This is a genomic window from Kitasatospora sp. NPDC127060 (assembly GCF_042724935.1).
In the GTDB taxonomy this organism is placed as follows: Bacteria; Actinomycetota; Actinomycetes; order Streptomycetales; family Streptomycetaceae; genus Kitasatospora.
Window position 1 is genome coordinate 57,672 of sequence record NZ_JBHXEG010000019.1, and the last position, 52,999, is coordinate 110,670.

Genomic DNA, 52,999 nt, shown 5'->3' on the forward strand with positions numbered 1-52,999 from the left:
ACGGCGCACGGCCGTTCGAGGTCTACGCGAACGGGGTCCGCTGCGCGAGCGGCCGACTGGACTCCGGGCCGCCCCCGCAGGTGGAGACCGGCGAGTGGCCCCCGCCGGGCGCGCAGGAGCTCGACGTCGAGCACGCCGACTACGGTCCGGCGTTCCGCGGGCTGAGCCGGATGTGGCGCCGCGGCGACGAACTCTTCGGCGAGGTGCGCGGGGAGTTCCCCGACGCCGGACGGTTCGCCCTGCACCCCGCCCTGTTCGACGCGGCCCTGCACCCGGCCCGGCTGCTCACCGGCGGGGTGCCGTTCGTCCTGCGCGGCGTGCACCTGCTGGCCCGGGGCGCCACGGCCCTGCGCGTGCGCATCCGCGCGGGGCGGATCGACGTGACCGACCGGACGGGCCGACCGGTGGCGTGCGTCGAGTCGCTCACCGCGCGGACGACCGGAACCGGCCGGGGCTCCCTGTTCCGCCCGGAGTGGCAGCGGGTGCCGGAACCCCCGCGGGGCAAGCTGCTGGAGGTGCCGGCCGGGGACGCGCCCGCCGCCCTGGCACTCGTCCTGCGGGAGTTGCAGGCCGATCACGAGCACCTGACCGTCCTGGTGCGGCCGGACGACCTCGCCGGAGCGGCGGTGGCCGGCCTGGTCCGGGTCGCGCAGCGGGAACACCCCGGCAGGTTCACCCTGGCCGAACTCGGTGACGAGGGGCCCGAGACCGTCGCCGAACGCGCGGAGCTGGTCCCCGTGGCCGGCGGCGGCGCCTTCGCCTGGCGGGGGACCGTCCTGGTCACCGGTGGCGGCGCGCTGGGCCGGGCGGTCGCCGACCACCTGCGGGACAAGGGCGTGCGCGTCGTCGTCGCCAGCCGCAGCGGCGAGACCCGCCTGGACGTCACCGACCGGGCGGCGCTGGCCGCACTGGTCGACTCGATCGAGGACCTGCGGGCCGTCGTGCACACCGCCGGGGTCCTCGACGACGGGATCCTGGCCTCGATGACTCCGGAACGCCTGGCGTCCGTGTGGCGCCCCAAGGCCGAAGCCGCCTGGCACCTCCACGAGCTGACCGCACACCGGGACCTCGACGCCTTCGTGCTGTTCTCCTCGGCGGCCGGCGTGCTCGGCCACGCCGGACAGGCCAACTACGCGGCGGCCAACAGCTACCTGGACGAACTCGCCCGCCACCGGCGGCGGGCGGGGCTCCCCGCGCTCTCCCTGGCCTGGGGCCCGTGGACGGTCGGGATGATGGCCGACCGGACCGCCGGTCCCGGCCCGGTGCCGCTCACCCCGGCGGAGGGCGTGGCGCTCCTGGAGTCGGCGCTGGGCAGCGACGAACCGGTCCTGGTGCCGATCGCCTTCGACCGGACTCCCCGGCCGGAACCGCGGCGCGCAGCGGAACCGGCCCGGCCGACGAACCTGCTGGAACTGGTGTGCGCCGAGATCGCCGCCGTACTGAGCTACCCGGAGGTGGATCCGGACACCCCGGTCCCCGACCTCGGCTTCGACTCGCTGACCTCGGTCGAGCTTCGCAACAGGCTGGAGGAGCGGACCGGCCTGCGCCTGCCCGCCACCGTGGTGTTCGACTCCCCCACGCCGAGGGCGATCGCCGAGCAGCTGCGCCCGCCACCGGCCCCGGGAACGCTCGCCTTCCTGTACCACAGGCTGTGCGGGCTGGGCCGCCACCAGGAGGCCATGCACCTGCTCGTCTCCGCCTCGTGGGCGCTGCCGTCGGCGGCGACGCTCCCGCCGGTGGCCCCGACGCGACTCAGCGCCGGCGATGGCGACAGCGACGGCGAGGGGCCGGCGATCGTCTGCTTCCCCGCCTTCACCTCGCCACCCGGGGAGTACCGCCAGCTGGCCCGGCACCTCCCGGGCCTGTGGCTGCTCCCGCACCCGGGGTACGAGGGCGGCGAGGTGCCGGAGGACGTGGAGGCGCTCGTCCGGACGCACGCCGCCTCGATCAGGCGGCTCGGCCGGCCGGTGGTGCTGCTGGGTCGCTCCACCGGCGGCCTGGTCGCCCAGGCCGTCGCGGGGCGGGTCGGCGCCGAGGCCGTGGTGCTGCTGGACACCCACCCCGTCAGGGACGAGGAACGGCTCACCGGACTGGCGGCCCGTACCGCGGTCAGGCTGGACGAGCCCGCGCTCGCGGCGATGGGCGCGTACGTGCGCATCTTCCTGGGCCGGCCGGAGGAGACGGTCGAGCCCACCCTGCACCTGCGTCCCGGCGACGTCCCGGGAGACCACCACTCGATGCTCGACGAGCACGTGGCGACGACGGCGGCGGCGATCCGGACGTGGCTCGCCCGGACGGTGAACTGATCCCGGCTCCGGATCCCGGCCCCACTGACCCCGGCCCCACTGACCCCGGCCCCACTGACCCCGGCCCCACCGTGGCCCGGCTCCACAGACCCCGGCCACGGTGGGGCCGGGCCGGGCTGTGCTGGAGCGGGTGCGCCGAGCGGGCGAGGGGCGCGAACGGGTGGTTGACTCGAACCCGGTCTGCGATCGGCCCTGTCGGCCCTGACGGTGTTCCACCCCACGGCTTCACCCAGGTCGGTCGGGCTCAGCAGTGAGACCTGTCGCCTTCCGGCACACGGCACAGCCGGAACCCGGCACGGGCAAACCCGGACCAAGCGAAGGAGCACCCACATGAGTGGCAAACCCCGGATCGTCGTCGGCGTGGACGGCTCGCCCGCCTCCGAGCAGGCCCTGCGCTGGGCCGTCGACTACGCCGAGGCCGTCGGCGGCACCGTCAACGCCGTCGCCGCCTGGGAGTACCCCGCCTTCTACGGCTGGGGCGGGACGGCCGCCCCCACCGACGTGTCCTTCAACCCGGAGGAGCTGGCCGGCCAGACGCTCGCCGGGAGCGTCGCCAAGGTGGTCGGCGCGGACCCGCCCGTAGCGGTCACCGAGAACGTGCTGCCCGGCAACGCGGCGGGTGTCCTGCTGCAGGCCGCCAAGGGCGCCGCGCTGCTGGTCGTCGGCAGCCGTGGCCTCGGAGGCTTCTCCGGCGTGCTGCTCGGCTCGGTCAGCCGCCACGTCACCGAGCACGCGCCCTGCCCGGTGGTCGTGGTGCGCGAGGGCCGGACGGCGGACGGTGCGGCCGAGGATTAGGGTCCGTCCGGCCGAGGGCGGTGCCGCGCCGGGCCGCCGTGCGGATCAGAATGGAGTCATGCCAGAAGGTGACTCCATCTACCGCGTGGCGGCCCGGCTGCACGGGGCCCTCGCCGGACAGTTGCTGACCAGCGCGGAGCTGCGAGTGCCCGCCCACGCCACCGCCGCCCTCGCCGGGCGCCGGGTGCTGGAGGTCCGCCCGCGCGGCAAGCACCTGCTCGCCCGCCTCGACGGCGGCCTCACCCTGCACACCCACCTGCGGATGGACGGCCACTGGGAGGTCTACCGCCCCGGCGAGCTCTGGACCGGCGGCCCCGCCCACCAGATCCGCGCCGTCCTCGGCACCGAGCAGGGCACCGCCGTCGGCTACCGGCTGCCCGTCGTCGAGCTGCTGCGCACCACCGACGAACACCGGGCCGTCGGCCACCTCGGCCCGGACCTGCTCGGCCCCGACTGGGACCCGGTCGAGGCCGTCCACCGGCTCACCGCCCGCCCCACCCGGCCGCTCGTCGAGGCCCTGCTCGACCAGCGCAACCTGGCCGGGATCGGCAACGTCTACGCCAACGAGCTGTGCTTCGTCGCCGGGGTGACCCCGTGGACCGAGGTCGGTGAAGTCCCGCACCCCGACCGGCTGGTGGAGCGCGCCCGGCAGATGCTCGACGCCAACAAGCTGCGCCCCGGCCACGTCACCACCGGTGACACCCGGCCCGGCTACCGGCACTGGGTCTACGGCCGCGCCGGCCGGCCCTGCCCGCGCTGCGTCACACCCGTGCTGGCCGGCCGCCAGGGCGAGGCCCCCCGGGACCGGGCGGTGTTCTGGTGCCCCTACTGCCAGCGCGGACCGGCCCCGGAGGTTTCCGCGGTCACGGCCGCTCGACCAGGGCGGGGTGCCGCGGGTCGTCCACCCGGACGGTGAGGTCGGCGGCCTCGGCCGGCCCGGTCTCCGCCTCGTAGCGGGCGAAGGCGGGCAGCGTCCACTGCCGGTCGGCCGGGGTGCGGCGGGCCAGCGCGGCCGGGGTGAGCGCCAGGTGGACGGTCAGGTCGAGCGGCAGCCAGCGGCCGAGCAGCAGCGCGCCGTCCAGCAACAGCACGCCGCCGGGCGGCAGCCGGACGTACGGGGCGCGGGTCGAGCGGTCGGTGGCCGGATCGCGCAGCGAGGGCAGCACCCGGCCGGTGCCGCCCGGCTCCAGCGGGTCCAGCACCTCGCGCAGCAGCGCGCCGTCGTCCAGCCAGAGGTCGTGGAAGGCGTCCGCGTCGTGGTGGCCGTACTCCAGCCGGATCGAGGCCGGGCGCAGGAAGTCCGCCGCCGACACCCGCAGCGTGGGCCGGCCGCGCAGCCGCAGCGGCTCCACCAGGGCGTCGGCGAGCAGCTCGGGCCGGGCGGGCCCGGCGCCGTCCACGGCGATCCGCAGCCACCGCTCGCCGGCGCCGGGCAGTTCGGTGATCCGGTCGGCGAGCAGCTCGGCCAGCTTCTCGGGGGAGATCGGGCGTACCTTCACCAGACCAATCCTGCCGGGCCGGGTGGGCGGCGGTGCGGGCGGGGCGGCCGGGTACGGCCGGGTGCGGGTGGGTGCGCCGGACCGGACGGCCGGGGCGGGCGTCAGAGCAGCGGGAGTGCGTGCAGGACGTCGTCGTGGCCCGCGTAGAGGCGACGGTCGTCGACGGCGACCGCCCAGACGTCCCGGCCGGGGCCGGAGTCGCGGAAGGTCCAGAGCAGTCGGCCGGACCGGGTGTCGATCGCGCACACCCCGCCCGCCGCGGGCCCCGGGACGAACAGCGTGCCGACGGCGACCAGCGGACGGCTGCGGCGGTCCAGCAGGAACGGCACCCGGCAGGTCCAGCGCACCGCGCCGGTCTCCGTGTCGTGCGCGGTGACCACGCCGTCGTCGCGCGGGACGTACACCTGGGGGCCGTCCGGCAGCGGCGGCAGCGCCCGCCAGGACTCGCCGCGGGCGGGGGAGGCCGTCCAGTCCGGCTCGCCGGAGACCCGCAGGGTGCGGACACCGCCGGTGCCGTCCGGGAGGTAGAGGCGCCCGGCGTCGGCGGCGCACCAGCGCAGGTCCTCCTGGCCGGGGGCGGTCCACAGCTCCTGGCCGTCGGCGGCGCGCCGGACCACCAGCAGCGAGTGGTCGCCGAGGGAGCGGGCGCAGGCGAGGTACTTCCCGTCCGCGGCGAGCGGGGTGACCGGCAGCTCCTGTTGGACGGCGGGCAGGGACCAGAGCAGCGAGCGGTCGGTGGGCCGCAGGGCGAACACCCGGTTCTCCGCCGAGGTCTGCTCCGGGCGGCCGCGGCCCCAGGCGAAACCGAAGAGGACCCCGCCGTCCATGCCGGTGAGCTTGCACTGGCCCTGCAGCTCCTCCGGCAGCGGCAGGCTCCAGTCGCCGGCCGGATCGCTCAGGTGGTGCGCGTCCAGGTGACCCTTCGACTCGGTGCTGAACAGGTGCTCCGGCCCGATCGCGACCTTCCCGCCGGGCAGTTCCAGGTCGCTCGGCCAGTCCGTGGGCCGCGGCGGGTCGAACACCAGCAGCCGCCGGGGATCACCGCCCGCCGGGTCGAGGACCTGCAATCCGGCCTTGGACAGGAACACCGGGCGCGGCGGCGGGGCGAGCAGCCGCTCGGGGGTCATCGCCTGCGCGCCCCGGTACGTCCACAGCGGCGCCGGCCCGGACACCCCGGTCGGCTGCGGCCTGCTCGGGCCCGGCGTCGGCCCCCTGCCCGCACGGCTCAGCGCCCACGCCGCCCCGCCGACCGCCAGCGCCCCGGCCCCGGCCAGCAGCCCGCGCCGGCTCAGCCGCGGCCCGCCCCCGTCCGGGCCCTGGCCGATCACGTCCCCGGACACCCCGCCGGCCCCGTCCACCGGCCCGTCCCACTGCCACGCCGCCTCCCGCGCGGGCCCCTCGGACGACTTCATGCGGCCCTCGCCTCCACCCCCGGCGGCCACCGCGCCACCACCCGCCGCGAGGATATCGAACAGTCCCCGAACCATCCGAAGTCGTCGCTGTGCTCCACTCGGCCGTGGCACACAGCACAGGCCCACGGGGAGCCGGTCGCACCGGGCCGGTGACCTGTTCACGGGCGTGGTGAAGGCCGTGGTCCCGTATCCCGTGGAGATCGACCTCACCGAGCTGTAGGGGTTCACCCTCCCGGCGGATGGTCGACGAGGCCGGTGAGGGCGTCCGCGTTGGTGCCGGAGGGGGCGGAGGTGGACCGGAGGCGGTGGGGGTTCGCCTTGACACGGTTCCGGGGCGGACGTAGCAAGGGAGCATGCGCCATCCGCAGGTGACCGGTGGGGCCGGCGATCCGGTCGGGGGGACGGGCCCGGAGGTGGAGCACCGGCGGGACGAGCTGTTGGCGGAGGCCGTCCGGGGGGCGTTGGGGTCGACCGGGGCGTACGCGGCGATGGTGTACCTGCGGTCGCCGGACGGGCGGTCGCTGGTGCTGCGCACCCTGGCCGGGGTGCCGTTGTCGATCATGAGCCCGTTCCGGCGGATCGCCGCGGCCGGGCCGCTGCCGGTGGCGGTCTGCTTCCGGAGCGGCCGGAGCATCGAGCTGTCCGACTCCGAGGACACCATGCGGCGCTTCCCCCAGCTCGCGGTCGGCCTGCCGTACGAGATCGTCTCGGCCTGCGTGCCGGTGGGGCACGGCGGGGAGCGGTTCGGGGTGCTCAGCGTGCTGTGGCCGGCCGCGGACGAGGGCGGGCCGGCCCGGGAGGGCCCGCAGCTGACCGCCATCACCTCCCGACTGGGCGCCGGACTGGCCGAGCTGGTGGCCTCCGGGCAGCCGGTGGAGCCGGCCGGGGACGCCGCCGTGGTGGAGCTGCCGTCGGCGTCCGCGCCGAGCACCAGGGTCGGGCTGTTCGACTGGGACGTGGCCACCGGCGCGCTCGCCGCAGACGTCGGGTTCCGGGAGATCTTCGGCTTCGCGCCCGGCGAGTTCGACGGCACGGTGGGCTGCCTGACCGGGCGGATCGCCCCCGGGGACGTGCCCGGGTTCCGGGCCGCGGCCCGGACCGCCCTGGAGCGCGGCGAGGTGCTGGCCGCCCGGGTGCGGGTGCTCGGACCGGCCGGCCACCCGCACCCGGTGGAGCTGTGGGCCCGGGTGCCCGGCGCGATCTCCGACGGCCGGACCCACCTGGTCGGTGCCGTCCTGGACGTCAGCACCCTGACCGCCGCCGCGGCCGCCGTCGAGCGGCTGCACGAGGGTGTCCTCGCGCTCGACCCGGACGGTCTGATCAGCTACGCCAACCGGGCCGCCGAGCCGTTGCTGCGGGCGAGGGCGGCGGACCTCGTCGGCCACCACCCGTGGGAGGTGCTGCCCTGGCTCGCCGACCCCTTCTACGAGAACCGCTACCGCGCCGCCCTGCTCTCCCAGCAGCCCACCGCCTTCCTGGCCGCCCGCCCGCCGGACGGCTGGCTGGCCTTCTCGCTCTTCCCCGACGCGCACGGCGTCACCGCCCGGGTGGTCGCCGCCGAGGCCCCGCCGGGCACGGCCGAGCCGCCGGCCGCCGTGCTCTCCCCGGCCACCGCCGGCGCCGGCGGGGGCGGCGGTGGCGGTGTCGGGGGCGTCGGCGGTACCCACCACCTGCTCCAGCTGGCCAGTGCGCTCACCGAGGCCGCCACCGTGCGCGACGTGTGCCGGGCGGTGGCCGAGGAGATCCTCCCGGCCTTCGGCGGCCAGGAGCTGGCCATCTACGGGGTTCGCGAGCAGCGGCTGCACCTGGTCTCGCAGAGCGGCTACCCCGACGGCTTCCTGGACGGCTTCGAGGGCACCCCGCTCGACGCCCGGGTGCCCGGCGCCGAGACCCTCAGCACCGGCACCCCGATCTTCTTCGAGTCGGTGCGCGAACTCGCCGCCGCCTACCCGGGCCTCGCCCTGGACGAGATGGGCGCCTGGGCCTTCCTGCCGCTGATCGCCTCCGGCCGGCCGGTCGGCAGCTGCATCCTCGGCTTCGACCGGGCGCACCCCTTCACCGTCGAGGAGCGCGGCCTGCTCACCGGCCTCGGCGGCTTCATCGCCCAGGCGCTGGAGCGCGCCCGGCTCTACGACGCCGAGTTCGCCCTGGCCCGCGGCCTGCAGCAGGCCCTGCTGCCGCACCGGCTGCCGCAGGTGCCCGGGATCCGGACCGCCGCCCGCTACCTGCCCGGCACCCAGGGCATGGAGATCGGTGGCGACTGGTACGACGCGATCATCACCGGCGCCGACCTCACCCTGGTGATCGGCGACGTCGAGGGCCACAGCGTCGCCGCCGCCGCCGCGATGGGCCAGCTGCGCAGCGCCGTCCGGGCCTTCGCCAGCGGCGGCGAGCCGCCCGACCGGGTGCTCACCCGGACCAACCGGCTGCTGCTCGACCTCGACCCCGGGCTGCTCGCCAGCTGCTGCCTGGTCCGGCTCACCCCCGCCGACGGCACCGTGCGGATCGGCCGGGCCGGGCACCTGCCGCCCGTGCTGCGCCACCCGGACGGGCGGGCCGAGGCGCTGTACGTCCCGGGCGGGCCGCTGCTCGGCGTGGACGACGGAGCCTCGTACCCGGTCACCGAGCTGCGGCTGCGGCCCGGCTCGCTGCTCGCCCTGTACACCGACGGGCTGGTGGAGGACCCGGCGCTGGCGATCGACCAGGGGGTGGACCGGCTGCGGGCGGCGCTGGCGCACGGGCGGCCCGGGGAGGAGCTGGAGGAGCTGGCCGAGCGGCTGATCCGGGAGGTCGGCTCGACCGGGCGGGTGGACGACGTGGCGCTGCTGCTCACGGTCTTCGGGGAGGCCGGCGGCTCGGGCAGCGGCCCCGGAGCGGCGACTTTCGTCGGCCCCGGAACGGCGACTTTCGTCGGCCCCGGAGACGACGAAGGGTGACCGCGGCCCGGACGGCCGCCCGGTTAGCCTCGACGGGTGGACGCGATCGCACGGGCCTGGTCGAAGGTGGTACGGACGGCACTCCCGGGGCCGTGGCGGCCCCGGCGGGTGGTGGGCGAGGCGGTGGTGGCGCTGCTGCTGGCCGTGCTCACCGGGCTGCTGGAGCTGGTCGCCGGCACCGGTCTGGCCTGGCCCTTCGGTCTCGCGGTCGCGGTGCTGTGGGTGCTGCGGCGCGGCTTCCCGGCCAGCGTGCTGGTGCTGACCGGGGCGATCGCGGGCTGGTCGGTGGGGCCGGTACTGCTGTTGGTGTGCGCGGGCTGGGTGGCCGGGGCGCGGATCGGCCGGGTGTGGCGGCTGGTCGGCGCCTTCGTGCTGAGCTACCTGGTGTTCTCCACCTTCGGGATGCTCAAGGACGGCGCCACGGGCTCGTCCAAGCTGATCATCGGACTGTCGCTCGGCGTCTTCCTGGTCTTCGCCGTGCTGCCCGCCCTCTACAGCCGCTACCGGGCGCAGCGCCGGGCCCTGCTGGACGCGCTGCGCGAGCGCAACGACCAGCTGGTGCGCGAGCGGGCGATGGTGGTGCACCAGGCCCGGCTGCGCGAGCGGCACCGGATCGCCCAGGACATGCACGACAGCCTGGGCCACCAGCTCGCCCTGATCTCCGTGCACTCGGGCGCGCTGGAGGTGGACCGCACCCTCAGCGACCGGCAGCGGGAGGCGGTCGGGGTGCTGCGGCAGGCGGCGGTCGCCGCGATGCGCGAGCTGCGCGAGGTGGTCGGGGTGCTGCACGACGAGTCGACGGCCCTGCCGCCGGCGGCAGGCGCCCCCGGCCCGGCGCCCTCCCGGGGCGGGGTGGACGGCGTCGAGGGGCTGGTGGAGTCCTCCCGCGCGGCCGGAGCGGAGGTGGTGTTCCGTACCGAGGGGGAGCGGCGGGCGCTCGCGGCGGCGGTCGACCACGCCGCGTACCGGATCGTGCAGGAGGCGCTCACCAACGCGCACAAGCACGCCCCCGGCGCACCGATCGCGGTCGCGCTCCGGTACGAGCCGGACGCGCTGGTGGTGGAGGTCACCAACCCGGGCGCGCCGGAGCTGGTCGGCGCGCGCGCCGGCGCGGGGGCGGTGGTGAGCGGCGGACAGGGGCTCACCGGCCTGCGGGAGCGCGCCCGGCTGGTCGGCGGGATGGTGCACGCCGGTCCGACGCCCGAGCAGGGCTTCCGGCTGGCGGCCGTCCTCCCGTACGAGGGGGCGGAGGCCGAGGGCGCCGCCGCGCTGACGGCGGAGGAGGACTGGATGTCCGGTCTGCCGCCGGCCGACGGGGCGGAGGACGGCCGGCGCCGCCCGGCGCTCGGCTGTGCGGCCGGGGTGGGCGCGGTCACGCTGATCGTGGCGGGCCTGGTGGCCTGGGGCGTGGTGGCCTTCGTCCGGGGCGCCAGCGACTCGACGGTGTCGCAGTCGCTCTACGAGCAGATCAGGGTCGGGGAGTCGAGGTCCGAGGTGATGCGGCAGCTGCCGCCCGGCAACGACTTCTTCACCTCCGACTACCAGCAGGCGGGCCCGCCCAAGCCGGACGACTCGCACTGCCGCTGGTACTCGCTGGCGAAGGCGGAGACGGGCGACTCCTGGTCGGACGACCACGCGGCGCGGTTCTGCTTCAAGGGCGGGGTGCTGGTGGAGAAGGTGGAGTACGTCAAGAAGAGCTGACACCGTCCGCCCCGGCCGCCGAGGCCGGGCGCGTCGGGCCGGGGCGGCCCGGGCGGGGGACGGCGGGGGCGGGGATGTGAGGATGGTGCTCCAGTCGCACCACCGTTCGAGGGGAATGACCAGCGTGATCCGAGTCCTCGTCGCCGACGACGAGCCGCTCATCCGGGCCGGGATCAGGATGATCCTGGGGTCGGCCGATGACATCGAGGTGGTCGCGGAGGCCGCCGACGGCCGGGAGGCGCTGGAGCTGGCCCGGGCGCACCGGGTGGACGTCGTGCTGCTGGACATCCAGATGCCGGTGATGGACGGGCTGACGGCGCTCGGGGAGCTCGGGAGGGTCGCCCCCGGCGCGCGGGCGATCATCCTCACCACCTTCGGGGAGCGCGAGAACGTCCTGCGCGCCGTGACCGAGGGCGGCGCCGGGTTCCTGCTCAAGGACACCGCGCCGAACGAGCTGATCCAGGCCGTCCGTGCGGCGGCCGGCGGGAACGCCTTCCTCTCCCCGGCCGCCACCCGGCACATCGTCGACTCGCTGGCTTCCGGGCGTAGCGGCTCGGCGGCGGCCCGCGGGGCGGAGGCGCGGCGCCGGCTGGAGGTGCTCACCGGGCGCGAGCTGGAGGTGCTGGCGCTGCTCGGGGAGGGGCTGTCCAACGCGGACGCGGGGGCCCGGATCCACATGAGCGAGGCGACGGTGAAGACGTACGTCAGCCGGATCCTGGCCAAGCTGGGCTGCGAGAACCGGGTCCAGGCGGCGCTGCTGGCGCGGGACGCGGAGCTCGACGTCCGTAGCTGAGCGTCCTCGCGCGATCGCGGACGGTGTCGGTGGTGACGGATCCCACTCGATCGCCTTGCCGAACGGGGAACTCCGGATGTCGTGGTGACGGCCCGTCAGTGATCGGTGACGGGCCGTCGACGGTGTGCGGGACTTCACGGATGGACAGATGTGAGCGCGAGCACGGAAATTGATCGTTCGATCTTTAAAATGCGGTCAAAACCGGTCGAACCGGGCATTGTTTCTTGATCGATACCGCCGGTAACAGTCAACTGACCTGCGATGACCAAGAATTGCTTGCTGTGCCCCGGACATGCCCCTAGCTTTCTTGGCGGCGCAACGAGCGCCACCCGGGTTCACCCCGACGCACGGCCCGCCGACTGACCCCCGGCGCGAGGGCGGTGCCCGCCGACGAGACCGGCTCGAACAGGCCGTCGGCGAGTGGAGGTGACCGGGGCGGCACGGCACGTCCGACACGTGTCCGGCCGCCCGACGAGTGAGGTGAGCGCGACCGACCGGCCCGTGTCCCGGGCCTGGTTCCGCCTGCCCGCCCGGGGCTTGTCGAGAGGACATTCATGACTTCCCGTCACGAGACCGCCGCTGCCACCGACACCACCGCCACCGTCAAGCGCAACCGCCTGCGGCTGGCGGTCATCGCGGGCGCCGCCATAGCGGCCCTGCCGGTGGCCGGCCTCGTCACGGCCACCTCGGCCTCCGCCGCACCCTCCTCGGCCTGGGACTCCGTCGCCCAGTGCGAGAGCGGCGGGAACTGGAGCATCAGCACCGGCAACGGCTTCTCCGGCGGACTGCAGTTCACCCCCTCCACCTGGGCCGCGTACGGCGGAACCGCGTACGCCCCCCAGGCCAACCAGGCGACCAGGGCGCAGCAGATCGCCGTCGCCGAGAAGGTGCTCGCCTCGCAGGGGCCGGGCGCCTGGCCCGTCTGCTCCAAGAAGGCCGGCCTGAGCAAGGGCGGCGCCCCGGCCGCCGTCGACACCGGCTCGGACGCGGGCCCCTCGGCGGCCAAGCCGGCCCAGCGCTCCACCAAGGCGGCCCCCAAGGCCGCCCAGCACACCGCTCCCAAGGCCACCCCGAAGGCCAAGTCGCCCGCCGCGGAGGCCCCGCAGGGCCGTCCGTCGGCCAAGCCGGCGCAGTCGGCCCCGGCGGCGGAGCGGAACACCTCCGGCGGCAGCTACACCGTCAGGAGCGGTGACACGCTGAGCGACATCGCCGCCAAGTTCGGCGTCGACACCGACAGCCTGTACGGCAAGAACGTGCGCACCATCGGCGCCGACCCGGACCTGATCTTCCCGGGGCAGACGCTGACCGTCTGACGCGGCTCCACACCGGCGGCCACCCCTGTGCGGGGGTGGCCGTTCCGGCGCGTTCGTGGGTCGCGTCGTACTGCCGGTGGTCGCACCACCGGGGCGCGCGGAGTCGTAGTTGAAGATTGAACGCAACGTCCGAATACCGCCGGAGACGTCAAGGAATCCGGACCAGGATCGACCCGTACCCCGAGAGCGGCACACCGGCCGGACACACCGGCGGGGGCGCGATCGGAACACGGTGAACGAGGAGATCCGAAGACATGACGATGAACGGTGCGGCGGCGCTCGACGGCAAGGTGGCCCTGGTGACCGGCGGCAGCCGGGGGATCGGGGCGGCCATCGCGCTGCGGCTGGCCGAGGACGGCGCCCATGTGGCGCTGACCCACCAGGGCTCGGCCGAGCGGGCCGAGGAAGTGGTCGCGAAGATCACCGCGATGGGCCGGACCGGCTGGGCCGTGCGGGCCGACAGCGCCGACCCGGCGGCGGTGCGCGCCGCGGTGGCGGAGGTCGCCGAGCGGTTCGGGCGGCTGGACGTCCTGGTGAACAACGCGGGCGCCGGCGCCGGCGGGCCGATCGAGGAGGCCTCGATCGAGGAGATCGACCGGGTGCTGGACGTGAACGTCCGCGCGCCGTACCTCTACGCCCAGGCGGCGGTCGAGCACCTGGCCGAGGGCGGGCGGATCGTCAGCATCGCCAGCTGCATCGCCCAGCGCGTGGTCTTCCCCGGTGCCGCGCTCTACGCGACCAGCAAGGCCGCGCTGATCGGCCTGACCAAGGCGCTGGCCAGGGAGCTCGGCCCGCGCGGGATCACCGTCAACCTGGTCCACCCGGGCCCGATCGACACCGACATGAACCCGGCCGACGGCCCCTCCGCCGACTTCCAGCGCGGCTTCGTCGCCCTAGGCCGCTACGGCACGGTGGCGGAGGTGGCGGGCGCCGTCGCCTACCTGGTGGGCGAGGACGGACGGTACGTCACCGGCGCCGAACTGTCGGTGGACGGCGGGTTCGCCGCCTGACGCCCAGGGCCTGTCCGGCAGGGGCGGCGGTGTCGTGCCGGGCGGTCGTCGGTGACCGCGCTTACGATCGCCCGGCACGACCCGTGCGCCCCCGGGCCCTGTCCGGCGGATCCTGCCGCGCGCCGATCCGACACGATCCGCCGGACAGGACCCAGACCCCGACCGAGAGGTGTGCCATGACCGCGGTGGACGACCCGATCGACCTGCTCGCCCGGGCCCTCGCCCAGACCGCCGGGCTGATCGACGGCACCGGTGTCGAGCTGGCCGGCCACCAGACCCCTTGCCAGGCCTGGGACGTCGGCGATCTGATCAGCCACCTCCTCCACGACCTGCGGCAGTTCACCCTCCGGGCCGAGGGCGGCCGACCGGACTGGTCACAGCCCTTCGACCGGGTGGAGGAGGACTGGCTGCACGCCTTCGAAGCCGGCGCCGAACGGCTCGTCCAGGCCTGGCGCGCCGCCGGGGACCTCACCGGCACCGTGCCGGGGCCCGGCGGGGGCACCCTCCCGGCCCGCTTCGCGGTCGACCAGCAGACCACGGAATTCGCCGTCCACGCCTGGGACTTGGCGCACGCGACCGGCCAGTCCACCGACGGGCTGGACCACCAGGTGGCCGATGCGGCGCTCGACTGGGCGCACGGCGCCCTCAAACCCGAGTACCGCGGCGAGGCCTTCGGCCCCGAAGTCCCCGCGCCGGCGGACGCCCCGGCGTACGACCGGCTGGCGGCGTTCTTCGGCCGCGACCCGGGCGCGTGACCCGGCGGTCGGCGGAGCCAAATCCTGCCCCTGATACGGTTCCTGACCATGGGGGATGATCAGAGACGAGTGACCGAGGCGGCCCGCGCGTTCGCCGCACTGCTGCGGGCCGAGGACTTCGCCGAGGCCGTCGAACTGTTCGCGCCGCCGCTGCGGGCCGCCGTCCCGGCCGAGGCGCTCCGGCTCGCCTGGGCGACCGAGACCGACGGGCGCGGCGGGGTGACGGCGATCGGCGAGCCGGAGGCCGAGGAGGTGGCCGGGGAAGAGGCCGAGGAGGTGGCCGAACCCGGTGGCGAGCCGGTGCGCGTACGCATCCCGGTGAGCTGCGCGGACGGCGGCTTCACCGTGGTCACCTCGGTCGGCCCGGACGGCCTGCTGCACGGACTGCGGCTGGACCCGGGCGACGGCGCCGCCTGGCAGCCGCCGCCGTACGCGGACCCGGCGCGGTTCACCGAGACCGACGTGCTGCTCGGCAGCGGACCGCTCGCCGTCCCCGGCACCCTCACCCTGCCGATCGGACCGGGCCCCTGGCCCGCCGTGGTGCTGCTCAGCGGCGGCGGCGCCTTCGACCGCGACGAGAGCAGTGGCCCCAACAAGCCGCTCAAGGACCTCGCCTGGGGGCTCGCCACCCGGCGGACGGCCGTCCTGCGCTTCGACAAGCCGACCTTCACCCACCCGGACCGGCTGCCCGCCGGCTTCACCATGGCCGACGAGTACCTGCCGCCCGCGCTCGCCGCCCTCGACCTGCTCCGCGCCCGCCCGGAGATCGACGCGGACCGGCTCCACCTGCTCGGCCACAGCATGGGCGGCAAGGTGGCGCCCCGGATCGCCGCGGCGGCGGAACCCCCGGTCGCGGGACTGGTGTTGCTGGCCGCCGACGCCCAGCCGATGCACCAGGCGGCCGTCCGGGTGGCCCGGTACCTCGCGGCGCTGATGCCCGGACCGCAGCTGGAGCAGCTGGTGGAGACCCTGGTCGGGCAGGCCGCGGTCGTGGCGGGCCCCGAGCTGACCCCGGACACCCCGGCGGACGCGCTGCCGTTCGGACTCTCCGCCGCGTACTGGCTCGACCTGCGCGACTACGACCCGGTGGCCACGGCCGCCGGCCTGTCCGTCCCGATGCTGATCCTCCAGGGCGGCCGGGACTACCAGGTGACCGTCGAGGACGACCTGACGCGCTGGCGGCGGGCCCTCGCCGACCGGCCCGGGGTGACGGTGCGGGTCCACCCGGAGCTCAACCACCTCTTCCTGCCGGGCGACGGCCCCGCCACCCCGGCCGAGTACGCCCGGCCCGGGCACGTGGCGGCGGAGGTGCTGGAGGGCATCGCGACCTGGCTGGACGGCCGGTAGGGGCATGCTGCGCCGGGGGCGTTCGCCGGGGGCGTTCGCCGGGGGCGTTCGACGGGGGCGTTCGCCGGGGGCGTTCGACGGGGGCGTTCGCCGGGGGCGTTCGCCTGGGGCGTTCGGCTGGGCCTGCGACGGGGGCGCTCGGTAGGGGTGTTCGACCGGCCCTGATCCGCGCCTGAGGGTCGGGGTCGGTGCAGCGCGGCCGTGGGGTGGGCGCTCAGCGGAGGACGACGAGGACGGCGTCCCACTGGGCGGTGGTGCGGCCGGTGGCGGTGCAGTGGGTGGCGTCGGCATCGGTGCCGGTGGCGATCCGGTGGGCGGTGGTGAGGCGGTCGTGGGAGAGCTGGAGGACGGGCAGCGCGGTCCAGCCGGCGGCGAACTCGGGGGCGGTGCCGCCGTTGCTGCCGACCGCGCCCACCAGGAGGTCGCCGGGTTCGCAGCCGGAGCTGCCGGCGGTGGTGAAGGCGGACCCGCCGGCGTCTCCGGAGGCGGGGGAGAAGGCGCGGAGGGTGCTGACGCCCCGGAACTCGTCCACGGCGACGTGGAAGTCCTCGGAGCGCGGATAGCTGGCGCGGATCGAGTCGGCGGTGGTGAGGGCGGCGGCGTCGAAGGCGGCGAGCACCAGGACGCGGTGGCGCAGTGCGTCGGTGACGTCGCCGAGGAACTGGAAGCGGTCGCCGTGGCTGTCGGTGACCGTGACCGGTCCGGGGCAGGTGCCGGTCAGCAGCACGGACACCACCAGGGCGTCCCCGCGGGCGACCGGGGCCAGCACCGGCAGGGTGAAGTCCGTGCTGGTGGCGGCCTGTTGGCCGAAGGCCGTCCGGGCGACCCAGTCGGGGGGCGGCGTTCCGGGGCCGGGCGGGCCCGGAGTCGGGTGTTCGCCGGGCGCGGGGAGGTCGGGGTCGGCGCTCGGGCAGTCGTGCATGGCGGACTGGGCGCCGGCTGGGGCCGGGGACCGGGCAGCGGGTGTGCGGTCGGCGAGCAGGCCGAGGGTGCCGAGGACGCCGAGCGCCAGCCCCAGGAGCAGGCTGAGCGCGTGGGTCCAGAGCCGGGTGCGCGGCGGCCGGGCCGGCGCGGCGGGCGGGGCGATCCGTACGGCCCCGGACAGAGTCGGGACCGGGGTCGGGGCCGGGGTCGGGACCGGGGTCGCGTCCGGAGGCGCGGGCGCGGGCGCGGGCGCGGGGGCGGTCGGCGGCGCCGGAATGACGACTTCGGCGGGTGGTTCCCCCTTGACGGCGGCCCGCCAGCGGTGGTGCCACTCCTCCTCGTCCCCGCCGCACGCGCTGACGAAGGCCCGGGTGGTGGGCCAGGAGGGGAGCCGGGAGCCGGAGGCGGCCTCGTAGAGCGTGGTGTGGGAGATCGAGCCGACGGCCTTGGCCATGGTGCGGAACGAGGGCTGGCCGGCGTCCAGTCGGAGGGTGCGCAGCTGACCGGCGAAGTTCTCGGCGGCGGTCGGCGGTTTTCGCGTGGCTCGCGGCTCCTGCTGGTGTTCCGCCATGACGGCCCCCTGTTGTCAGCTGTCAGATCCTTCGGTGCCGCTGCTTGCTTGTCGCGTACGGATCATAGCGATGGGTGACGGCGGTGAAGGGGCGATTCGTCGACTCCGGTCGGCGGAAGGCGTGTTCGGCAGGCGTGTCAGCTGTTGTCAGTTCCTGTCAGGCGGTACCGAACAGTGCCGGTGATCGGGTCAGCTGGCTCCGCCGTCGAGGTCGACGGGGTTGGCAACGGAGCGGCCGGACCAGGCGTCCGGCCGGACAGGAGGACCCTCATGGTCAAGAACATCATGAAGAAGATCGGGCGGCGCGGGGCGACCACGGCGGCCGTGCTGGCACTGGCGGCCGGCGCGGTGGGCATCTCGGCCGGCAGCGCCTCCGCCGACGGCTGGTACTACCTCCAGTACCACGCCAGCGGCCACGGCGTGGGTGTCTACTCGCAGCCGAACTCCTGGTCGGCCAAGGTCGCCGCCGACGTGTACTCGTACTCGTGGTCCTCGGACGACATCTACATCGAGTGCTGGACCCGGGGCGAGGACATCAACAACCAGGGCAACGTCTGGTACCAGATCGGTGGCACCAACGGCAACTTCTTCGGAACGGCGTACACCTACGGCGCCTACACCGACGGCAACTGGTACTTCCACAACGGCCTGCGCGCGTGCTGACGGCCGGTTGACCCGGCTGTGCCCCGCCCGGCGAACGGGCGGGGCACAGCCGCGTCAGTGCGCCGCCCGGGTCGCCGCCGCGCGCTTGATCGCCTCGCGGATGCGGGGGTAGCTGCCGCAGCGGCAGATGTTCTGGATCTGGTCGATGTCGGCGTCCGTCGGCGCGGGGGTGCGGTGCAGCAGGGCGACGGCCGTCATGATCTGGCCGGGCTGGCAGAAGCCGCACTGGGCGACGTCGCAGTCGATCCAGGCCTCCTGCACGGGGTGCAGGGTGTCGCCGTCGGCGAGGCCCTCGATGGTGGTGACGGCGCGGCCCTCGCAGTCCTTGACGGTGCGGGTGCACGGCTGGAACTCCTGGCCGTCGAGGTGGCTGGTGCAGGCCCGGCAGACGCCCACCCCGCAGCCGTACTTGGGGCCGGTGACGCCGAGCTTGTCGCGGAGCACCCAGAGCAGCGGCATGTCGTCCGGGGCGTCGACGCTGACGGGCTGCCCGTTGAGGACGAAGGTGTGGGTGGGCATGGGGAGTCGATGTCCTCAGAAGTCGATCGGGAAGGAGCGCGGGCTGGTGCCGGTGGCGCGGGCGTAGGCGTTGGCGACCGCGGCGGAGGCGGCCGGGACGCCCAACTCGCCCGCGCCGCCGGGGGATCCGCCGGGCGGCATGAGGTGGATCTCGACCGTCGGCGGGCTGTTGCGTTGCCGGGCGTAGCGGAAGTCGGCGTAACTCCCCTCCCGGAAGGCGCCGTTGTCCAGATGGTTGCCGGCCTGCAGGATGACCGAGATGCCGTCGATCAGGGCGCCGGTCAACTGGGCCTCCAGACCACAGGGGTTGATCACCTGGCCGACGTCGGCGGCGATGACGGCCTTGGTGACCCGGGGGTTGGCGCGGTCGGTGGCGTCGAGCTCGACCAGGTAGGCGACCCGGCCGCCGTTCTCGTCGTGGTAGCCGACGCCCTGGGCCTGGCCGTCGGGCATCGGGCGGCCCCACTTCCCGGCCTTGGCGACGGTGTCGAGCAGGGCCTGCCCGGCGGCGTCGCGCACCCGGGCGCGGCGGAAGGCGACCTCGTCCTGGCCCATCCTGCGGGCCAGTTCGTCCATCATGATCTCGTCGGCGACCCGCACCATGCCCGAGTAGACGGAGCGCCAGCTGCCGGTGTGCACCTGCAGCGGCACCTCGGCGAGCAACTGGGTGGGGATGCCGACGTCGTACGGGTTCTTCTCGGTGAGCAGGAAGAAGGCCTGGGCGAGGCTGATCCCGGCGACGGAGAGGTTGAACCCGGCGCCGGTGAGGGCCTCGCCGAGGCCGTGCGAGAGGTCGGTGCGGACGGTGGCCGCGCGGTGCTCCCAGGTGAGGATCTGGCCGAGGCCGTAGGTGGCGCGGATGCGGTGGTGGCTGGCGGGGCGCATCCGGCCGTGGCGCATGTCGTCGTTGCGGGTCCACATCAGCTTGACCGGGCGCCCGGCGGCCTTGGAGACCTGGGCGGCCTCCAGGGCGGCGTCGAAGAACAGCCGGCGCCCGAAGGAGCCGCCGCCGCGCACCACGTGGACGGTGACGGCGTTCTGCGGCAGGCCGAGTTCGGCGGCGATGGTCTGCTGGGCGATGATCGGGCTCTGCGCGGCGAACCACAGCTCGGCGCGGCCGGGCCGGACGTCGGCGACGGCCGTCAGCACCTCCATCGGGGCGTGGTTGACGAACGCGAAGTCGAACTCGCCGTCCAGGTACGGGGTGAGCAGCGGCGGCAGCAGGAACGGCGCGTGGGCGGCGCGCAGCCGGGCCTGGACGTCGGCGGTGGAGAGGTCGGCGACCGGGCCGGGGTTCCAGGTGGTGCGCAGCGCGTCGCGGGCCTTGAGCGCCTGGTCGAAGGTCTCGGCGAGGACGGCGACGCCGGTGGGGATCTGCACCACGGCGAGCACGCCGGGCATGGCGCGGGCGACCGAGGCGTCCAGCGACTTGAGGGTGCCGTTGACGGTGGTCGGGCGGGCGACGACGGTGGGCGCGGCGCCCGGGATCCGGAGGTCTCCGGCGTACTCGGCGCGTCCGGTGACGATGTCGCGGGCGTCGATCCGGCCGGTGGGCCGGCCGACCAGACGGCGCTGGTCGGCCGGCTTGGGGGTGGCGGGCACGGCGGGCACGATCACGGCGGCGGCGTCGGCGGCGAGTTCGCCGAAGCCGAGCCGGCGGCCGTCGGGGGCGAGCACCGCTGAGCCGGCGGTGCGCAGGCCGCCCGCGGGAACGTTCCAGCGGTGGGCCGCGGCCGTGACCAGCCGGGCGCGGGCGGCCGCGGCCGCGGCGCGCACCGGGTCGTACAGCGAGCGCACCGAGTTGGAGCCGCCGGTCAGCTGGTTGAAGAGCAGTTCGGGGCGGCCGTTGGAGAGCGGCACGTCCACGTCGGTGAGTTCGGCGTCGAGTTCGTCGGCGACCAGCACGGCGATCGCGGTGGTCAGGCCCTGTCCGACCTCCAGCCGGGGCAGGTACAGCGCGGCACGCCCGGCGGGGGTGATTTCGAGCACCAGCAGGTGGGAGGTCGGCAGTCCGGCGAGGATCATCGCGTCGCCGAGGTCGAGGACGTCGGGGATGCCGGGCAGGCCGAGCAGCTGCGGGGGCGCGGAGGCCCCCCGGGTGGCCGCGGCGGCCTCGGCGGTGCGGACGGCGGCCCGGGCGGTGGCGGGTGCGGCGGCGTCGAGGCCGAGCCGGGCGGCGACGGTGAGGGTGGGGGCGGCCAGAAGGTAGGTGAGGAAGCGGCGGCGGCCGGTGTCGTCGTCGGCGGGGCGGGCCGGCTCGTCGTCAGGGGGGTCGGCGGTGTCCGAGGGCGCGATGGAGGTGCTGATGGGAGGAAACCCTTCGAGCCGGGGACGGCGCCGGATCGGGCGGGCACGGACGGCCCCGGCCCCGGAGCCGGATCGCGAACGCCGTCGAGCATAGGAGGGCGCTACTGACGGGTCAACACGGTCAATCTTGGCCCTCCGGTCGGCTGGTGGAGGTGTCCGGTCCGCTTCCGGCGGGGGAGTCCGAGCGGGTACGGACGGCGCTTCGGCCGGGCGGGCGGGGGCGGCGTCGGGCTGCGCCGGATCCGGTCGACGGGCCAACGGGCGGCTGTCGCACGGGAGTTCACGGATCGCCCGGCGGTGCGCCCGGCGGTGCGGTGGGTGGCGCGGTGGGTGGTGGGCCGCGGTGTGGAAGTGGCCCAGGTGGATGCAAGATCAATGGATCTGTCGGATGGTCCACTTCTTCCCTAGGCTGGGCGCTGCCCCACCACGGACCGCCCCGAGCGGTTGTGAACGGGTGGCCCGCGCGCCGCCCGTCCGCAGTCCGTCGTCCCGAATCGCAGTCCGCAGTCCGCAGTCCGACAGGAGACACGTGCCGAACCAGAGCGCCGCCCGGCTCGCCCTGCTGCCCCCCGCCGGCCCCCAGCGCACCCTCGCCGCAGCCCAGTTGGCGAGCGCGGTGGGCGACGGCGCCTACTACACCTGCTCCGCGCTCTACTTCACCCGGGTCGTCGGCATGTCGCCGACCGCCCTCGGTCTGGGCCTCGCGGTGGCCTGGGCGCTCGGCTCGCTGGCAGGCGTGCCGCTCGGCCACCTCGCCGACCGCCGCGGCCCGCGCCGCACCGCCGTGACGCTCGCGCTCGCCACCGCCGCCGTGGTCGCCGTCCTCCTGGTGGTCCGCTCGTACGCCCCCTTCCTGCTCGCCGTCTGCCTCTACGCCACCGCGCAGTCCGGCCTCACCGCCGCCCGGCAGGCGCTGGTCGCGGGCCTGGTGCCGCCCGCCGAACGCACCGGCCTGCTCGCCCACCTGCAGTCAACCCTCAACGGCGGACTCGCCGTTGGCGCCGCCATCGGCGGCATCGCGCTCACCGTCGGCACCCGGACGGCCTACCTCGGCGCCTTCGCCGTCACCGCGCTCGGCTTCCTGGCCGGCGCCCTCGTCCTCCGAGGGCTGCCGGAAGTCCCGCCCGCGCCACGGGAGTCGGGCACCGGCCCGCGCCTTGCCGTGCTGCGGGACCGCCGCTACGCCGCCGTCACCCTGGTCAACACGGTGCTGCTGCTGCGGATGCCGATGCTCAGCCTGATCCTGCCGCTGTGGATCGCCCAACGCGCCCCCGGCCTCGGCTGGCTCGGCTCGGTGCTGTTCGTGCTCAACACCCTGGCCGTACTGGCCTTCCAGGTCCGGGCGGCGCGCGACGTCAGCGGACTGGACTCCGCCGTCCGGGCGGTGCGCTCGTCCGGGGTGCTGCTGCTCGCCTCCTGCGTGGTCTGCGGGCTGTCCGTGCTGGACGTCCCGCTGTGGGTCTTCGCCGCCCTGCTGGTGGCCTCGGCCGTCCTCCAGGTCGCCGGCGAGATGCGCCAGTCGGCCGGCTCCTGGCAGCTCGGCTTCGACCTCGCGCCGCCCGAGCGGATCGGCCAGTACCAGGGCTTCTTCGGCACCGGCGTGGCCGTCGCCCGCACCCTCGGACCGCTGCTGCTCACCGCCCTTCTGCTGGACGGCGGGCTCGCCGGCTGGCTGGTGCTGGGCGCGGTGTTCCTCGCCGCCGGGTACGCGATGGGCCCGGTGGCCCGCTGGGCGGCTCGCGACCGGGCGCCGCTGGCAGCGGCGGCGGCCGCCTCGTAGGGCGAGTCCGGGCCTGTCCGCCGGACTCGCCCAGGGCGGCGCCGGGCAAACCGGTGGCCCCGGCCCGCCGTCCGCTGGCATGCTGGCCGCGTGGAAAGACCCCAGATCTGGCTCGACTTCGCCCCCGAGCTGCACCTCTTCGTCTCCGCGCCCCGGCGGGCCGGCCGCACCGCGCTGCGTACCGACGGCTCCTCCAGCCTCGGCCACGTGGTCGAGTCCCTGGGCGTCCCGCTCACCGAGGTCGGCACCCTGCGGGTGGACGGCCGGCCGGTGCCCGACTCGTACGTCCCGGCCGAGGACGAGCACGTCAGCGTCGAGGCGGTGGCCCGGCCGCAGCCCTCGCCCGCCGCGCCGCGCTTCCTGCTGGACGTCCACCTCGGCACCCTCGCCCGCCGGATGCGCCTGCTCGGCCTCGACGCCGCGTACGAGAACCCGGACATCGGCGACGCCGCGCTGGCCGCCCGCTCCGCCGCCGAGCAGCGCATCATGCTCTCCCGCGACCGCGGCCTGCTGCGCCGCCGCGAGCTGTGGGCCGGCGCCTACGTCTACAGCCACCGCCCCGCCGAGCAGCTGCGCGACGTGCTCTCCCGCTTCGCCCCGCCGCTCGACCCCTGGAGCCGCTGCACCACCTGCAACGGCACCCTGCGCACGGTGAGCAAGACCACCGTGCGCGAGCAGCTCCACGACGGCACCGAGCGCTCCTACGACGCCTTCGCCCAGTGCACGGAGTGCGGCCAGGCCTACTGGCGCGGCGCCCACCACGCCCGGCTGGAGGCGATCGTCACCGACGCCGTGCGCGAGTTCGGGGGCGTCCCGGGGTAGCGGCTGCGCGGGCGTCCCGAGGTCGGACGTCGGCCGGTGCCGAAGCCGGGCCCAAGCGGTGGGCGTGGTCCGATCGGCGACGGGGGACGATCCCGGGAACTCCGTCGTACGAGAGAGGCCGGGTCGTCGGATGAACGATCAGTCAGTGCAGCAGTCCGTCTCAGCACGGCACCAGGCGTTCGAGAGCGCCGAGGCCGCCGACGCCCCCGTGGTGACCGCCCCGGACGGCGCCGTGGTCCGCCCGTTGCTGGTCCTGGACGGGCTGGGCAGCCTCGCCGTCTTCGAGCTCGCCCCCGGGCAGGTCACCCACGCGGTGTCGCACGCCACCGTGCAGGAGCTGTGGCAGGTCACCGGCGGCGGCGGCGAGTTGTGGCGGCGCCAGGACGGCCGGGAGGAGGTGCACCGGCTCGACCCCGGTACGGCCGTGTCGATCCCGCTGGGCACCGCCTTCCAGTTCCGGGCCGACCCGGACGGCGACGGGCTGCGGATCACCGCCGTCACCATGCCGCCCTGGCCGGGGACGGACACCGAGGCGCGCCCCGAGGACGGCCCTTGGGGGGCGACCGTCCGATGAGCCGGACCTGGTGCGGCAACTGCCGCTAGCGCGAGGGTAGTTGCAGCGCCGGCTGCGGCGTGTGCAGGCCGAGGGTCCAGACGTGGCGGTGGTAGCGGCCCATCCGGGTCGGATGGCGCTCGACCAGCGTCGCGGTCAGGCCCTCGGCCGTCCGGCGCAGCGCGCCGGTGAAGCGGTGCCGCTGGTCCGGCGCGAGCGGGAGCAGTTCGGCGAGCACCGCGTCGTCCAGCTCCCGCCCGACGGCGCGCAGCACCCCCGCGTCCAGCACCAGTAGGGTGCCGTCGGGCAGCACCAGCGGCGCGGGGGCCTGGGCGTCGGAGAGCCGCGGGCCGCGCTCGACCACCCCGCCGGGCAGCAGTCGCACCACCCGGCTGCCGGTGGGGTTCCGGCGGTCCGCCTCGACGACGCGCAGCCCGCCGTCGACCACGTAGTGGCCGTAGCTGGGCCAGCTGTCGGTGACGGCGCCGTCCCGGTCGTACGCCCGGGTGTGGAAGGCGCCGTAGCCCTCCAGCCCGAGCACGAACCGGCCGTCGTCGCCGAGCGCCGCGCCGCGCTCGCCGCGCAGCTCGGCGACCAGGGAGCCGGCGGCGAGGTCCACCAGCAGGGCCGGGCCCAGGTGGCCCCAGGCCGTGTACTCGAAGGAGTCGGTGGTGACCAGCACCCGGTCGGCGGACAGGTGTGCCGCGTTCGGCCGCCCCGGGCAGGGCCGGCGCCAGCGGACCCCGCCGTCCGGGCCGACCCAGCTGAGCCAGCCGTCCCCGCCGTGCACCTCCCAGCCGTCCCGCCGCGCCAGCGGCCCCTCCGGGCGCCCCTGCGGCCGTCCGCCGGTCTCGTGACGGTGGTCCAGGACGGTGACCTGCCAGCTCCCCATGGGCCGGATGCTATCGGCTGGGCCCGGGCGGCGGAGGCCGTTTCGACAGGTGCCCACGGCGCCCGGACCGCGGACGATCGCCCCGGTGCGGCGCCGCGTTGACCCTTCGAGGGTTCACCCTCGCCCTCGTCACGCCCGCCATCGCTCCCGGAGCCGGCGCCGCCGCGCAGCCCCGGGCCGCCCCCCCGGCCGAGACCACCGGCACCACCACCCCGCCCGACCACGACGGCCGGGACCGACAGGTGGGTTATCCCTACCCCGGTCCGGTGGGCTGGCCATGTGTCCGGCCCGGCCGAACTGCGGTTGGCTGGACGGCAGATGGTCGGTGCGGGCCGCGCAGGTGCGCCGCCCCGCAGCGCCACCGCCAATCACCGGTGAAGGTCACCGGCCTTCCCGAGAACGAGGAGTGGAACGATCAACACCTCAAGCCGCACCGCCCGACGGTGCACCATGACGACCGGCGACGGCGCGGTGGACCTCGCGGTGCCGTCGAGCACCGGCCACCGGGGCGACGCCCACAGCAGCGGCTCCGTCGATTCCGTGAAACGCAGTCGTCGTATCGGCGCTGTCGCGGCGCTGGCGCTCGCCGCCCTCGTCGCCGGAACCGGCACCGGGTTCGCCGCCACGACCACACCGTCGGCCACACCGGTGGCCGCGCACGCGTTCGGGACCGCACCCGCCACGGCCACGGCCACCGCGCGGACCTTCCAAGGCGCGCTCCCCGCGCCGACCGGCCCCTACGCCGCCGGCGAGGACGTCATCCACCTGACCGACGCGAGCCGTCCCGACCCGTGGGTGCCGTCGTCCGGCCCCCGCCAACTGGCCGTCACGATGGTCTACCCGGCCGTCCCCGGGACCGGGACTCCGGCCCCTTACATGACCCTCGGCGAGGCAGCCGGAATCGTCCAGCGGCAGAACCTGCCGGCGAGCTCCGGCGTCACCCCCCAGACCCTTGCCGGCGTCACCACGCACGCCTTCGACGGCGCGCGGCCGCAGCGCGGCAAGTATCCGCTGGTGGTCCTCTCACCCGCGTACGAGGACCCGCGCATGACGCTCACCTCGCTCGCGACCGACCTGGCCAGTCACGGCTACGTCGTCGCGCTCGTCGGCGACACCTACGAGGACAGCGGCGAGACGCTGGCGAACGGCCGGACGACGCCGTGCGCGATCTGCGGTGACAAGGCGCGGATCGACTCCATCCCCGCCAGCCGCGCGCTGGACGTGTCCTTCGTGATCGACCGGTTGACGCACGGCAATACCGCGTGGCGCCTGGCACACCTCATCGACAAGCACGAGATCGGCATGGCCGGACACTCCCTCGGCGGAGCGTCGGCCGCCGACACGATGATCGCCGACCCGCGGGTACGGGCCGGAGTGAACATGGACGGCGGCTTCAAGCCGGCCCCGATGCCCGGCCAGATCGACCGGCCGTTCCTCATGCTGGGTACGGCCGAGAACCACCCGGTCGGTGGCGACGACACCACGTGGGGGCAGGCCTGGGCCGCCCTCGGCGGCTACAAGAAGTGGTTGACGGTCGCCGGCGCCGACCACTTCAGCTTCAGCGACCTGGACCTGCTTCACGAGCAGGCCGGGTTCCCGACGCCGCCCCTCTCCCCGGAACGCGGGGTGGAGATCACCCGCGAGTACGTGACAGCGTTCTTCGACCAGACGCTGAAGGGGATCGGCAGTCCGCTGCTGGACGGTCCCTCGCCGAACAATCCGGAAGTGCTCTTCCAGTCCTAGCGTTGATCCGTCGCAGGTTCACGCGGCTTCGAGCGGGCTGCCGTCGTAGGTCGAGTGGTAGGACTCGGCGTCGTGTTCGTCGCAGGCCGGGACGAAGGTGTCGATGGCCGCGGCCGGTTCGTCGGGGGAGGCGAAACCGGCCCCGGCACCTGCCGGAACGGTGCGGTGCGGTGCGGTGCGGTGCGTCTGCCAGGCGTTCGAGCACCTCACGCTCGGGCCGGGTCGGTTCGGTCCTGGACGGCCTGGTCGGCCGCATCGCCCCGCCCCGGGATCGGCTGACCGATCCGCTGATCACCGCGTCGTCAGGGTGGTGCGTGCCGCCGCCGGGGGCGGATCGGGCAAGATGGGCGGCATGGCCGGCTCGAACACCCTCAAGGCCGCAGCCTGGCAGCAGCGGGTTTGAAGACCGGCCCGAGGAGCCGAGGAGGAGGCCGCGGTGGAGCCCGCCGAGTTCGAGGTGATGATCGAGACCCCCCAGGGGTCGCGCAACAAGTACGTGATGGACTTCGCGGCGGGCCGGATCCGCCTCGACCGCACGCTCTTCACCGCCACCCGCTACCCCACCGACTACGGCTACGTCGAGGGCACCCTCAGCGGAGACGGCGAACCGCTGGACGCCCTGGCCCTCGGCCGCGAACCGGCCGTCCCCGGCTGCGTGCTCACCTGCCGGGCGGTCGGCATGTGGGTGATGCGCGACGAACGCGGCCCGGACCAGAAGATCCTCTGCGTCCCGGCCCGTGACCCGCGCTACGCCGACCTCCGCGACATCGGCGACCTGCCCGAGTTCGACCTGCTGGAGATCACCCACTTCTTCCAGGTCTACAAGGCCCTGGAACGCGGCAAGGCGGTCGAGGGCTCGCACTGGGCCGGCCGGGACGCCGCCTACGCGGAGATCACCGGCTCCCGCGCCCGGGCGGCGGGCACCCGGTTCGCCCGCCCGGCGTAGGCGCGTCCGGCCCGACCCGGGCCTGCCCGACTGCGCGGGGCCGGGTCGGGCGGGCGCGGGGCCGGGTCGGGCGGGCGCGGGGCCGGGGAGCGGTGCCGGACAAGGGCCGCCCGCTCAGAGCCGGGCGCCGCGCAGGATGGCGCCGACCTCGTCGGCGATGGCGGCCTCGTTGTGCTCGAACTCCGGTGCGGTGAGCCGGTCCTGCTGGGCCGGGAGGCCGGTGAGCACGGGGGTGTGGAGGTGCCCGCCGGGGAGGTCGGGGTCGAGGTCGAGGCGCAGCCGGTTGGAGCGGTAGGCGACTTCGTTGGAGAGGTAGCCCCCGCCGCCGCCGGCGACGGCGCGGGAGCCGGGGGTGGGGCCGTCGGGGCGCTGGACGGGGGCGGTGGCGCCCGCCGGGATCTCGGTGACGGGGGTGTTGAGCAGGACGGGGTAGGGCTGCTGGACGGCCGTCATGGCGTCGGTGGGCAGGGTGGTGCGGATGAACTGGGGTCCGTCGGCGAGGCCGGGGGCGTCGACCGGGTGGGCGGTGGTGCCGCCGGAGAGCGCGCCGACGTTGTCGGTTGCCGGGTCGGCGGAGCGGGCGCGTCCGGCCCAGGCCTCCAGGGTGAACGTGCCGGGGTAGCCCTGGCTGATGCTGGTGATCAGGTCGGCGGACTGCGGGCCGTCCGGCCGCAGGTGGGGGCCGAAGGCGCGTTCCACGATCCCGTGGTCGAAGTCGCCGTAGCGCACCGGCAGGACGACGGCCCGCACCTCGGCGGTAGTGCCGTCGGCGAGGGTGATCCGCCGGCCGTGGAGCTGCAGCACGGCCGCGCCGGCCGGGTTGGCGCGGCGTGGTTCGGTGTCCAGGCCGTACGGGTCGAAGCCGCTGACGAAGATCCGCCGGACGTCGCTCCCGGGCCCGGAGCCGGATCCGGCGGAGAAGCCGTCGTCCAGGCCGCGCGAGGCGTCCTCGAAGCGGGCCCGGAGTGCGGCGTGGTCGACGTCGAACCGGGGCTGCCACTGCGCGATCCGGACGGTCATGGCGAGCCGGGCCCAGTACAGCGGGCGGTCGTCCAGGGCGGGCAGTTCGCCGTTGGGGCGCCGGCCCTGGGCGCGGTCGAGGCCGGCCTGCCAGAGCTTGCGGCCCCAGGCGTCGACCACCCGTTCGGCGCGGTGGGCGGTGCGGGCGGAGCAGAGGGCGGCGGGGAAGCCGTGCAGCAGGTCGGCGAGGCCGGAGCGTTCGGTGAAGGCGGCGGTGCGGGGGTCCTGGAGCCGGGCCTGTTCGGCGTCCAGGGGCGCGGTGGTGACGGTCCGGCAGTCGGCCGGTGCGGCCTGGGCGGCGGCGGGGGCGAGGAGGGCCGCGAGGGTGCCGGCGAGGGCGGTGGCCAGCGCGGCGGTGCGGCGGGCGGTGCGGCCGGTGGTGCGGCCGGTGGTGCGGTGGGCATTTGTCATGGACATCGACGATAGGCGGCGGGCCGACGCCCCGCCAGGGCGCCCGCCCGGCAGGCGCGTGGCCTGCCGGAATCCCGCCCGGTCCGGCTCGGACGGGCGGGAACCGGAGTGACCTCTACAGCGTTGTCGTGGTCGGACAGCAGGAATCGGACGTGGAGGAACCCCATGAGCGTGGCCCTGACGAAGGGCGGCAACGTCTCCCTGAACCGGCAGGCGCCCGGTGTACGGTCCGTGCGGGTGTGCCTCGGCTGGACGGTCGGAGCCGAGTACGACCTGGACGCCAGCGCGCTGCTCTGCGGGGAGAACGGAAAGGTCCTCTCGGACCGGCACTTCGTCTTCTTCAACAACCTGCAGAGCCCGGACGGCGCGGTCCGCCACCTCGGCGCGGGCGGCGCGGGCGAGGACCGGGAGCGGATCGAGGTCCGGCTCGCGGACGTGGCGCCCGAGGTGCGGAAGGTCGTCTTCCCGGTGGCGATCTACGACGCGGCGCAGCGCCGGCAGTCCTTCGGGCAGGTGCGCGGCGCGTACGTCCGGCTCGTCGACACGGACGGCGGCGGCGAGGTGGCCCGCTACGACGTGACGCCGGAGGCGGGCAGCGAGACGGCCATGGTGTTCGGCGAGCTCTACCGCAACGGCGCGGACTGGAAGTTCCGGGCCGTCGGGCAGGGCTACGCCGCGGGGCTCGCGGGCATCGCCACCGACTTCGGCGTCGACGTCCTTCAGCCCGCGCCGACGCCCGCGGCGCCGGTTCCGGTGCCCGCCGCGCCCGCCGTGGCTCCGGCCGTCCCCGCCGTCCCCGCTGTTCCGAAGACCCAGCCAGCAACAGGGAGTTCACCCGTGACGTGTTTCTTCGACCCCACCCACGGTGTCGGCTCGGCCGTGGTGCTGTGGCAGCCGCAGTGGGGCGTGCCGCGCCAGGTCGAGACCTGCGCCGCCTGCGCCCAGCGGGTGCAGACCACCGTCCCGCCGTTCTACACCCCGCAGCAGGGCTACCCGCAGCCGGTCCAGGCGCAGGTGCCCGCCCAGCAGCAGGAGCAGGGCGGTCGGCGGTTCGGCACCGGCGCGATGATCGGCGCCGGCGCGGCCGGCCTGGTCGGCGGCATGCTGCTCAACGAGGCGCTGAGTGACGACGAGCCGCAGGTGGTGGTCAACAACTACTACGAGGACGACGACTCGTTCTTCTAAACCGTCAGGTCGTCGACGCCTCCGCGGTCAGCCGGTGCGGTGCAGGTCGCACTGCTGCTGGATGGCCGAGGGGGCGTCGCTGCTGACGATGGCGACCTTCGGCACCGGCCCGGCGGTGGGCGCGTCCTCGGTGGTGCAGACGAGCTGCTGGATGGCGGGGGCGGACAGCGAGGCGGCCGGCCAGGAGAGCCGCAGGGTGACCACCCCGGGAGTCGCGGTGGCCTGGACCCTGCCGTTCGCCGGGAGGTCGCTGTACAGGCCCTGGTGGTACTCGGCCTTGTCGGGCCCGCCCAGCAGGGTGTCCAGGGTCTGCTGGAGGTCCTCGCGCTGCGCGGTCCGGCGGATCGCGGGGCGGATGCCGTGCGGGTCGAGGAAGTACAGCCGGGTGCCGGGCTGCACGCCGGTGGCCGGCTGTCCGCTGCGGACGGCGCCGGTGGTGGAGATCGAGCAGCCGCAGGCGAGCAGCAGGGCGGCGGCCAGGGCGGCCGGCCGGGCGAGGCGGCGGACGGTCACAGCTCCTCCTCCGGGTCGAGCCCGCGGGGCAGGACGAGGGTGAACACCGCACCGCCGTCGGGGGAGTTGGCGGCCTGGACGAGGCCGCCGTGCAGCCGGGCGTTCTCCTGGGCGATGGCCAGCCCCAGTCCGCTGCCCTCGGACCGCGCCCGGGACTTGTCGGCCTTGTAGAACCGGTCGAAAAGGTGCGGGAGTTCGGCCGGCGGGATGCCCGCGCCGTGGTCGGTGACGGTGAGCACCAGTTCGTCCGCCGAGCCGCGCAGGGCCAGCCGCACCGGCGGGCGGCCGTGCCGCAGGGCGTTGCCGGCCAGGTTGGCGACGATGACGTCGAAGCGGCGCGGGTCCAGGCGGACGGGCATGGCGGCGGGCAGGTCGAGGTCGACCCGCTTGCTCCAGCCGCGCAGGTCGAGCGTCTCGCGCACGGCGGTGGCGGCGTCGACGGCCTCGGTCCGCAGCGGGGCGGCTCCGGCGTCCAGGCGGGAGATCTCGATCAGGTCGTTGACCAGGCGGGTCAGCCGTACCGTCTCGCTGCTGATCATGCGCAGGGCGGTGCCGGTGTCGGCGGGCAGCTGCTCGGCGTCCTCGTCGAGGATGTCGGTGACGGCGAGCATCGCGGCCAGCGGGGTGCGCAGTTCGTGGGAGACGTCGGCGGCGAAGCGCCGGCCCTGGGACTCGATGGCGCGCAGCTCCTCGATGGTGCCCTGGAGGGTGCGGGCGGTGTGGTTGAAGGTCTTGGAGAGCTGGGCGAGTTCGTCGTGCCCGGTGACGGTCAGCCGGGTGTCCAGTCGGCCCTGGGCGAGGGCCCGGGCGGCGTCGCCGAGGGCCCGGACCGGTCGCAGGACCTGGCGGGCGGCCAGCAGGGCGAGCCCGGCGGCCAGCACCGCGGCGAACGCCCCGGCCCCGGCGGCGCCGGCGAGCAGGGAGTCGGCGGTGCCCTGTTCGCGGTCGAGGGGGAGGGCGGCGTAGACGCCGAGCCCGGACGGCCCGGCGGAGGCGGCGCCCTTCGCGTAGCTGACGGGGACGCCGACGGCGAGCCAGGGGTGGCCGTCGTCGGTGAAGCGCTGGAAGGCGGCATGGCCGCTGCCGACGGTGTGCTGGAGTGCCGGCGGGACGGCGAAGGGCTGGGTCCACTCCGAGCGGGCCGTGCCGTAGGAGGCCAGCACCCGCCAGTCGCGGAAGCCGCCGGTGCCCGACAACTGGCCGGCCAACCGGTCGAGTTCGCCCTGGGTGGGCGGGAAGGGCAGGGCCGGGGCGAGGACGTCGACGCGGCGGCGCAGTTCGTCCAGGGCGGTGTCCTTGGTGAGGTCGAGGGTGGAGGTGGTGGCGGCCCGGTAGGTGAGCGCGGCGGTGGCCAGGGCGCTCAGGGCGGCGACGGCCACGAAGGCGACCAGCAGGCGCGGGCGCAGGCCGGCGACGGCGCGGCGCAGCCGGAGCAGCCGGGGCGGGTGGGGCCCCTCGGTCCGGCGGGGCGCGTCGGCGGGGGTTCCGGCGGGGTCGTGGGCGGGTGTCGGGTCGGGGCCGTGGGCGGGGTCGGGGGTGGTCACAGCGGTCCGAAGCGGTAGCCGAAGCCGCGGACGGTCTGGATGTAGCGCGGCGCGGCGGGGTCGTCCTCGATCCTGGCGCGCAGCCGGTTCACCCCGGCGTCGACCAGGCGGATGTCGTCCTGGCGGCCGAGTCCCCAGACGGACTCCAGGAGTTGCTCCCGGCTGAAGACCCGGCCGGGGGCTGCGGCCAGTTCCAGCAGCAGGCGCAGTTCGCTGGGCGCCAGCGGGAGCGGGGCGCCGCCTTTGGTGACGGTCAGCGCCGAGCGGTCCAGCACCAGGTCGCCGTGGGTCTCCCGGTCCGCCTCCGGGCCCGGCCCGCCCGCGCGGCGCAGGACGGCGCGGATCCGGGCGTCCAGGACGCGGGACTGGGCGGGCTTGACCACGTAGTCGTCGGCGCCGGCCTCCAGGCCGAGCACGGTGTCCATGTCGTCGCCGAGCGCGGTCAGCATGATCACCGGGGTGGGCCCGGCCCGGCGCAGCCGCCGGCAGACCTCCAGGCCGTCGACCCCGGGCAGCATCAGGTCCAGGACCACCAGCTCCGGCGGCTCCCGGTGGGCGGCCTCCAGCCCCGCCTCGCCGGAGGCCGCCGTGCGCACCTCGTGGCCCTGGCGGCGCAGGCCCAGGGCCAGTGCCTCGCGTACGGAGTCGTCGTCCTCGATCAGGAGCAGCCGTGCCATGTGAGCCAGTATCCGGGTTGACCTGCGGGGACGCGTCTCCGGGGGTGGGGCGGGGGCGGGGCTGTTGCGAAACGCTCGTACGCGGCTCACGCGGCTCACGGGGCGCGCGGGCGGGCGGGCGAGGGTGGTGGGCACCGAGGTGGGTACCGGGACACCCGGCCTCGCCCGGCAGGTGGTCGCCGCCGCCCACGGCATGCGCCCGCTGCGCTGGAACGTCGACACCCGGGACTTCGAGCGCCCGGGTGCGGAGCGGGTCGTCGAGACCGCGAAGGCCCGGCTGCGCTCCGGCCCGACCGTGCCGCCGCACGACGGCGGGGCGACCGGGCGCAGAGCGTGGAGGCGCTGGAAGGGCTACTGTCCTGGCTCCGGGCCGACGGCTTCGCGTTCGACTGCCCCCGGATCCCCCGGCGGCGACGCCCGGCGTCCGGGGGCAAGGGTCAGCGGATGACCACCGCCATGTGCCCGTACGTGGCGTAGCCGTCGGCGAAGTCCTGCTCGGAGACGGTGGTGCGGCCGCGGGCCGGGTCGTTGACCGACACCTTGCCGCCGCTGAACCCCGTGACCACGACGGTGTGTTCGGCTGTCCCGGCGTACAGCACGCTCCGGCCGTCGTAGGCCGTGTAGGTGGTGCTCTTGAGGTGCCGCCAGAGGTAGTCCACCCAGACGATCGCCGGGTGGCCGCCGGCGAGCTGGTCCTTGAGCTGCTGGACCGAGATGCCCGAGCCGTCCTGGAGCACGGTGAGCCCGTACGAGCGGGCGGCCTCGGCGACGGGAGGGGAGTAGACGCCGAAGCCGGTGCCGCCGGTCTCCGAGCCGTCGGGATCGCCGACGAAGGCCTCGTAGGGGTCGCCGGACCGCGGGCCGGAGTGGCCGAACTCGGGGTGTGCCCGGTCGACGCCGATCCGGTCCAGGATCTGCTGGTCGTCGGCCGTCACGTCCCGCGCGGCGAGGACCATGCGCAGTGCGGCGGCCTCGCAGTCGTCGCTGAGCTGCTGGTGGTAGTAGGGGACGGTCGCGGCGGCGGGGGCGGGGGTGGCACCCAGCGCCAGGGTCGCGGTGGTCAGGGCGGCGAGCAGGGAAGCGCGTGCGGTAATCGTCATGACCATGACGCTACGAAGGCCGGTCGCGCTCCGCAGCCGGTGAGGGGCGATCAGGTGACGGAGCGTACCTCTTCGTCGGTTCCGGTGGGCCTGGCCCCCAGGCCGTCGGCGTACTCGCCCCTCGCCCCTCGGTCCTCCGCGCGCCGGTACGCCCCCGCCCGGGCGGCGGCCTCGGCCGCCGCTGCGGCGCGGTCGGCGGCGGCGCGGTCGAGTGGCTCGGCGGTGGTGAGCATCCGGTAGTAGAGCGGCGCCGAGACGGCCCGGATCACCTCGAACGGGTCTGTGCCGGCGGGGAGTTCGCCGCGCTCGACGGCCTCGGTGACGCACGGCGCCCACTCCTCGACCCGGCGCCGGTAGAAGTGCCGCAGCGCCTCGGCGGTGCCCGGATCGCCGTTGGCGGCGACGAGGACGGCGCGGAACAGCGCGCCCTGCCGGGGGTCGGCCAGGGTCTGCTGGACCAGTCGGGCGTTGGCCCGGAGGTCCTCGGCGAGCGAGCCGCTGCGGGCGCGCGGCAGCGACTGCTCGGCCATGTCCGCGAGCAGGTCGGCGACCAGGGCGGTGGTGCTGCCCCAGCGGCGGTAGACGGTGGTGCGGCCGACCTCGGCCCGCTGGGCGAGGTCGCCGAGGTCGAGGCCGCCGAAGCCGTGTTCGACCAGGGCGTCCTCGGCGGCCCGCAGGACGGCGGCGCGCACCCGGGCGGTGCGGCCGCCGGGACGGACGGTGCCGGGCGTGGAGGGCTCGTCGGCCATTAACGGGATTCCTGTTCCATTAGCTGGGTGGAGGCTGCTAGTTTCGACTCATCCTAACGGAACGAGAGTCCCATTAGGGGCTCCGGGAGGAGTGCCTTCATGTCAACCACCGTGGAATCCACCGGTATGGAATACCGCCGACTCGGCGCATCCGGCCTCAAGGTCCCCGCCCTGAGCCTCGGCACCGGCACCTTCGGCGGCCGCGGCCCGCTGTTCGGCGCCTGGGGCACCACCGACGTCCAGGAGGCCCGCCGCCTCCTCGACATCGCCATCGACGCCGGCGTCACCCTCTTCGACACCGCCGACGTCTACTCCGACGGCGCCTCCGAGGAGGTGCTCGGCCAGGCCCTCCGCGGCCGCCGCGACCAGGTGCTGATCTCCACCAAGGCCGGCCTTCCGCTCGGCGACGGCCCCCAGCAGGCCGGCACCTCCCGCGCCCGGCTCATCCGCTCGGTGGACGACGCGCTGCGCCGCCTCGACACCGACCACCTCGACCTCTTCCAACTGCACGCCTACGACGCCGCCACCCCGATCGAGGAGGTGCTGGCCACCCTGGAGGACCTCGTCCGCGCGGGCAAGATCCGCTACACCGGCGTCTCCAACTTCTCCGGCTGGCAGCTGATGAAGTCCCTCGGCCTGGCCGAGCGGCACGGCCGCCCCCGCTACGCCGCCCACCAGGTCTACTACTCCCTGGTCGGCCGCGACTACGAGTGGGAGCTGATGCCGCTCGCCGAGCAGGAGGGCGTCGGCGCCCTGGTCTGGAGCCCGCTCGGCTGGGGCCGCCTCACCGGCCGGATCCGCCGCGGCCGACCGCTCCCGGCCGGCAGCCGGCTGCACGACACCGCCGACTACGGCCCGCCGGTCGACGACGACCTGCTCCACCGGGTGGTCGACGCCCTCGACGAGATCGCCGCCGAAACCGGCCGCACCGTCCCGCAGATCGCGATCAACTGGCTGCTGCGCCGCCCCACCGTCTCCTCCGTCATCATCGGCGCCCGCAACGAGGACCAGCTCCGCCAGAACCTCGGCGCCATCGGCTGGTCCCTGACCCCCGACCAGGTCGCCCGCCTCGACGCCGCCAGCACCCGCACCGCCCCCTACCCGTACTTCCCCTACCGCCGCCAGGCCGGCTTCGCCCGCCTCGACCCGCCCCTGGCCGGCTGACCGGTGGCGTCGACCGGTGGGCGCGCCACCGTGTCGAGCCGGGTACCTCCGCGACGCCCTCGGCCGCGCGATCGGCCGGAGCCGCGGACCCGCCGGCCGTACGAATTCCGTAAGCGGCCGACTCCACCGGCCCGGGCCCGGCGGCTGCTGTCATGGCAGGGTGCGACGAACCCCTTCCTCCCCGTTCTCCGGGCGGCACTTCGACCTGCCGCTGCCGACGCCGCCCGAGGCGCTGCGGAAAGGACCGCTGCGCGAAGGCGCGTTCCGCTCCCGGCTCCACGATCCCCGCACCGCCGTGGTGATCGGCCGCTGGCTCGGCGCGGCGCTGCTGCTCTGCTTCCTCACCGGGCTGTACAGCCACGCGCTGCAGGAGCCGCCCGGCTGGCTGCGCGACCACCTGCCCACCCGACCGGTGGGGCTCTACCAGGCCACCCAGGGGGCGCACGTGATCAGCGGCATCGCCGCGATCCCGTTGCTGGGCGCCAAGTTGTGGACCGTCTACCCGAGGTTGTTCGAATGGCCCCCCGCGCGCAGTGTGCGGCACGCGCTGGAGCGGCTGGGCATCCTGCTGCTGGTCGCGTCGATGGTGCTGGAACTGTTCACCGGGCTGCTCAACACCCTGCAGTGGTACGTGTGGCCGTTCCCGTTCCGGCAGACGCACTTCTGGCTGGCGTGGATCGCGGTGGGCGGGCTGCTGCTGCACCTGGCCGTCAAGTCGCCCGAGATCGCCGCCCATTGGCGGCGCGGGCGGCCCGGCCCGGCGGAGCGCCGGAGCTTCCTGACCGCCGTCACCGCGTCCGTCCTGGCGGTGACGGCGGTCACCGCCGGACAGACGGTGCCGTGGCTGCGCCGGATCGACCTGCTGGCGCCGCGACGCCCGGGCGACGGCCCCCAGGGCCTGCCGGTCAACCGGACCGCGGCCGCGGCGGGCATCGAACTGCCGCCCGCCGACTGGCGGTTGACCGTCACCGGCCCGCAGCCGTACCAGCTGTCCATGGCCGAACTGCTGGCCATGGACCAGCACGAAGCCGTGCTGCCGATCTCCTGCGTCGAAGGCTGGAGCGCCTCCGCGCACTGGGCCGGGGTGCGCATCCGCGACCTGGTGGCCCGCGCCGGAGCCCCGGCCACCGCCCGGCTGCGGATCACCTCCCTGGAGGCGGACGGCCCCTACCGGCAGACCGAGATGGAGGCCGCCCATGCCGCCGACCCGCTGACCCTGCTGGCGCTGCGGGTCGACGGCGCGGTCCTGGACGCCGACCACGGCTTCCCGGCCCGGGTGATCGCGCCGGGCCGGCCGGGCGTGCTGCAGACCAAGTGGGTGGCGCGGATCGAGGTGATCGCATGAACGCGGCGAGGGTGCTGCGGACGGTGACCGGGCTGGTCGCGGTGGGCGTGATCGGCTACGGCGGGCACGGGATGCTGGCTGACCCGGACCTCCGCGACCCGCTGGACGTCGGGATCTGGGCGGCCGGGGGAGTGGTGCTGCACGACGGGCTGTGGCTCCCCCTGGTCTGCCTGGTCGGGGCGGCCCTGCCCCGGCTGTCCTGGACGGTGCGCGGCGGCCTGATCGTGGCCACCGCACTGATCGCGGTCGGGCTGCCGGCCGTCCTGCGCGCGGGCGAAGGCGCCAACCCGACCGCGCTGCCGCTGCCCTATGCGCGCAACCTGGGGTGGCTGCTGCTCGCGACGGCCGCGGTCACCCTGCTCCTGGAGGCGGTCGGCCGGGCACGCCGGTCGCGCCGGCCAGGCCGGTAGCCCGTTCGGCAGTACGGCGGCGTCACCAGCCCCGCCGTGACAGCCCTCTCCTCCCGTCGCCCGGTACCTGTTTCGGACCCGGTCATCGCGCCGAGCCCGAACGGCTGGAACCTGCCGAAACCGGTCATTCGGCCCAGCGGCCGGGCGGCCTGGGGGAGAATCGAGGGAGGGAAGGAGACGCGTTGTGAGTACCGCACCCCATGTTCCTGACGACTACAGCACCGTCAGCGACCCCGAGAGGGCGTTGAAGTACGCGATCCGGCACGTCGCGGGCGATCGCACCGAGATCATCGAGGGAGTCATCACCCCCATGTCGCCGTCCTGGGCGCACGAGTCCGCCGCCGAGGTCGTCCGTCGCCAGCTCGGCCCCCGGCTGGACGAACTCGATCTGGTGTCCGGCTCCGGCAACCTCGACCTGCCCGGCAGCGAGAACTGGTACATCCCGGACCTCGCGGTGGTGCCGGCCGACCTCGCGGCGAAGACCGAGGGCGCGCTGCTGCCCGATCAGACCCTGCTGATCGTCGAGGTCAGCTCGCCCTCCAACGCCGACACCGACCGGGTGGTCAAGCGCCGCCGCTACGGCCAGTACGGTGCTCCGCTCTACCTCCTGATCGACCGGCAGAACCGCACCTGCACGCTGTACAGCGAACCGACCCGTCTCGGCTACGCCGCCGAGAGCGGGCCGCACCCCTTCGGGACCCCGGTCCGCCTCCCGGCGCCGTTCGGGCTGGACCTCGACACCACCCGGCTGTAGTCGGGGCGGGCGGCGTCCGTTTCCGGGCGTCAGACCTTGGCGCCGGCCCTGGCGCGGGCGCCGGCCGGGAGGCCGTTGGCGAGGTCCTCGGTGAGCAGGCGCCAGGCGATGGCGTCGGCGGCGGTGCGCAGTCGGGGGCTGCGGGGGCGGCCGGCGTCGGCGTCGAGGCGGTCGTTGAGCCAGTCGGACCAGGCGCGGCCGAGGGCACGGACCTCGCGGGTGCCGGCGTCGGTGGGGGTGAGGCGGTCGCCGTCGCGGGTGAGGTAGCCCTCGGCGGCCATCCGGTCGAAGACCGGTTCCAGGACCTCGGGCGGCAGCTTCTTGCGGGTGGCGATGAGGTCGAGGGAGGCGTGGCCGACGGCCTCGGTGTGGCCGGCCACCTCCATCAGGGCCCAGGCGCCGGCGAGGTCGACCCGGGTGTCGGCGTCGCCGACGATGGTCCGTACGGTGTCCAGGTCCACGCCGCGCACGATCTTGCACACCGCGTACTCCAGGTGCGGGTCGGAGTCGCTGGTGGTCGGCTGGGCGAAGCCCTCGCCCATGTCGGTGGAGCCGGCCCGGGTGGTGTCGCGCAGCTGCACCTGTTTGAGGAACAGCGCGACCACGAAGCCGACCACGGCCACCGGGATCGTCCACAGGTACACGGTGTGCAGGGCGTCCGAGTACGACTGGATGATCGGTGCGGCCTGGTCGGCGGGCAGCCGGTGCAGGCCCTGGGGGCTCTCGGCGGCGTGGGCCAGTACGGCCGGGTCGGCGCCGGTGAGCCGGGCGGCGGAGGCGACGCCCTCGGCCAGTTCGGTCTTGAGGCCGTTGGCGTAGATGGTGCCGAACACGGCGGTGCCGAAGGAGCTTCCGATGGTGCGGAAGAACGTCACCCCGGAAGTGGCGGTGCCGAGGTCCGCGTAGTCGACGGTGTTCTGCACGGCGATGGTCAGCACCTGCATGCTCAGCCCGATGCCGACGCCGAGCACGAACATGTAGAGGGAGGCCAGCGCGGTGCCGGTGCCGGGTTCGAGCCGCGACAGCAGGTAGAGGCCGACGGCCATCACCAGCGTTCCGGCGATCGGGAACAGCCGGTACTGGCCGGTCTTGCTGACCACGTTGCCGCTGGCGATCGAGGCGATCAGCAGGCCGATCACCATCGGCAGCATCCGCACGCCGGAGACGGTCGCGGAGTCGCCGTCGACGTACTGGAGGAAGGTCGGCAGGAAGGTCAGCGCGCCGAGCATGGCGAAGCCGACGATGAAGCTGAGCACCGAGCAGACCGCGAACACCGGGTTGCGGAACAGCCGCATCGGCAGCATCGGTTCGGCCGCCCGGGTCTCCGCCCAGCAGAACAGCCCGAGCGCCACCGCGCCGCCGACGAACAGGGCGATGATCACCCCGGAGCCCCAGGCGTACTGGTTGCCGCCCCAACTGGTCGCCAGGATCAGGGCGCTGGCGCCGACCGAGACCAGCGCGATGCCCAGGTAGTCGATCACCGGCCGCACCGCCGACCGCACCGACGGGATGGTCCGGGCAGCCGCGATCACCACCACGACGGCGATCGGGACGTTCACGTAGAACGCCCAGCGCCAGGACAGGTGGTCGGTGAACAGCCCGCCCAGCAGCGGCCCGATGACGGTGGCCAGGCCGAACACCGCGCCGATCGCGCCCTGGTACTTGCCGCGCTCGCGCAGCGGGATGACGTCCGCGATCAGCGCCATGGCCGTCACCATCAGCCCGCCCGCGCCGATGCCCTGCACCGCCCGCCAGGCGATCAGCAGGGTCATGTTGGTGGACAGGCCGCACAGGAACGAACCGCCGACGAAGACGATCGCCGACAGCTGGAAGATCAGCTTGCGCCCGTACAGGTCGCCGAACTTGCCGGCCAGCACGGTGGCCACCGTCTCGGCCAGCAGGTAGGACGTCACCACCCAGGACATGTGGGCGGCGCCGCCGAGGTCCGAGACGATGGTGGGCAACGCGGTGCCGACGATGGTCTGGTCGAGGGCGGCCAGCAGCATGCCGAGCACGATGGTGGCGAAGACGACGTTCCGCTGCCGCACGTCGAGCACCGGCGGGGCGGAGGGCGGGGTCTCGGTGGCGACGGTCATGCGGCCAGCCTCGGGGGCGGGCGGGCCGGTCGCGATCCGGTTCGTCCGTTCGAGTGAGCCAGACGTGGGACCGGGGGTGAGACCGGACGTGAGCCGGAGGAGCGACCGGACGAGAGAACGGATGAGAGAGCGGGCGTGCGCCGGACGCCGGTCGGACGTGCGCCGGCCGCCGGGCGGGCTCGGGTGGCGGCGGGGTGCGGCCCAGGTGAGGATGAGCCGGAGCAGAGCCAGGACTAGGGCCTGTCCTCGGGCCTGTCCGCCGGGCCCCGGGCCCCGGACCCGGGAAGAGGCTCCCCATGACCGCCCCCACCTCCCCTGACGCGCAGGACCCGCGCCCGCAGCCGCCCGGTGCCTCCGCCGTCGGCGGGCGGGCCGACGCGCGCCGCTGGCGGGCGCTGACGGTCTGCCTGGTGGCCGGGTTCATGACCCTGCTGGACGTCAGCATCGTGAACGTCGCGCTGCCCACCGTCCGGGTCGGGCTGCACATGTCGGACAGCGGCCTGCAGTGGGTGCTCAGCGGCTACGCGCTGGCCTTCGGCCTGGTGCTCGTCCCCGCCGGGCGGCTCGGCGACGCCCGGAGCCGGCGGGCCGTCTTCCTCGCCGGGCTGGCCCTGTTCACCGCCGCCAGCGCGCTGGCCGGCGCGGCCCAGGACCAGGAGTGGCTGGTGCTGGCCCGGCTGTTCCAGGGCGCGGCCGGCGGGGTGCTGGTGCCCCAGGTGTCCGGCTTCATCCAGGTCCTGTTCCAGGGCGCCGAACGCGGCCGGGCCTTCGGCGCGCTCGGCGCGACCATCGGGCTGTCCACCGCCGTCGGCCCGTTGCTGGGCGGCCTGCTGATCCACCTGGTCGGCACCCAGGACGGCTGGCGCTGGGTGTTCCTGGTCAACCTGCCGATCGGCCTCGCCGCCCTGCCGATCGCCTACCGGCTGCTCCCGCCGCCGCGCCCGGCCGCCGAGCGGGCCGGACACCGGGACTTCGACCCGCTCGGGGTGCTGCTGCTCGGTGCGGGGACGGTCGCCCTGCTGCTGCCGTTCGTCCAGGAGCAGCAGTGGCACGGCCCGGCCCGCTGGCTGCTGCTGCCGCTGGCGGCGGTGCTGCTGGCCGCCTTCGTCGCCTGGGAGCGGGTCTACGGGCGGCGGCACGAACCGCTGGTCAGCATGGCGCTGTTCGCGGTGCGGCCGTACGCGGCGGGGGTGCTGCTGTCGCTGGTGTACTTCGCCGGGTTCACCGCGGTCTTCTTCATCTTCACGCTCTACCTGCAGGCGGGCCTGCACTACTCGGCGCTGACGGCTGGTCTGGCGATCACCCCCTTCGCGGTGGGTTCGGGGGTGGCGGCCGCGGTGGGCGGGCGGCTGGTGAGCCGGCTGGGCCGGCGGCTGGTGCTACTCGGGCTGCTGCTGGTGCTGGTCGGCCTGCTGGCCTCGGCGCTGGCGGTGCAGCTGTGGTCGGGGCCCTCGGTGGGCTGGACGACGCTCGTACCGCTGCTGGTCGCCGGGGTGGGCAGCGGCCTGGTGATCTCCCCGAACCAGACGCTCACTCTCCAGCACGTGCCGCTCACCCGGGCGGGCAGCGCGGGCGGCGTGCTGCAGACCGCCCAGCGGGTCGGCTCGGCGGTCGGCATCGCCGTGGTCGGCTCGGTCTTCTTCGCCCACGCGGCCGGACCCCGCCCCGACTGGGCGCTGGCCTTCGAACTGGGCGTCGCCGTCGCGGCGGGGCTGGTGCTGACGGCCCTGCTGGTGGCACTGGCCGACGAGTGGGCCGGTCGGCGGGAGGCGGCCGGCCCACTCAGTGGTCGCGGCGCCGGATCGCCACCGTCGCGATGAGCACCGAGGCGAGCGCCCACACCGCGTAGGTGGTCCAGGAGCCGGCGACGGTGGCCGGGTACTCGGTGGGTCGCATGTTCGCCAGTGTGGTGCGGGCCAGGCGCTGCCAGGCCGGGAACGGCAGGGCGTGCAGCAGGTCGGCGCTCCAGCGGTAGCGCTCGGTGACGAAGGACGGCACGAAGAACAGCACCACCACGGTGCCCACCACCGCGCCCGCGCTGTGCCGCAGCAGGGTGCCCAGGCAGAGCCCGACCAGTCCGCAGACCGGGGCGAACAGTACGGCCGCGGCCACGTACCGGAGGGCGGTCGGGTCGGTGATGGACTGGCCGATGCCCCGGTCGGCGAGGATCGCCTGGGTGATGCCGAAGGAGAGGCCCACGCCGGCCACCCCGAAGCCGACCATCACCGTCGTCAGCACGGCCGCCTTGGCGAGCAGCACCGCCCGGCGGTCGGGGACGGCGGCCAGGGTGGTGCGGATCAGCCCGGTCGCGTACTCGCCGGTGATGACGATCGCGCCGAGGCCGCCGGCCAGCAGCATCAGGATGTCGGCGCCGGCGGTGTCGAACGAGTCGTTCAGGGCGACCTGCTTCATCGCCACCGGGTCGCCGTCGCCGGGCAGGTAGTGGTCGTGGGTGTACTGGGCGGACTTGAGGTTGGCGACGATGACGACCAGTGCGCCGAGGCCGAGCACCCAGGGGATGGAGCGCAGTGACCAGAACTTGAGCCACTCGGCGGCGAGCAGGTCGCTGAAGCGGTGGCGGCGCAGGGGCGTGGAAGGGGAAAGGGTGGCGGTGCTCATCGGGGCTCTCCGGCGAGGTATTCGACGCTGTCGGCGGTCAGTTCCATGAAGGCCTCCTCCAGGGAGGCCCCGCGCTCGGTCAGGGCGTAGAGCAACAGACGCTGTTCCAGGGCGAGTTCGCCGATCCGGCCGGCGTCCAGCCCGGTGACGTCGAGGCTGCCGTCCGGGCCGGGGCGGACGGTGGCGCCCTCGGCGCGCAGGACGGCCGTCAGCCGCTCGGGTTCGGCGGCGCGGACGGTGACGGTGCCCCGGCCGGCCCGGGCGGCGAAGTCGGTGAGGCTCTCGTCGGCGATCAGCCGGCCACGGCCGATCACGATCAGCCGGTCGGCGGTGTGCTCCATCTCGGCCATCATGTGGCTGGAGACGAAGACCGTCCGCCCCTCGGCGGCGAGCCGGCGGAACAGTCCGCGCACCCAGAGCACGCCCTCCGGGTCCAGCCCGTTCAGCGGCTCGTCGAAGAGGAGGACGGGCGGGTCGCCGAGCAGGGCGCCGGCGATGCCCAGGCGCTGCTTCATGCCCAGCGAGTAGCCGCCGATCCGCCGCCCCGCGGCGTCGGCGAGGCCGACCTCGGCGAGCACCTCGTCCACCCGTCGGCGGGGGATCGCGTTGCTGAGGGCCAGGGCCCGCAGGTGGGCGGAGCCGGTGCGTCCGCCGTGCACGTCACCCGCGTCGAGCAGCGCGCCGACCTCCCGCAGGCCGCGCGGCAGGCTGGGGAAGGCCCGGCCGTCCACGGTGGCGGTGCCGGAGGTCGGGGCATCCAGGCCCAGGATCATCCGCAGCGTGGTGGACTTGCCGGCGCCGTTGGGGCCGAGGAAGCCGGTGACGTGCCCGGGGCGGACGGTGAAGGTCAGCTGGTCGACGGCCGTGCGATGGCCGTAGCGCTTGGTGAGTTCGATGACTTCGATCATGGCCACCACGATGCCGGGGGAGCCCCGGCCGCCACATCGGACCCGCGTCGACACCGCAGGGTCCACGGGCCTGCCACGGTCGTACAACCACGGTTGGATGACGGACGCCCGGCCGGTCGTTACGATCTTGGACCATGTCCGCGACTCCGACAGCCCCGCTGATCCGGCGCGTCCCGGCCGAGGCCTGGGTCGCCCTCGCCTGGTGCGTGGCCGTCGCCTACCCCGCCGTGCTGCTCCGCGACACCGGCTGGCGGCAGCACGGCGCCGCCGCGCACGGCGGCCTGCCGTTCGCCCTGGCCACCACGGTGGTGGCCTTCGCCGGTGCCGCACAGGTGCGCCGCCGGCCGGTGCTCTCGGTCGTCGTGCTGCTGATCGCCACCTGGACCGAGACCGACGGCTGGGCGGCGAAGAGCCAGGTGCCCCCGGCCGCGCTTCTCGCCGTGGACGTCGCGCTCTTCGTGATCACCGCCGGAGCGCGGCGCCGTAGTTCGCGTGCCGCTTCCGCGCTGGTCATGACCTTCCTGGTGCTGCACATCGGACTGGTGCCCGGCAACACCGTCGGCATCTTCACCGGCACCCACATCGGCACCGCCGACGGCGCCGCGCTGCTCGCCCTGGTCGCCTGGCTGGCCGGGCGCTCGGTGCGACAGAACCGCGAGCACGCCGAGGCGCTGAGCAGCCGGGCGGCCGTCGAGGCGGTCACCGCCGAACGGTTGCGGATCGCCCGGGAGATGCACGACACCGTCGCCCACAGCATCGGCATCGTCGCCCTCCAGGCCGGCGCCGCCCGACGGGTGATCGACCGCCGGCCCGAGCGGGCCAAGCAGGCGCTGGGCGAGATCGAGACCGCCGGCCGGGAGACCCTGGCCGCGCTGCGCCGCATGTTGGTCGCTCTGCGCCAGGCCGACGGCGAGGTGTCGGACACCGTCCCGGCGGGCCTGGCCGACCTCGACCGGCTGGCCGCGACCACCACCGCGGCCGGGGTGCGGGTCGAGCTGCGGCGCGCGGGCGAACCGGGGCCGCTGCCACCGGAGATCGACCTCTCGGCGTTCCGGATCATCCAGGAGTCGGTGACCAACGTGGTCCGGCACGCGCAGGTCCGCGACTGCCTGGTGACCGTCAACCGCGCGGCGGGGGAGCTGAGCGTGGAGATCACCGACCGGGGCCGGGGCCACGGCAGCGCGCCCGGCAGCGGCTTCGGCCTGGCCGGGCTGCGCGAGCGGGTCGCCCTGCTGCACGGCGAGTTCGAGGCCGGGCCGCGCCCGGGCGGCGGCTTCCGGGTCGCCGCCCGGCTGCCGATCCCCGGCCCCGCGGAGGTGACGGCGTGATCCGGGTGGTGCTGGCCGACGACCAGCCGCTGGTGCGGGCCGCGCTGGAGATGGTGATCGCCGAGACCGCGGACGTCGAGGTGGTCGGCGAGGCGGGCGACGGCGCCGAGGCCGTCCGGCTGGCCGCCGAACTGCGGCCGGACGTCGTGGTGATGGACATCCGGATGCGCCCCCAGCCCGGCGGCCGGGAGGTGCCCCCGGTCGCCGACGGCATCGAGGCCACCCGGCTGGTGACCGCGGCCGGCGGGCCGACCAGGGTGGTGGTGCTCACCACGTTCGACGAGGACGAGCACGTGTACGCGGCGCTGCGCGCCGGGGCGTCCGGCTTCCTGGTCAAGGACATGGCGCTGGACGACATCCTGGCGGCGGTCCGGGTGGTCGCGGCGGGGGAGGCGCTGATCGCGCCGAGCGTCACCCGGCGGCTGATCGGGGCGTTCGCGGCGCAGCAGCCGAAGCCGCCGCTCGGAGCGCCGGTGGCGGCGTGCCGGCTGGAGGTGATCACCGAGCGGGAGCGGGAGATCCTCACCCTGGTCGGCCGGGGCCTGTCCAACACCGAGATCGCCGCCGAACTGGTGCTCAGCGTCGCCACCGTGAAGACCTACATGACCCGGCTGCTGGCCAAGCTGGACGCCCGGGACCGGGTGCAACTGGTCATCCTGGCCTACGAGGCGGGTCTGGTCTCCATCCCCGGCTGAGCACCGTGGCCGTACCGGCCGGTCCGGGACGATCGCCTCCGCAGGCCGAGCGAGACGACGGTCAGCCGGCGCAACTCCTCGGGGACAGTACGTGCCGAACCCAGCCGACGCCGGATCGGGTCTGACGCAACGTCAAGGGACGTCGTTCGCCCGGCGGACCGGCCCGGAGCACCACGCCGCCGCCCCCGGGCCCGCGGCTCGAAGGCTGCGGGTCCGGGGGCGACGGCGTGGTCGTGCGGCTGCTCAGTCCTTGACGGCCACGCCCGCGTACATCGCGATGTCCCGGTCGCGGATCGCCGGGGCGCCGGCGTCCGGCCGCCAGTGGTGGACCAGGGTGACGCCCGGGTCGAGCAGCCGGTAGCCGTCGAAGAAGGCCTCGGTCTCGGTCTTGTCGCGGATCTGCAGCGGGATGCCGCGGGCGTTGTACTCCCGGCCGACGCCGCCCACCCCGACCGGGTCGGTGTCACCGGTGAACACGGTGAGGGCGAGGAAGCTGCCAGGCGCCAGGGCGTCCATGAGGCGGCGGACGATGCCCTGTGGGTCGTCGTCGTCCAGCACGAAGTGGACGATGGCGATCAGCGAGAGCGCCACCGGCTGCGAGAGGTCGAGCACCTCGCGCAGCCGGGGGTCGCCGATGATCGACTCCGGGTCGCGGAAGTCCGCGTCCACATAACAGGTGCGGCCCTGGGGCGTGCTGGACATCAGGGCCCGCGCGTGGGTCAGCACGATCGGGTCGTTGTCCACGTAGCCGACCCGGGCCTCGGGGGCGATCGCCTGGGCGATCTCGTGCACATTGGGCGAGGTGGGGATGCCGGTGCCGATGTCGAGGAACTGCCGCACCCCGTACCGCTCGGTGAGGTGGCGCACCGAGCGCTGCATGAAGTCGCGGGTGGTGCGCATCGAGACCGGCAGCGCAGGCCAGGCCTGCACCGAGGCGTGCGCGGCGGCCCGGTCCGCCTCGAAGTTGGTCTTGCCGCCGATGAGGTAGTCGTAGACCCGGGCGGAGTGCGGCACGTCCATCCGCAGGTCGACCGACGGGTACTCCTCGTTCGTCACGTGCGCGCTCCCCGTAGCTGCTGGCATCCGGCACCGGCCGCCCCCGGCTCTGCCCGGCGGCCGGCCTCCGTGCGCATGGTAACGGTTCGCCGGTGCGACGAGATGACGAACGGTCAGATCTGGGACGCCTCCGGCCCTCGCACCTCCGACCCCACCGCCTGACGCGGCAGCCGCCCGGCCCCGGCCCGCCCGCCGCGCCCGGTCGCCAGCTCCACCGCCGCGCCGATCCAGGCCGCACCGAACGCCCAGGTCGCCACCCACTCGCACAGGTACACCGGCCGCACCGTCCAGTCCGCTCCGAACCCGGACAGCCCGGTGACCACCGCCGCCAGCAGCGCGACCACGATCAGCCCGCCCGCCGCCAGGTAGGCCGTGCCCACCCGGGCCGGCTGCGCCGAGCGCGGATTGCGGAAGGAGTACAGGCAGAACAGCGCCAGCATCACGAACAGCAGCCCGGCGAACACCAGGTGGAACACCCCGACCGCGCGTTGCAGCCCGCTCGGATCCGACGGTGTCGTCGGACAGAGCGCCACCCCCAGTGCGAACACCCCCGCCGCCGTGCTCCACCGGTCGTCCCGCCGGTCGGACCGGTAGCAGATCAGGAACACCCCGAGCGCGCACAGCGCCCCGACGAAGACGTTCCGCATCCCCGAGTAGTACGCGGCACTCATCGACGCGGGCCAGTACCCCTCGGTGGCCCGGCCGGTGACCTCGGCCGCCAGCCAGTTGCCCAACGGCAGTGCCGGTGGCAGCAGCACCCCGATCGCCCCGACGCCGAACCTGAGGAAAGTGATGGTCCGTTCGTCCTGGGCTGTCTGAACGGTCTGGACGGTCTGCTCCGAATCGATGGTCCCCTGGACACTCCGGTCGTCGGTCACGGACGCCTCCTCGCTGGTCCGCGCAATGCTCGGCCGTCAACTGGTGTACCCGCTAAGGAGATCGCCCCACCACTGGATCAGGTGGTTTCCCGCGGTGTCGAGTTGACGCCAGTGTCGTGTCGCCGCCGGAGGACCGCCGTGGCGCCGGAGTCGAGAACCACGCTGCGCCGGCGGTCGGCGGCCTCCGCGGGGCGGGCCTGCTCAGCGGCTCGGCGTACCGGCCCGTTCGACGAGTGCGTTGAGCAGGGCCGCGCCGCGCTCGGCGTCGTCGACGCTGATCACGAGGTCCGTCCCGCGGGTGGTGCGGACGACCAGGCATTCGCCGGAGCGGACGAAGACGGCGGTGCCCTTGCGGAAGACCCGGAAGCCCCAGCCGCCGGCCTGACGGGCACTGAGGTGCTCGACCCGGGCGGAGGCGATCTCCGCGGGGGTGAGGTGCCGGGTCGGCAGGCCGAACGGGCCGAAGCCGACGTGCAGGCCGTCGCCGGTCACCCGGACCCGTACCGAGGAGCAGAGCAGGACGGTGACGGCGCCGGCGCCGAACAGGACGACCGACAGCCAGTCGGCGGACTCCGTGCGCCCGCTCGCGGCGAGCAGCGCGCCCGACACCGCGACCAGCCCCAGGACGGCGGCGAGCACCTGCAGCCAGTGGTTGGCGGCCTGGGAGAGCCAGACCAGCCGCTCGCCCGGCTTCGCGGCCAGCACCGGTGCCCCGGGGAGGACGGGCGCGGTCACGGCGGCGGCCCGTCGGGTCGCCAGCCAGGCCAGGGCGCCGGCCAGGCCGGCCGCCACGATGATCAGGACCACCTCGACGCCCATCGGTGCGGCGTCCTGCCAGCGGGTGCGGTCCAGGTTGGCGCGCACGATGGAGGCCTGGGCGCCGGCCAGCAGCACCCCGGTGGCGGCCAGGACCGGTCCGGCGACGCCGCGGGTACGGTCGGGCCCGAGCCGCAGGCCGACGGCGAGCCCGAGCGCGACCAGCAGCCAGACCCCGGCCGGGAACAGCGCCGCCATCGTCAGCGGCATCGAACCGTCCGGGCGGCTCCCGCTCCAGTGGGTCGCCACCTGCTCCGGCAGCCGGTCCCGCGCGGTCAGCGGCAGGACGACCAGCAGGGCCGTCACGCCGAGGGTCCAGACCACGGCCCCCCACAGCGCGGCCCGGCGCACCGGCCGGTCTGGGACGGGCTCTCCGGCCACTTCTTCGAACGTCACGACATCCCCCTGATCAGATCCACGAGATCATTCCTGCTGTAGCCGGCCCGGGCCGCGTCGGCGACCAACTGCCTTACCCGGTCCATCAGTTCGGCCCGGGTGTTGGCGTCGGCGGCGACCGTGATGCCGCGGCCCCGGCGGAACTCCAGCACCCCCTCGTCGCGCAGGGCGCGGAGCCCGCGCAGGACGGTGTTGGTGTTCACGCCGAGGGCCCGGGAGAGCTCCCGGGCGGGCGGCAGTTTGTCGCCGGGGGCGCACTCGCCCTCCGCGACGGCCCGTCGGATCGCGCCCGCCACCTGCTCGTGCAGGGGGCGGGCGTCGCCAAGGTCCAGCTTCAGCAACATGGTGCTAGTGACGATAGCACCATGCGGTCATGGTGCTGGATGGGGCCCGGCCGGCTCAGGGGATGCTGAGGCTCTGGGCTCCGGTGACGCGGCTGTCGTCACCGGCGGCGATCGTTTCGACGACGTCTCCGGTGCAGTCCGCGGAGGAGTAGATCTCCACTGTTCGGTCGGTGAGGTTGTCGACGATGCTGGCGGCCTCGTCCAGGGCGTAGCAGCCGGAGGGATCCGTCTGGGTGGCGCCGTTGATGGCCAGGTCTCCGGTGGCCGCGGCGGCCGGGCCGGTGGTCAGGGTCAGGGCGGCGATGGCCATCAGGGGGGCGCCGAGTGCGGTGCTAAGGGTGATTGTCATGCAATATGAATAACCATTCGGAGCTTGCGCCTCCCCGGGAGCGGGCGGGGGTCACCCCCGCAGGGCGGCGGCGTGGGCCGAATGCCCGCAAGCGGTCGAGCGGTGGGCGCAGGGCCGCCTCCAGGCCGACTCCAGGCCGACTCGGGCGCGGCTCGCGTTCAGCCCGGGAGCCGCTCGGGAGCGGCTCGATTTCGGCTCAGGAGCGGCCGTCCTCGATCAGGCCGAACTCCCGCATCAGCTCGCCGACCTCGGTCTCCTCCAGTCGGCGCAGCAACCGCTTGCGCAGGAACTCCGGCCCCGGCAGGTCGAGTTCGGCGCCGTCCCGGAGCCGGGTGGTGGCCGCCAGCAGCTTGCGCACGTCATAGGTGGAGTTGAACACCTCGGGCACGCCGCGCTCGACGCCCAGCAGTCGGTAGACCGCCTCCATGCCAGTGCGCACCGAGTACTCGGTGGTGAAGACGCAGTCCCGGGTGGTCTCGGCGAACTGGCCGATGAAGGCGAAGTTGACCGCGCCCTCCGGCACCACGTCCGGCCGGTCGCCAGCGTGCCGGGGCAGGAAGAAGGACGTCACGTACGGCATCATCACCGGCACGCAACGGGCGGCCGAGGCGGCCAGTTCGGGGATCTCCTCGACCGGCACCCCCAGGTGGTACAGCCATTCCCGGGTGATCTCCTCGCCGGTGCACTCCTGCATCGGCTTCCGCACGTGGTCGCCCGGGCGGTCGACGAACAGCGAGTACAGCCAGACCACGATCTGGTCGGCGGGCTGCCGCTTGAAGTGCGGCTGGCGGTTGACCGTCCAGCTCAGCAGCCAGGAGGAGTCGCGGGCGGTGACGATGCCGCCGGTGACCACGCCGCCGCCGAACGGGTCGCGCCGGGCGACCTTGCGGATGTACTCGGGGATCCGCGGATCCAGCGTGGTGACCGTGGCGGACTCCCACTTGCTCGCGGCGATGTTCCCGCAGAACACCTCGGGGCGGCCGAAGGCCGGGTCCTTGGCGGCGATCCGGCGCCACAGGTCCCAGGCCGGGGCCGGGCCCTCGTTCAGCCGGGCCGGGGTGTGCTGGTCACCGTTGTCGGAGTTCTCGGTCAGCGAGCCGATGGTGGTGAACACCAGGTCGTCCTCGCCGAGGTCGACCCCGCCCTCCCGCCCGGCCTCGCGCCAGTGGATCCGGGTGGCCAGCTTGCGCCCGGGGGAGAGCTCGAAGTCGATGTCGGTGACCTCGACCTCGTAGCGGAACCGCACGCCCTGGTCCATCAGCCAGCGGGTCAGTGGCAGCACCAGGGACTCGTACTGGTTGTACTTGGTGAACTTCAGCGCCGAGAGGTCCGGCAGGCCGCCGACGTGGTGGACGAACCGGTGCAGGTAGAGCTTCATCTCCAGCGCGCCGTGCCACTCCTCGAAGGCGAACATGGTGCGCCAGTACAGCCAGAAGTTGCTGTCCAGGAAGCTCCGGGAGAAGACCTCGTCGATCCGCTTGCCCTCCAACTCCTCGCGGGTCGCCAGGAAGATCCGCACCAGGTCCTTCTGCGCGGTGTCGTCGAGCGCGAACAGCCCGTCCGTACCGGCGTCCTGGCCGCGGCGCTCGGTGACGCGCCGGAGCGAGACGTTGGGGTCGTCCTTGTTCAGCCAGTAGAACTCGTCCAGCACGGACGCGCCCTCGACCTCCAGCGAGGGCACCGAGCGGAAGAGGTCCCACAGGCACTCCATGTGGTCCTCCAGCTCGCGCCCGCCCCGGACCACGAAGCCCTTGGCCGGCTCCTTGATGCCGTCCAGCGCGCCGCCGGCCAGCTTCAGCCTCTCCAGGACGGTGACCCGGTCCCCGGGCACCTGGCCGTCCCGCACCAGGAACGCGGCCCCGGCCAGGGAGGCCAGGCCCGCCCCGACGAACCACGCCCGCTTGCGCTCCGCACCCTCGGGCTTCCTCGGCCGGGCGAACGCCTCGTAGTTGCCGCTGCTGTAGTACAAGCCCGCGCTCCCTTGAAAGTTCGGCGTCGAACGGCCCGCGGGCACGGCTGTCCCGCGGGCGCTTCCCATCCACCCATCCGGGAGTGGTCGTCGCCCGCTGGTTGAGCCGGACGGGTGAAGGGGAGAGCCCTCCGGCGATCCGCGTATGGAGTGCGTACGGAACGTCCTCCGGGGCGTCAGGAAGACGTCAAAGCGGCCCGGAGCGGCCGGCCGGCGGCGGTTGGGTGGAGACCGACGGACGAACGGACCACGCGAGGACGGATCATGCACGGCAGCGGGCAGCACCAGGACGGAACGGCACTCAGGGTGGTGGTCGGGGTCAGCGGGTCGCTGGGGAGTCTGGCGGCGCTGCACCGCGGCCTCGCCGAGGCCCGCGACCGCGGCGCCGTGCTCTGGCCGGTGCTCGCCTGGGAGCCGCCGGGCGGCGAACACGGCTACCGCCGTTCGCCGTGCCCGCCGCTGCTCGCCGCCGCCCGGGAGGCCGCCGAGCGGCGGCTGGACGAGGCCCTCGAAGCGGCCTTCGGCGAAGCCGGACCCGGCGTGCCGATGCAGCCCGTGGTGATCCGGGGCGAGACCGGGCCCGCCCTGGTCCACCTCGCCGACCGGCCGGACGACCTGCTCGTCCTCGGCCGCAGCGGCGGCCCGCTGCGCCGTCGGCTGCGGCGCCCGGTCTCCGGGTACTGCGCCCGCCGGGCCGGCTGTCCGGTGCTCACCGTCCCGGTGCCCGAGCTGCTGCACGACCTGGAGACGCTGCACCGCCGCGCCCGCTGGCACCTGCCCGTCGGCCCGGCACCGGAACTCATCGCGGCCAGGTCGGCCTGACCCCGGCGCCTTCGGGCGCCGCCACCGCGGTCCGACCGTACGGTCCGGTCCGCCCATGGACGGTCCGCCCTCCTCCCGGGGCGGACCGCGCCGGCCCGCCGGGCCCCGGCCGGAACTCCGGAGCCCGCGGCCACCGGTGGAAGACAGGTGGGAGCGGGGTGCCCCGGCACCCCGTTACCTTCTTCGTGGCCCTGAAACGGGGCTCCTGGCCTCCGGGTCCGGCATGACTGTTGCCCCCTGTCGATCGCATGACCTGGGGGGTGG

48 protein-coding genes (1 of these 48 running past the window's edge) are annotated in these 52,999 nt (G+C 74.8%); 26 read left to right on the forward strand and 22 right to left on the reverse strand.

Annotation, left to right across the window (positions count from 1 at the left end):
• From ACFWIS_RS13830 to ACFWIS_RS13840, 3 genes are all read left to right on the forward strand, one after another.
• Positions 1 to 2,306: the final stretch of a beta-ketoacyl synthase N-terminal-like domain-containing protein gene (locus tag ACFWIS_RS13830; protein ID WP_380453063.1), read on the forward strand. It extends 3,940 nt beyond the left edge of the window; only the last 2,306 of its 6,246 coding nucleotides appear in the window; its start codon lies beyond the left edge, outside the window; its stop codon occupies positions 2,304 to 2,306.
• A gap of 330 nt (positions 2,307 to 2,636) precedes the next feature.
• Positions 2,637 to 3,101 carry a universal stress protein gene (locus ACFWIS_RS13835; RefSeq protein ID WP_380453065.1) on the forward strand — a complete coding sequence of 155 codons (465 nt, stop codon included), beginning with the start codon at positions 2,637 to 2,639 and terminating at the stop codon, positions 3,099 to 3,101.
• Positions 3,102 to 3,159: 58 nt separating this feature from the next.
• Positions 3,160 to 4,017 (forward strand): DNA-formamidopyrimidine glycosylase family protein, encoded by an 858-nt coding sequence (locus ACFWIS_RS13840; RefSeq protein ID WP_380453067.1) that lies wholly within the window; start codon positions 3,160 to 3,162, stop codon positions 4,015 to 4,017.
• On the opposite strand, the gene ACFWIS_RS13845 is transcribed toward ACFWIS_RS13840, so the two are convergent.
• On the reverse strand, positions 3,965 to 4,600 hold the full coding sequence (locus tag ACFWIS_RS13845) for a uridine kinase (protein WP_380453069.1): 636 nt from the start codon (positions 4,598 to 4,600) through the stop codon (positions 3,965 to 3,967). The genes ACFWIS_RS13840 and ACFWIS_RS13845 overlap by 53 nt on opposite strands.
• A 101-nt stretch (positions 4,601 to 4,701) precedes the next feature.
• Positions 4,702 to 6,012: a PQQ-binding-like beta-propeller repeat protein gene (locus tag ACFWIS_RS13850; RefSeq protein ID WP_380453071.1), complete on the reverse strand. Its 1,311-nt coding sequence runs from the start codon at positions 6,010 to 6,012 to the stop codon at positions 4,702 to 4,704.
• Positions 6,013 to 6,365: 353 nt separating this feature from the next.
• On the opposite strand from ACFWIS_RS13850, the gene ACFWIS_RS13855 reads away from it, so the two are divergent.
• The 7 genes from ACFWIS_RS13855 (at position 6,366) to ACFWIS_RS13885 (ending at position 15,867) form a co-directional block, all read left to right on the forward strand.
• Complete coding sequence (locus ACFWIS_RS13855; RefSeq protein ID WP_380453072.1) at positions 6,366 to 8,948, forward strand: SpoIIE family protein phosphatase; 2,583 nt, start codon at positions 6,366 to 6,368, stop codon at positions 8,946 to 8,948.
• Positions 8,949 to 8,984: 36 nt separating this feature from the next.
• Positions 8,985 to 10,649, forward strand: coding sequence for a sensor histidine kinase (locus ACFWIS_RS13860; protein ID WP_380453074.1), 1,665 nt, complete (start codon positions 8,985 to 8,987; stop codon positions 10,647 to 10,649).
• Positions 10,650 to 10,773: 124 nt separating this feature from the next.
• Entirely contained in the window at positions 10,774 to 11,442 is a 669-nt protein-coding gene (locus tag ACFWIS_RS13865) for a response regulator (RefSeq protein WP_380453149.1), read from the forward strand.
• Positions 11,443 to 11,996: 554 nt separating this feature from the next.
• On the forward strand, positions 11,997 to 12,755 hold the full coding sequence (locus tag ACFWIS_RS13870) for a transglycosylase family protein (protein WP_380453076.1): 759 nt from the start codon (positions 11,997 to 11,999) through the stop codon (positions 12,753 to 12,755).
• A gap of 254 nt (positions 12,756 to 13,009) precedes the next feature.
• Positions 13,010 to 13,765 carry an SDR family NAD(P)-dependent oxidoreductase gene (locus ACFWIS_RS13875; RefSeq protein ID WP_380453078.1) on the forward strand — a complete coding sequence of 252 codons (756 nt, stop codon included), beginning with the start codon at positions 13,010 to 13,012 and terminating at the stop codon, positions 13,763 to 13,765.
• A 176-nt stretch (positions 13,766 to 13,941) separates the two neighbouring features.
• Positions 13,942 to 14,520, forward strand: a complete 579-nt coding sequence (locus tag ACFWIS_RS13880; protein WP_380453080.1) for a TIGR03086 family metal-binding protein — start codon at positions 13,942 to 13,944, stop codon at positions 14,518 to 14,520.
• A gap of 48 nt (positions 14,521 to 14,568) precedes the next feature.
• A complete protein-coding gene (locus ACFWIS_RS13885; protein WP_380453082.1) occupies positions 14,569 to 15,867 on the forward strand; it encodes an alpha/beta hydrolase family protein in 1,299 nt (432 codons plus the stop codon).
• Between the two features lie 214 nt (positions 15,868 to 16,081).
• On the opposite strand, the gene ACFWIS_RS13890 is transcribed toward ACFWIS_RS13885, so the two are convergent.
• Positions 16,082 to 17,362, reverse strand: coding sequence for a helix-turn-helix domain-containing protein (locus ACFWIS_RS13890; RefSeq protein WP_380453084.1), 1,281 nt, complete (start codon positions 17,360 to 17,362; stop codon positions 16,082 to 16,084).
• 270 nt (positions 17,363 to 17,632) lie between these two features.
• On the opposite strand from ACFWIS_RS13890, the gene ACFWIS_RS13895 reads away from it, so the two are divergent.
• The gene (locus ACFWIS_RS13895) at positions 17,633 to 18,025 is read left to right on the forward strand and encodes a hypothetical protein (RefSeq protein WP_380453086.1); all 393 of its coding nucleotides are present in this window, start codon (positions 17,633 to 17,635) and stop codon (positions 18,023 to 18,025) included.
• Between the two features lie 54 nt (positions 18,026 to 18,079).
• Here ACFWIS_RS13895 and ACFWIS_RS13900 read toward each other — a convergent pair whose 3' ends face one another.
• Both ACFWIS_RS13900 and ACFWIS_RS13905 read right to left on the reverse strand, forming a co-directional pair.
• Positions 18,080 to 18,544 carry a (2Fe-2S)-binding protein gene (locus ACFWIS_RS13900; protein WP_380453088.1) on the reverse strand — a complete coding sequence of 155 codons (465 nt, stop codon included), beginning with the start codon at positions 18,542 to 18,544 and terminating at the stop codon, positions 18,080 to 18,082.
• Positions 18,545 to 18,559: 15 nt separating this feature from the next.
• On the reverse strand, positions 18,560 to 21,109 hold the full coding sequence (locus ACFWIS_RS13905) for a molybdopterin cofactor-binding domain-containing protein (RefSeq protein ID WP_380453090.1): 2,550 nt from the start codon (positions 21,107 to 21,109) through the stop codon (positions 18,560 to 18,562).
• Positions 21,110 to 21,380: 271 nt separating this feature from the next.
• Here ACFWIS_RS13905 and ACFWIS_RS13910 point away from each other — a divergent pair, with 271 nt between their 5' ends.
• The 3 genes from ACFWIS_RS13910 (at position 21,381) to ACFWIS_RS13920 (ending at position 24,027) form a co-directional block, all read left to right on the forward strand.
• Positions 21,381 to 22,631, forward strand: a complete 1,251-nt coding sequence (locus ACFWIS_RS13910) for an MFS transporter (RefSeq protein WP_380453092.1) — start codon at positions 21,381 to 21,383, stop codon at positions 22,629 to 22,631.
• A gap of 90 nt (positions 22,632 to 22,721) precedes the next feature.
• On the forward strand, positions 22,722 to 23,453 hold the full coding sequence (locus ACFWIS_RS13915) for a Mut7-C RNAse domain-containing protein (protein WP_380453093.1): 732 nt from the start codon (positions 22,722 to 22,724) through the stop codon (positions 23,451 to 23,453).
• 130 nt (positions 23,454 to 23,583) lie between these two features.
• A complete protein-coding gene (locus ACFWIS_RS13920) occupies positions 23,584 to 24,027 on the forward strand; it encodes a cupin domain-containing protein (RefSeq protein WP_380453095.1) in 444 nt (147 codons plus the stop codon).
• Between the two features lie 25 nt (positions 24,028 to 24,052).
• Here the strand turns inward: ACFWIS_RS13920 and ACFWIS_RS13925 are convergent, their stop codons facing one another.
• Positions 24,053 to 24,898 (reverse strand): hypothetical protein, encoded by an 846-nt coding sequence (locus ACFWIS_RS13925; RefSeq protein WP_380453097.1) that lies wholly within the window; start codon positions 24,896 to 24,898, stop codon positions 24,053 to 24,055.
• Between the two features lie 450 nt (positions 24,899 to 25,348).
• Here ACFWIS_RS13925 and ACFWIS_RS13930 point away from each other — a divergent pair, with 450 nt between their 5' ends.
• Positions 25,349 to 26,641, forward strand: coding sequence for an alpha/beta hydrolase family protein (locus ACFWIS_RS13930; protein ID WP_380453099.1), 1,293 nt, complete (start codon positions 25,349 to 25,351; stop codon positions 26,639 to 26,641).
• Positions 26,642 to 26,659: 18 nt separating this feature from the next.
• Here ACFWIS_RS13930 and ACFWIS_RS13935 read toward each other — a convergent pair whose 3' ends face one another.
• A complete protein-coding gene (locus tag ACFWIS_RS13935) occupies positions 26,660 to 26,851 on the reverse strand; it encodes a hypothetical protein (RefSeq protein WP_380453101.1) in 192 nt (63 codons plus the stop codon).
• Between the two features lie 250 nt (positions 26,852 to 27,101).
• Between ACFWIS_RS13935 and ACFWIS_RS13940 the strand changes: the two genes are divergently transcribed.
• The gene (locus tag ACFWIS_RS13940; protein WP_380453151.1) at positions 27,102 to 27,587 is read left to right on the forward strand and encodes an inorganic diphosphatase; all 486 of its coding nucleotides are present in this window, start codon (positions 27,102 to 27,104) and stop codon (positions 27,585 to 27,587) included.
• 114 nt (positions 27,588 to 27,701) lie between these two features.
• Here ACFWIS_RS13940 and ACFWIS_RS13945 read toward each other — a convergent pair whose 3' ends face one another.
• Positions 27,702 to 29,018: a pyroglutamyl peptidase gene (locus tag ACFWIS_RS13945; protein ID WP_380453103.1), complete on the reverse strand. Its 1,317-nt coding sequence runs from the start codon at positions 29,016 to 29,018 to the stop codon at positions 27,702 to 27,704.
• Positions 29,019 to 29,183: 165 nt separating this feature from the next.
• Between ACFWIS_RS13945 and ACFWIS_RS13950 the strand changes: the two genes are divergently transcribed.
• Positions 29,184 to 30,203, forward strand: a complete 1,020-nt coding sequence (locus ACFWIS_RS13950) for a TerD family protein (RefSeq protein WP_380453105.1) — start codon at positions 29,184 to 29,186, stop codon at positions 30,201 to 30,203.
• Positions 30,204 to 30,230: 27 nt separating this feature from the next.
• Here ACFWIS_RS13950 and ACFWIS_RS13955 read toward each other — a convergent pair whose 3' ends face one another.
• From ACFWIS_RS13955 to ACFWIS_RS13965, 3 genes are read right to left on the reverse strand one after another with little or no spacing between them, the layout of a single operon-like run.
• Entirely contained in the window at positions 30,231 to 30,716 is a 486-nt protein-coding gene (locus tag ACFWIS_RS13955) for a GerMN domain-containing protein (protein WP_380453107.1), read from the reverse strand.
• Positions 30,713 to 32,260 (reverse strand): sensor histidine kinase, encoded by a 1,548-nt coding sequence (locus ACFWIS_RS13960; RefSeq protein WP_380453108.1) that lies wholly within the window; start codon positions 32,258 to 32,260, stop codon positions 30,713 to 30,715. Before ACFWIS_RS13960 ends, ACFWIS_RS13955 begins: the two co-directional genes overlap by 4 nt.
• A complete protein-coding gene (locus tag ACFWIS_RS13965) occupies positions 32,257 to 32,937 on the reverse strand; it encodes a response regulator (protein ID WP_380453110.1) in 681 nt (226 codons plus the stop codon). The genes ACFWIS_RS13960 and ACFWIS_RS13965 overlap by 4 nt, the downstream gene beginning before the upstream one ends.
• 139 nt (positions 32,938 to 33,076) lie before the next feature.
• Here ACFWIS_RS13965 and ACFWIS_RS13970 point away from each other — a divergent pair, with 139 nt between their 5' ends.
• Complete coding sequence (locus tag ACFWIS_RS13970) at positions 33,077 to 33,385, forward strand: hypothetical protein (protein WP_380453112.1); 309 nt, start codon at positions 33,077 to 33,079, stop codon at positions 33,383 to 33,385.
• Here ACFWIS_RS13970 and ACFWIS_RS13975 read toward each other — a convergent pair.
• Both ACFWIS_RS13975 and ACFWIS_RS13980 read right to left on the reverse strand, forming a co-directional pair.
• The gene (locus ACFWIS_RS13975; protein WP_380453113.1) at positions 33,375 to 34,037 is read right to left on the reverse strand and encodes a C39 family peptidase; all 663 of its coding nucleotides are present in this window, start codon (positions 34,035 to 34,037) and stop codon (positions 33,375 to 33,377) included. The two genes, ACFWIS_RS13970 and ACFWIS_RS13975, sit on opposite strands and share 11 nt — an antisense overlap.
• A 50-nt stretch (positions 34,038 to 34,087) precedes the next feature.
• Positions 34,088 to 34,786, reverse strand: coding sequence for a TetR/AcrR family transcriptional regulator (locus tag ACFWIS_RS13980; RefSeq protein ID WP_380453115.1), 699 nt, complete (start codon positions 34,784 to 34,786; stop codon positions 34,088 to 34,090).
• A 126-nt stretch (positions 34,787 to 34,912) separates the two neighbouring features.
• On the opposite strand from ACFWIS_RS13980, the gene ACFWIS_RS13985 reads away from it, so the two are divergent.
• From ACFWIS_RS13985 to ACFWIS_RS14000, 4 genes are all read left to right on the forward strand, one after another.
• The gene (locus tag ACFWIS_RS13985; RefSeq protein WP_380453153.1) at positions 34,913 to 35,950 is read left to right on the forward strand and encodes an aldo/keto reductase; all 1,038 of its coding nucleotides are present in this window, start codon (positions 34,913 to 34,915) and stop codon (positions 35,948 to 35,950) included.
• Positions 35,951 to 36,161: 211 nt separating this feature from the next.
• Positions 36,162 to 37,295, forward strand: coding sequence for a molybdopterin-dependent oxidoreductase (locus ACFWIS_RS13990; protein ID WP_380453155.1), 1,134 nt, complete (start codon positions 36,162 to 36,164; stop codon positions 37,293 to 37,295).
• Positions 37,292 to 37,705: a hypothetical protein gene (locus ACFWIS_RS13995; protein WP_380453117.1), complete on the forward strand. Its 414-nt coding sequence runs from the start codon at positions 37,292 to 37,294 to the stop codon at positions 37,703 to 37,705. Before ACFWIS_RS13990 ends, ACFWIS_RS13995 begins: the two co-directional genes overlap by 4 nt.
• Before the next feature lie 184 nt (positions 37,706 to 37,889).
• Positions 37,890 to 38,459 carry a Uma2 family endonuclease gene (locus ACFWIS_RS14000; protein ID WP_380453119.1) on the forward strand — a complete coding sequence of 190 codons (570 nt, stop codon included), beginning with the start codon at positions 37,890 to 37,892 and terminating at the stop codon, positions 38,457 to 38,459.
• Positions 38,460 to 38,488: 29 nt separating this feature from the next.
• On the opposite strand, the gene ACFWIS_RS14005 is transcribed toward ACFWIS_RS14000, so the two are convergent.
• Positions 38,489 to 40,555, reverse strand: a complete 2,067-nt coding sequence (locus ACFWIS_RS14005; RefSeq protein WP_380453121.1) for an MDR family MFS transporter — start codon at positions 40,553 to 40,555, stop codon at positions 38,489 to 38,491.
• 296 nt (positions 40,556 to 40,851) lie between these two features.
• Here ACFWIS_RS14005 and ACFWIS_RS14010 point away from each other — a divergent pair, with 296 nt between their 5' ends.
• Entirely contained in the window at positions 40,852 to 42,375 is a 1,524-nt protein-coding gene (locus tag ACFWIS_RS14010; RefSeq protein WP_380453123.1) for an MFS transporter, read from the forward strand.
• Here ACFWIS_RS14010 and ACFWIS_RS14015 read toward each other — a convergent pair.
• Positions 42,338 to 43,174 carry an ABC transporter permease subunit gene (locus tag ACFWIS_RS14015; protein WP_380453125.1) on the reverse strand — a complete coding sequence of 279 codons (837 nt, stop codon included), beginning with the start codon at positions 43,172 to 43,174 and terminating at the stop codon, positions 42,338 to 42,340. The two genes, ACFWIS_RS14010 and ACFWIS_RS14015, sit on opposite strands and share 38 nt — an antisense overlap.
• A complete protein-coding gene (locus tag ACFWIS_RS14020) occupies positions 43,171 to 44,082 on the reverse strand; it encodes an ATP-binding cassette domain-containing protein (protein WP_380453127.1) in 912 nt (303 codons plus the stop codon). The genes ACFWIS_RS14015 and ACFWIS_RS14020 overlap by 4 nt, the downstream gene beginning before the upstream one ends.
• 134 nt (positions 44,083 to 44,216) lie before the next feature.
• On the opposite strand from ACFWIS_RS14020, the gene ACFWIS_RS14025 reads away from it, so the two are divergent.
• Positions 44,217 to 45,410, forward strand: a complete 1,194-nt coding sequence (locus ACFWIS_RS14025; RefSeq protein WP_380453129.1) for a sensor histidine kinase — start codon at positions 44,217 to 44,219, stop codon at positions 45,408 to 45,410.
• Positions 45,407 to 46,105: a response regulator gene (locus ACFWIS_RS14030; RefSeq protein WP_380453131.1), complete on the forward strand. Its 699-nt coding sequence runs from the start codon at positions 45,407 to 45,409 to the stop codon at positions 46,103 to 46,105. The genes ACFWIS_RS14025 and ACFWIS_RS14030 overlap by 4 nt, the downstream gene beginning before the upstream one ends.
• 243 nt (positions 46,106 to 46,348) lie before the next feature.
• On the opposite strand, the gene ACFWIS_RS14035 is transcribed toward ACFWIS_RS14030, so the two are convergent.
• From ACFWIS_RS14035 to ACFWIS_RS14060, 6 genes are all read right to left on the reverse strand, one after another.
• Positions 46,349 to 47,188: an SAM-dependent methyltransferase gene (locus ACFWIS_RS14035; RefSeq protein ID WP_380453133.1), complete on the reverse strand. Its 840-nt coding sequence runs from the start codon at positions 47,186 to 47,188 to the stop codon at positions 46,349 to 46,351.
• Positions 47,189 to 47,274: 86 nt separating this feature from the next.
• Positions 47,275 to 48,039 carry a hypothetical protein gene (locus ACFWIS_RS14040; protein WP_380453135.1) on the reverse strand — a complete coding sequence of 255 codons (765 nt, stop codon included), beginning with the start codon at positions 48,037 to 48,039 and terminating at the stop codon, positions 47,275 to 47,277.
• 201 nt (positions 48,040 to 48,240) lie between these two features.
• On the reverse strand, positions 48,241 to 49,251 hold the full coding sequence (locus tag ACFWIS_RS14045; RefSeq protein ID WP_380453137.1) for a DUF1648 domain-containing protein: 1,011 nt from the start codon (positions 49,249 to 49,251) through the stop codon (positions 48,241 to 48,243).
• Entirely contained in the window at positions 49,248 to 49,595 is a 348-nt protein-coding gene (locus ACFWIS_RS14050; RefSeq protein WP_380453139.1) for a GntR family transcriptional regulator, read from the reverse strand. Before ACFWIS_RS14050 ends, ACFWIS_RS14045 begins: the two co-directional genes overlap by 4 nt.
• A 55-nt stretch (positions 49,596 to 49,650) precedes the next feature.
• Positions 49,651 to 49,944 carry a hypothetical protein gene (locus ACFWIS_RS14055; RefSeq protein WP_380453141.1) on the reverse strand — a complete coding sequence of 98 codons (294 nt, stop codon included), beginning with the start codon at positions 49,942 to 49,944 and terminating at the stop codon, positions 49,651 to 49,653.
• A 196-nt stretch (positions 49,945 to 50,140) separates the two neighbouring features.
• Positions 50,141 to 51,913 carry an oleate hydratase gene (locus ACFWIS_RS14060; protein WP_380453143.1) on the reverse strand — a complete coding sequence of 591 codons (1,773 nt, stop codon included), beginning with the start codon at positions 51,911 to 51,913 and terminating at the stop codon, positions 50,141 to 50,143.
• 264 nt (positions 51,914 to 52,177) lie between these two features.
• Between ACFWIS_RS14060 and ACFWIS_RS14065 the strand changes: the two genes are divergently transcribed.
• Positions 52,178 to 52,735: a universal stress protein gene (locus ACFWIS_RS14065; RefSeq protein WP_380453145.1), complete on the forward strand. Its 558-nt coding sequence runs from the start codon at positions 52,178 to 52,180 to the stop codon at positions 52,733 to 52,735.
• Positions 52,736 to 52,999: the final 264 nt, after the last annotated feature.

What these genes read in the sequence shown, in the direction of transcription:
- ACFWIS_RS13835 (WP_380453065.1), top strand. Translation starts at nt 2,637, where the DNA reads ATGAGTGGCAAACCCCGGATCGTCGTCGGCGTGGACGGCTCGCCCGCC.
- ACFWIS_RS13840 (WP_380453067.1), top strand. Translation starts at nt 3,160, where the DNA reads ATGCCAGAAGGTGACTCCATCTACCGCGTGGCGGCCCGGCTGCACGGG.
- ACFWIS_RS13850 (WP_380453071.1), bottom strand. Translation starts at nt 6,012, where the DNA reads ATGAAGTCGTCCGAGGGGCCCGCGCGGGAGGCGGCGTGGCAGTGGGAC.
- ACFWIS_RS13855 (WP_380453072.1), top strand. Translation starts at nt 6,366, where the DNA reads ATGCGCCATCCGCAGGTGACCGGTGGGGCCGGCGATCCGGTCGGGGGG.
- ACFWIS_RS13870 (WP_380453076.1), top strand. Translation starts at nt 11,997, where the DNA reads ATGACTTCCCGTCACGAGACCGCCGCTGCCACCGACACCACCGCCACC.
- ACFWIS_RS13875 (WP_380453078.1), top strand. Translation starts at nt 13,010, where the DNA reads ATGACGATGAACGGTGCGGCGGCGCTCGACGGCAAGGTGGCCCTGGTG.
- ACFWIS_RS13880 (WP_380453080.1), top strand. Translation starts at nt 13,942, where the DNA reads ATGACCGCGGTGGACGACCCGATCGACCTGCTCGCCCGGGCCCTCGCC.
- ACFWIS_RS13885 (WP_380453082.1), top strand. Translation starts at nt 14,569, where the DNA reads ATGGGGGATGATCAGAGACGAGTGACCGAGGCGGCCCGCGCGTTCGCC.
- ACFWIS_RS13890 (WP_380453084.1), bottom strand. Translation starts at nt 17,362, where the DNA reads ATGGCGGAACACCAGCAGGAGCCGCGAGCCACGCGAAAACCGCCGACC.
- ACFWIS_RS13895 (WP_380453086.1), top strand. Translation starts at nt 17,633, where the DNA reads ATGGTCAAGAACATCATGAAGAAGATCGGGCGGCGCGGGGCGACCACG.
- ACFWIS_RS13900 (WP_380453088.1), bottom strand. Translation starts at nt 18,544, where the DNA reads ATGCCCACCCACACCTTCGTCCTCAACGGGCAGCCCGTCAGCGTCGAC.
- ACFWIS_RS13920 (WP_380453095.1), top strand. Translation starts at nt 23,584, where the DNA reads ATGAACGATCAGTCAGTGCAGCAGTCCGTCTCAGCACGGCACCAGGCG.
- ACFWIS_RS13925 (WP_380453097.1), bottom strand. Translation starts at nt 24,898, where the DNA reads ATGGGGAGCTGGCAGGTCACCGTCCTGGACCACCGTCACGAGACCGGC.
- ACFWIS_RS13930 (WP_380453099.1), top strand. Translation starts at nt 25,349, where the DNA reads ATGACGACCGGCGACGGCGCGGTGGACCTCGCGGTGCCGTCGAGCACC.
- ACFWIS_RS13940 (WP_380453151.1), top strand. Translation starts at nt 27,102, where the DNA reads ATGATCGAGACCCCCCAGGGGTCGCGCAACAAGTACGTGATGGACTTC.
- ACFWIS_RS13945 (WP_380453103.1), bottom strand. Translation starts at nt 29,018, where the DNA reads ATGACAAATGCCCACCGCACCACCGGCCGCACCACCGGCCGCACCGCC.
- ACFWIS_RS13950 (WP_380453105.1), top strand. Translation starts at nt 29,184, where the DNA reads ATGAGCGTGGCCCTGACGAAGGGCGGCAACGTCTCCCTGAACCGGCAG.
- ACFWIS_RS13965 (WP_380453110.1), bottom strand. Translation starts at nt 32,937, where the DNA reads ATGGCACGGCTGCTCCTGATCGAGGACGACGACTCCGTACGCGAGGCA.
- ACFWIS_RS13975 (WP_380453113.1), bottom strand. Translation starts at nt 34,037, where the DNA reads ATGACGATTACCGCACGCGCTTCCCTGCTCGCCGCCCTGACCACCGCG.
- ACFWIS_RS13980 (WP_380453115.1), bottom strand. Translation starts at nt 34,786, where the DNA reads ATGGCCGACGAGCCCTCCACGCCCGGCACCGTCCGTCCCGGCGGCCGC.
- ACFWIS_RS13985 (WP_380453153.1), top strand. Translation starts at nt 34,913, where the DNA reads ATGGAATACCGCCGACTCGGCGCATCCGGCCTCAAGGTCCCCGCCCTG.
- ACFWIS_RS13995 (WP_380453117.1), top strand. Translation starts at nt 37,292, where the DNA reads ATGAACGCGGCGAGGGTGCTGCGGACGGTGACCGGGCTGGTCGCGGTG.
- ACFWIS_RS14005 (WP_380453121.1), bottom strand. Translation starts at nt 40,555, where the DNA reads ATGACCGTCGCCACCGAGACCCCGCCCTCCGCCCCGCCGGTGCTCGAC.
- ACFWIS_RS14010 (WP_380453123.1), top strand. Translation starts at nt 40,852, where the DNA reads ATGACCGCCCCCACCTCCCCTGACGCGCAGGACCCGCGCCCGCAGCCG.
- ACFWIS_RS14015 (WP_380453125.1), bottom strand. Translation starts at nt 43,174, where the DNA reads ATGAGCACCGCCACCCTTTCCCCTTCCACGCCCCTGCGCCGCCACCGC.
- ACFWIS_RS14020 (WP_380453127.1), bottom strand. Translation starts at nt 44,082, where the DNA reads ATGATCGAAGTCATCGAACTCACCAAGCGCTACGGCCATCGCACGGCC.
- ACFWIS_RS14025 (WP_380453129.1), top strand. Translation starts at nt 44,217, where the DNA reads ATGTCCGCGACTCCGACAGCCCCGCTGATCCGGCGCGTCCCGGCCGAG.
- ACFWIS_RS14035 (WP_380453133.1), bottom strand. Translation starts at nt 47,188, where the DNA reads ATGCCAGCAGCTACGGGGAGCGCGCACGTGACGAACGAGGAGTACCCG.
- ACFWIS_RS14050 (WP_380453139.1), bottom strand. Translation starts at nt 49,595, where the DNA reads ATGTTGCTGAAGCTGGACCTTGGCGACGCCCGCCCCCTGCACGAGCAG.
- ACFWIS_RS14055 (WP_380453141.1), bottom strand. Translation starts at nt 49,944, where the DNA reads ATGACAATCACCCTTAGCACCGCACTCGGCGCCCCCCTGATGGCCATC.
- ACFWIS_RS14065 (WP_380453145.1), top strand. Translation starts at nt 52,178, where the DNA reads ATGCACGGCAGCGGGCAGCACCAGGACGGAACGGCACTCAGGGTGGTG.